The sequence below is a fragment of the Pusillimonas noertemannii genome, assembly GCF_003096595.1.
In the GTDB taxonomy this organism is placed as follows: domain Bacteria; phylum Pseudomonadota; class Gammaproteobacteria; order Burkholderiales; family Burkholderiaceae_B; genus Pusillimonas; species Pusillimonas noertemannii.
This window is the reverse complement of sequence record NZ_QEKO01000004.1, coordinates 1-54,676: the sequence shown is the minus strand read 5'-3', so window position 1 is coordinate 54,676 and position 54,676 is coordinate 1. Positions and strand designations below refer to the sequence as shown.

Annotated in this window: 57 protein-coding genes (1 of these 57 cut by a window edge); 23 read left to right on the top strand and 34 right to left on the bottom strand. The window is 63.5% G+C overall.

Translation table 11 applies throughout. The features are described 5' to 3' along the window. The 5 genes in view from C7440_RS13560 to C7440_RS13540 are tightly spaced (at most 19 nt apart) and all read right to left on the bottom strand, a layout consistent with a single transcriptional unit that may run on beyond the window. Positions 1-708, bottom strand: the 5' portion of a protein-coding gene (locus tag C7440_RS13560; RefSeq protein ID WP_017523463.1) for an ABC transporter ATP-binding protein. Its footprint begins 39 nt before the window's first position; only the first 708 of its 747 coding nucleotides appear in the window; the start codon lies at positions 706-708; the stop codon falls past the left edge of the window. Beyond that, on the bottom strand, positions 698-1,450 hold the full coding sequence (locus C7440_RS13555; protein ID WP_116518936.1) for an ABC transporter ATP-binding protein: 753 nt from the start codon (positions 1,448-1,450) through the stop codon (positions 698-700). The genes C7440_RS13560 and C7440_RS13555 overlap by 11 nt, the downstream gene beginning before the upstream one ends. Further along, positions 1,443-2,516, bottom strand: coding sequence for a branched-chain amino acid ABC transporter permease (locus C7440_RS13550; protein WP_116518935.1), 1,074 nt, complete (start codon positions 2,514-2,516; stop codon positions 1,443-1,445). Before C7440_RS13550 ends, C7440_RS13555 begins: the two co-directional genes overlap by 8 nt. Positions 2,517-2,520: 4 nt before the next feature. Continuing rightward, positions 2,521-3,441 (bottom strand): branched-chain amino acid ABC transporter permease, encoded by a 921-nt coding sequence (locus tag C7440_RS13545; RefSeq protein ID WP_017523466.1) that lies wholly within the window; start codon positions 3,439-3,441, stop codon positions 2,521-2,523. A 19-nt stretch (positions 3,442-3,460) separates the two neighbouring features. Beyond that, on the bottom strand, positions 3,461-4,651 hold the full coding sequence (locus tag C7440_RS13540; RefSeq protein ID WP_116518934.1) for an ABC transporter substrate-binding protein: 1,191 nt from the start codon (positions 4,649-4,651) through the stop codon (positions 3,461-3,463). Between the two features lie 184 nt (positions 4,652-4,835). On the opposite strand from C7440_RS13540, the gene C7440_RS13535 reads away from it, so the two are divergent. Beyond that, entirely contained in the window at positions 4,836-5,336 is a 501-nt protein-coding gene (locus C7440_RS13535) for an RrF2 family transcriptional regulator (RefSeq protein WP_026067747.1), read from the top strand. Here C7440_RS13535 and C7440_RS13530 read toward each other — a convergent pair. From C7440_RS13530 to C7440_RS13495, 8 genes are all read right to left on the bottom strand, one after another. After that, the gene (locus C7440_RS13530; protein ID WP_116518933.1) at positions 5,323-6,129 is read right to left on the bottom strand and encodes an RsiV family protein; all 807 of its coding nucleotides are present in this window, start codon (positions 6,127-6,129) and stop codon (positions 5,323-5,325) included. The two genes, C7440_RS13535 and C7440_RS13530, sit on opposite strands and share 14 nt — an antisense overlap. 12 nt (positions 6,130-6,141) lie before the next feature. Next, positions 6,142-6,840, bottom strand: a complete 699-nt coding sequence (locus tag C7440_RS13525) for a glutathione binding-like protein (RefSeq protein ID WP_116518932.1) — start codon at positions 6,838-6,840, stop codon at positions 6,142-6,144. A 28-nt stretch (positions 6,841-6,868) separates the two neighbouring features. Further along, positions 6,869-7,351, bottom strand: a complete 483-nt coding sequence (locus C7440_RS13520) for a glutathione peroxidase (RefSeq protein ID WP_116518931.1) — start codon at positions 7,349-7,351, stop codon at positions 6,869-6,871. A 180-nt stretch (positions 7,352-7,531) separates the two neighbouring features. Beyond that, positions 7,532-8,359 carry an SDR family oxidoreductase gene (locus C7440_RS13515; RefSeq protein WP_116518930.1) on the bottom strand — a complete coding sequence of 276 codons (828 nt, stop codon included), beginning with the start codon at positions 8,357-8,359 and terminating at the stop codon, positions 7,532-7,534. A 44-nt stretch (positions 8,360-8,403) separates the two neighbouring features. After that, complete coding sequence (locus C7440_RS13510) at positions 8,404-9,024, bottom strand: cysteine hydrolase family protein (RefSeq protein ID WP_116518929.1); 621 nt, start codon at positions 9,022-9,024, stop codon at positions 8,404-8,406. Next, complete coding sequence (locus tag C7440_RS13505; protein ID WP_116518928.1) at positions 9,021-9,554, bottom strand: aromatic-ring-hydroxylating dioxygenase subunit beta; 534 nt, start codon at positions 9,552-9,554, stop codon at positions 9,021-9,023. The genes C7440_RS13510 and C7440_RS13505 overlap by 4 nt, the downstream gene beginning before the upstream one ends. A 13-nt stretch (positions 9,555-9,567) precedes the next feature. Next, entirely contained in the window at positions 9,568-10,872 is a 1,305-nt protein-coding gene (locus C7440_RS13500; RefSeq protein WP_116518927.1) for an aromatic ring-hydroxylating dioxygenase subunit alpha, read from the bottom strand. Between the two features lie 15 nt (positions 10,873-10,887). After that, positions 10,888-12,081, bottom strand: coding sequence for an ABC transporter substrate-binding protein (locus C7440_RS13495; RefSeq protein ID WP_116518926.1), 1,194 nt, complete (start codon positions 12,079-12,081; stop codon positions 10,888-10,890). A 204-nt stretch (positions 12,082-12,285) separates the two neighbouring features. Here C7440_RS13495 and C7440_RS13490 point away from each other — a divergent pair, with 204 nt between their 5' ends. Beyond that, entirely contained in the window at positions 12,286-13,266 is a 981-nt protein-coding gene (locus C7440_RS13490) for an AraC family transcriptional regulator (RefSeq protein ID WP_026067749.1), read from the top strand. A 234-nt stretch (positions 13,267-13,500) separates the two neighbouring features. On the opposite strand, the gene C7440_RS13485 is transcribed toward C7440_RS13490, so the two are convergent. From C7440_RS13485 to C7440_RS13470, 4 genes are read right to left on the bottom strand one after another with little or no spacing between them, the layout of a single operon-like run. Then, positions 13,501-14,211: an ABC transporter ATP-binding protein gene (locus tag C7440_RS13485; protein ID WP_017523478.1), complete on the bottom strand. Its 711-nt coding sequence runs from the start codon at positions 14,209-14,211 to the stop codon at positions 13,501-13,503. Then, positions 14,208-14,960, bottom strand: a complete 753-nt coding sequence (locus tag C7440_RS13480; protein ID WP_017523479.1) for an ABC transporter ATP-binding protein — start codon at positions 14,958-14,960, stop codon at positions 14,208-14,210. The genes C7440_RS13485 and C7440_RS13480 overlap by 4 nt, the downstream gene beginning before the upstream one ends. After that, positions 14,957-15,931 carry a branched-chain amino acid ABC transporter permease gene (locus C7440_RS13475; RefSeq protein ID WP_116518925.1) on the bottom strand — a complete coding sequence of 325 codons (975 nt, stop codon included), beginning with the start codon at positions 15,929-15,931 and terminating at the stop codon, positions 14,957-14,959. Before C7440_RS13475 ends, C7440_RS13480 begins: the two co-directional genes overlap by 4 nt. A 9-nt stretch (positions 15,932-15,940) precedes the next feature. Next, complete coding sequence (locus C7440_RS13470; RefSeq protein WP_017523481.1) at positions 15,941-16,861, bottom strand: branched-chain amino acid ABC transporter permease; 921 nt, start codon at positions 16,859-16,861, stop codon at positions 15,941-15,943. 202 nt (positions 16,862-17,063) lie between these two features. Between C7440_RS13470 and arsC the strand changes: the two genes are divergently transcribed. The 3 genes from arsC to C7440_RS13455 all read left to right on the top strand — a co-directional run bounded on the left by arsC (position 17,064) and on the right by C7440_RS13455 (position 18,795). Next, the gene (gene arsC / locus C7440_RS13465) at positions 17,064-17,402 is read left to right on the top strand and encodes an arsenate reductase (glutaredoxin) (RefSeq protein WP_116518924.1); all 339 of its coding nucleotides are present in this window, start codon (positions 17,064-17,066) and stop codon (positions 17,400-17,402) included. A 245-nt stretch (positions 17,403-17,647) separates the two neighbouring features. Then, on the top strand, positions 17,648-18,085 hold the full coding sequence (locus C7440_RS13460) for an MbcA/ParS/Xre antitoxin family protein (RefSeq protein ID WP_017523483.1): 438 nt from the start codon (positions 17,648-17,650) through the stop codon (positions 18,083-18,085). Positions 18,086-18,108: 23 nt separating this feature from the next. Next, entirely contained in the window at positions 18,109-18,795 is a 687-nt protein-coding gene (locus tag C7440_RS13455; RefSeq protein ID WP_116518923.1) for an RES family NAD+ phosphorylase, read from the top strand. 148 nt (positions 18,796-18,943) lie between these two features. Here the strand turns inward: C7440_RS13455 and C7440_RS13450 are convergent, their stop codons facing one another. Then, positions 18,944-19,834, bottom strand: coding sequence for a dienelactone hydrolase family protein (locus tag C7440_RS13450; RefSeq protein ID WP_116519119.1), 891 nt, complete (start codon positions 19,832-19,834; stop codon positions 18,944-18,946). Positions 19,835-20,112: 278 nt separating this feature from the next. Between C7440_RS13450 and C7440_RS13445 the strand changes: the two genes are divergently transcribed. After that, positions 20,113-21,096, top strand: coding sequence for a cation diffusion facilitator family transporter (locus tag C7440_RS13445; RefSeq protein ID WP_116518922.1), 984 nt, complete (start codon positions 20,113-20,115; stop codon positions 21,094-21,096). Position 21,097: 1 nt separating this feature from the next. On the opposite strand, the gene C7440_RS13440 is transcribed toward C7440_RS13445, so the two are convergent. Then, positions 21,098-21,475, bottom strand: a complete 378-nt coding sequence (locus C7440_RS13440) for an EF-hand domain-containing protein (RefSeq protein WP_116518921.1) — start codon at positions 21,473-21,475, stop codon at positions 21,098-21,100. Continuing rightward, on the bottom strand, positions 21,475-21,720 hold the full coding sequence (locus C7440_RS13435; RefSeq protein WP_116518920.1) for a glycine zipper 2TM domain-containing protein: 246 nt from the start codon (positions 21,718-21,720) through the stop codon (positions 21,475-21,477). Before C7440_RS13435 ends, C7440_RS13440 begins: the two co-directional genes overlap by 1 nt. 205 nt (positions 21,721-21,925) lie before the next feature. Here C7440_RS13435 and C7440_RS13430 point away from each other — a divergent pair, with 205 nt between their 5' ends. Continuing rightward, positions 21,926-24,229, top strand: a complete 2,304-nt coding sequence (locus C7440_RS13430; protein WP_083851215.1) for a heavy metal translocating P-type ATPase — start codon at positions 21,926-21,928, stop codon at positions 24,227-24,229. Here the strand turns inward: C7440_RS13430 and C7440_RS13425 are convergent. After that, positions 24,202-24,405, bottom strand: coding sequence for a heavy-metal-associated domain-containing protein (locus C7440_RS13425; RefSeq protein ID WP_017523492.1), 204 nt, complete (start codon positions 24,403-24,405; stop codon positions 24,202-24,204). The genes C7440_RS13430 and C7440_RS13425 overlap by 28 nt on opposite strands. Before the next feature lie 100 nt (positions 24,406-24,505). Between C7440_RS13425 and cueR the strand changes: the two genes are divergently transcribed. The 6 genes from cueR (at position 24,506) to C7440_RS13395 (ending at position 28,827) form a co-directional block, all read left to right on the top strand. Continuing rightward, a complete protein-coding gene (cueR, locus tag C7440_RS13420; RefSeq protein ID WP_116518919.1) occupies positions 24,506-24,910 on the top strand; it encodes a Cu(I)-responsive transcriptional regulator in 405 nt (134 codons plus the stop codon). Positions 24,911-24,914: 4 nt separating this feature from the next. Continuing rightward, a complete protein-coding gene (locus tag C7440_RS13415; protein WP_116518918.1) occupies positions 24,915-25,892 on the top strand; it encodes a glutathione S-transferase family protein in 978 nt (325 codons plus the stop codon). A 57-nt stretch (positions 25,893-25,949) separates the two neighbouring features. Further along, positions 25,950-27,716 (top strand): thiamine pyrophosphate-requiring protein, encoded by a 1,767-nt coding sequence (locus tag C7440_RS13410; RefSeq protein ID WP_116518917.1) that lies wholly within the window; start codon positions 25,950-25,952, stop codon positions 27,714-27,716. Positions 27,717-27,733: 17 nt separating this feature from the next. Then, on the top strand, positions 27,734-27,940 hold the full coding sequence (locus C7440_RS13405) for a hypothetical protein (RefSeq protein WP_133244293.1): 207 nt from the start codon (positions 27,734-27,736) through the stop codon (positions 27,938-27,940). Positions 27,941-28,038: 98 nt separating this feature from the next. Then, a complete protein-coding gene (locus tag C7440_RS13400; RefSeq protein WP_017523497.1) occupies positions 28,039-28,377 on the top strand; it encodes an ElaB/YgaM/YqjD family protein in 339 nt (112 codons plus the stop codon). Between the two features lie 3 nt (positions 28,378-28,380). Then, positions 28,381-28,827, top strand: coding sequence for a hypothetical protein (locus C7440_RS13395; protein ID WP_116518915.1), 447 nt, complete (start codon positions 28,381-28,383; stop codon positions 28,825-28,827). 16 nt (positions 28,828-28,843) lie between these two features. Here the strand turns inward: C7440_RS13395 and ligD are convergent, their stop codons facing one another. From ligD to C7440_RS13350, 9 genes are read right to left on the bottom strand one after another with little or no spacing between them, the layout of a single operon-like run. Then, entirely contained in the window at positions 28,844-31,414 is a 2,571-nt protein-coding gene (gene ligD, locus C7440_RS13390) for a DNA ligase D (RefSeq protein WP_116518914.1), read from the bottom strand. Between the two features lie 59 nt (positions 31,415-31,473). Continuing rightward, a complete protein-coding gene (gene ku, locus C7440_RS13385; protein ID WP_116518913.1) occupies positions 31,474-32,397 on the bottom strand; it encodes a non-homologous end joining protein Ku in 924 nt (307 codons plus the stop codon). A gap of 34 nt (positions 32,398-32,431) precedes the next feature. Continuing rightward, the gene (locus C7440_RS13380) at positions 32,432-33,463 is read right to left on the bottom strand and encodes a DNA topoisomerase IB (RefSeq protein ID WP_116518912.1); all 1,032 of its coding nucleotides are present in this window, start codon (positions 33,461-33,463) and stop codon (positions 32,432-32,434) included. A 13-nt stretch (positions 33,464-33,476) separates the two neighbouring features. Continuing rightward, positions 33,477-33,659: a hypothetical protein gene (locus tag C7440_RS13375; RefSeq protein ID WP_017523502.1), complete on the bottom strand. Its 183-nt coding sequence runs from the start codon at positions 33,657-33,659 to the stop codon at positions 33,477-33,479. Between the two features lie 27 nt (positions 33,660-33,686). After that, positions 33,687-34,634, bottom strand: a complete 948-nt coding sequence (locus C7440_RS13370) for a lysylphosphatidylglycerol synthase domain-containing protein (protein WP_017523503.1) — start codon at positions 34,632-34,634, stop codon at positions 33,687-33,689. After that, the gene (gene clsB, locus C7440_RS13365; protein WP_017523504.1) at positions 34,631-35,839 is read right to left on the bottom strand and encodes a cardiolipin synthase ClsB; all 1,209 of its coding nucleotides are present in this window, start codon (positions 35,837-35,839) and stop codon (positions 34,631-34,633) included. Before clsB ends, C7440_RS13370 begins: the two co-directional genes overlap by 4 nt. Then, positions 35,836-36,600 carry an endonuclease/exonuclease/phosphatase family protein gene (locus C7440_RS13360; RefSeq protein ID WP_116518911.1) on the bottom strand — a complete coding sequence of 255 codons (765 nt, stop codon included), beginning with the start codon at positions 36,598-36,600 and terminating at the stop codon, positions 35,836-35,838. The genes clsB and C7440_RS13360 overlap by 4 nt, the downstream gene beginning before the upstream one ends. Before the next feature lie 43 nt (positions 36,601-36,643). Then, positions 36,644-37,396 carry an alpha/beta hydrolase family protein gene (locus C7440_RS13355; protein WP_017523506.1) on the bottom strand — a complete coding sequence of 251 codons (753 nt, stop codon included), beginning with the start codon at positions 37,394-37,396 and terminating at the stop codon, positions 36,644-36,646. Next, positions 37,380-38,534 (bottom strand): DUF3182 family protein, encoded by a 1,155-nt coding sequence (locus tag C7440_RS13350; protein ID WP_116518910.1) that lies wholly within the window; start codon positions 38,532-38,534, stop codon positions 37,380-37,382. The genes C7440_RS13355 and C7440_RS13350 overlap by 17 nt, the downstream gene beginning before the upstream one ends. 216 nt (positions 38,535-38,750) lie before the next feature. Here C7440_RS13350 and C7440_RS13345 point away from each other — a divergent pair, with 216 nt between their 5' ends. The 4 genes from C7440_RS13345 to C7440_RS13330 all read left to right on the top strand — a co-directional run bounded on the left by C7440_RS13345 (position 38,751) and on the right by C7440_RS13330 (position 42,504). Beyond that, positions 38,751-40,169, top strand: a complete 1,419-nt coding sequence (locus C7440_RS13345) for a cytochrome ubiquinol oxidase subunit I (protein WP_116518909.1) — start codon at positions 38,751-38,753, stop codon at positions 40,167-40,169. 2 nt (positions 40,170-40,171) lie between these two features. Continuing rightward, entirely contained in the window at positions 40,172-41,179 is a 1,008-nt protein-coding gene (gene cydB / locus C7440_RS13340; protein WP_017523509.1) for a cytochrome d ubiquinol oxidase subunit II, read from the top strand. Then, the gene (locus C7440_RS13335) at positions 41,179-41,322 is read left to right on the top strand and encodes a DUF2474 family protein (protein ID WP_017523510.1); all 144 of its coding nucleotides are present in this window, start codon (positions 41,179-41,181) and stop codon (positions 41,320-41,322) included. Before cydB ends, C7440_RS13335 begins: the two co-directional genes overlap by 1 nt. A 219-nt stretch (positions 41,323-41,541) precedes the next feature. Beyond that, positions 41,542-42,504, top strand: coding sequence for a sigma-54 interaction domain-containing protein (locus C7440_RS13330; RefSeq protein ID WP_040548493.1), 963 nt, complete (start codon positions 41,542-41,544; stop codon positions 42,502-42,504). 66 nt (positions 42,505-42,570) lie between these two features. On the opposite strand, the gene C7440_RS13325 is transcribed toward C7440_RS13330, so the two are convergent. Next, the gene (locus tag C7440_RS13325) at positions 42,571-43,614 is read right to left on the bottom strand and encodes a YeiH family protein (protein ID WP_116518908.1); all 1,044 of its coding nucleotides are present in this window, start codon (positions 43,612-43,614) and stop codon (positions 42,571-42,573) included. 115 nt (positions 43,615-43,729) lie between these two features. Between C7440_RS13325 and C7440_RS13320 the strand changes: the two genes are divergently transcribed. After that, positions 43,730-44,659 carry a LysR family transcriptional regulator gene (locus tag C7440_RS13320; RefSeq protein WP_116518907.1) on the top strand — a complete coding sequence of 310 codons (930 nt, stop codon included), beginning with the start codon at positions 43,730-43,732 and terminating at the stop codon, positions 44,657-44,659. Positions 44,660-44,709: 50 nt separating this feature from the next. Then, a complete protein-coding gene (locus C7440_RS13315; protein ID WP_371743498.1) occupies positions 44,710-45,594 on the top strand; it encodes a ZIP family metal transporter in 885 nt (294 codons plus the stop codon). Between the two features lie 27 nt (positions 45,595-45,621). Here C7440_RS13315 and C7440_RS13310 read toward each other — a convergent pair whose 3' ends face one another. Further along, positions 45,622-45,939 carry a chaperone modulator CbpM gene (locus C7440_RS13310; protein WP_116518905.1) on the bottom strand — a complete coding sequence of 106 codons (318 nt, stop codon included), beginning with the start codon at positions 45,937-45,939 and terminating at the stop codon, positions 45,622-45,624. Then, entirely contained in the window at positions 45,936-46,877 is a 942-nt protein-coding gene (locus C7440_RS13305) for a DnaJ C-terminal domain-containing protein (RefSeq protein ID WP_116518904.1), read from the bottom strand. Before C7440_RS13305 ends, C7440_RS13310 begins: the two co-directional genes overlap by 4 nt. Before the next feature lie 282 nt (positions 46,878-47,159). Between C7440_RS13305 and C7440_RS13300 the strand changes: the two genes are divergently transcribed. Continuing rightward, the gene (locus C7440_RS13300; RefSeq protein ID WP_017523517.1) at positions 47,160-47,360 is read left to right on the top strand and encodes a CsbD family protein; all 201 of its coding nucleotides are present in this window, start codon (positions 47,160-47,162) and stop codon (positions 47,358-47,360) included. 162 nt (positions 47,361-47,522) lie between these two features. Next, positions 47,523-49,907, top strand: coding sequence for a catalase (locus tag C7440_RS13295; protein ID WP_116518903.1), 2,385 nt, complete (start codon positions 47,523-47,525; stop codon positions 49,905-49,907). An 88-nt stretch (positions 49,908-49,995) separates the two neighbouring features. On the opposite strand, the gene C7440_RS13290 is transcribed toward C7440_RS13295, so the two are convergent. Further along, on the bottom strand, positions 49,996-51,141 hold the full coding sequence (locus C7440_RS13290) for an alpha-hydroxy acid oxidase (protein WP_279305866.1): 1,146 nt from the start codon (positions 51,139-51,141) through the stop codon (positions 49,996-49,998). Between the two features lie 205 nt (positions 51,142-51,346). Between C7440_RS13290 and C7440_RS13285 the strand changes: the two genes are divergently transcribed. Together C7440_RS13285 and boxB are read left to right on the top strand one after the other, a co-directional pair. Continuing rightward, positions 51,347-52,153 (top strand): IclR family transcriptional regulator domain-containing protein, encoded by an 807-nt coding sequence (locus tag C7440_RS13285; protein WP_116518901.1) that lies wholly within the window; start codon positions 51,347-51,349, stop codon positions 52,151-52,153. Between the two features lie 244 nt (positions 52,154-52,397). Further along, the gene (boxB, locus tag C7440_RS13280) at positions 52,398-53,891 is read left to right on the top strand and encodes a benzoyl-CoA 2,3-epoxidase subunit BoxB (protein ID WP_116518900.1); all 1,494 of its coding nucleotides are present in this window, start codon (positions 52,398-52,400) and stop codon (positions 53,889-53,891) included. Positions 53,892-54,676 lie beyond the last annotated feature (785 nt).

Below are 54,676 nucleotides of genomic sequence, written 5' to 3'. Positions count from 1 at the left end.
ATGCAGTTCTTCCGAGGCGCCGCTCCATACCACGACACCTTTTTCCAGGATGTAATGCCTGTCTGCCACGCGCATGAGCGCCGACAGGTTCTTGTCGATGACCAGCAGCGCCAGGCCGCGGCTTTTCAACAGCACGATGCAGCGCCAGATGTCCTTGCGAACAATGGGGGCCAGGCCTTCGGTCGCCTCGTCCAGGATGAGGAGCTCTGGATTGGTCATGAGCGCGCGCCCGATGGCCAGCATTTGCTGCTCGCCGCCCGAAAGATTGCATCCCAGGTGATGTTCGCGTTCTTGCAGGCGCGGAAACAGGGCATAGATGTCGCCCAGCGACCATGCGGGACCGGCGCGGCCTGATTGCCGGGCGGTCGCCACCAGGTTTTCCCGGACGGACAGGTTGGGGAATACGCGCCTGCCTTCGGGCACCAGTCCAATGCCGGCGTGCGCGATCTGGTGGGGCCTGAGCCGGTTCAGGCTGGAGCCGCGCAGCTTGACGTGTCCTTGCATGCAGGGCTGCAGGCCCATGATGGTTTTGACGGTTGTTGATTTCCCCATGCCGTTTCGTCCCAGCAGGGCAACACATTGGCCGGCCTCGATTTCCAGGTTGACGCCGAACAGCACCTTGCTGTCGCCGTAGGAAGTTTCGACGCTGTTCAATTGCAATAGCGGCGGTTGCGGCGCGGCAGCGGGCCTGGCCTGTTCAGAATTCATCGTCGTCTCCGAGATAGGCGTTCCGGACTTCCGGGTTCTCTTGTATTTGCTGCGGGGTGCCGCAGGCAATGGCCGAGCCATACAGCAGCACGCTTATGCGGTCGGCCAGGGCGAAGACGGCGTCCATGTCGTGCTCGACGAGCACGATGCTGTAGTCGCCCTTCAGGCGCTGCAGAAGCTCCACCAGGCGTGCGGACTCTTGCTTGCTCATTCCCGCCATGGGTTCATCAAGCAGCAGAACCCGGGGCCGCATGCCGAGCGTCATGGCGATTTCCAGTTGCCGCATCTCTCCGTAGCCCAGCGACCCTGCGCGGCGATGGGCCGATTGCACCAGGTCGACTTCATGCAGGGCCTGATAGGCGGGCTCGTAAAGCGCTTTGTCGCTGCGCACCGGCGACCAGAACCTGAAGCTGGAGCCGAGGCGGGCCTGAACCGCGAGCATGACGTTTTCCAGGACAGAGAAATCCTTGAATATCGACGTGATCTGATAAGAGCGGCCAATGCCGAGCAGGGCGCGCGCGTCGACCGTCTCGCGGGTGATATCCATGCCGTCGAAGACGATTCGCCCCCGGTCGGGCAAGACTTCTCCGGTAAGCTGGTGGATGAAGGTTGTCTTTCCCGCGCCGTTGGGGCCGATGACGCCGTGCAGCTCGCCCTCCATCAGCGTCAGGTTCAGGTCGTTGGTCGCCTTGAGGGCGCCATAGTGCTTTACCAGCTTGTTCACCTGCAGGATTTCAGTCATGGCGCGCTCCCTTTGCCGTGAACGAACCATATAGGCCGCGCCTCAGGAACAGGACGACAAGTACGATGAATACCCCGAAGAAGCCGAGCCAGTGCGTGGTGATGAGCTCCGTCGCGTTGCCCAGGTCGATGGGCATGGTGGACAGGAACTCTTCGAGCCCCACGAAAGCGATGGCGCCTATCAACGGACCCAGCAGCGTTCCGAGGCCGCCCAGCACGCACATCAGTATCAGATCGCCCGAGAGCGTCCAGCTCATGTAGGAAGGCGCGGCGAACAAGGCGAGATTGGCAAGCAGCACACCGGCCAGCACCGAGATCTGGGCCGAGATGACATAGGCGAACAGCTTGTAGCGGCTGGCCGGGAAGCCCAGGGCGTACATGCGGCGTGTGTTCTGCTTGCAGCCGCGGATCACGGTGCCGAACCGCGAGTGGACGAGCCGATACAGAAGATAGGCCGCCGCCGCGAGTATCGCCAGTACCAGCAGATAGAACTGGTAGGGATTCTCGAGATCCATGCCCGGTAGGGTGCTTCTTGCGGCAATCGGCAAACCGTCGTCCCCGCCATATTGCTTCAGGCTGATGGCAAGGTAATAGAACATCTGCGCGAAGGCCAGCGTGATCATGATGAAGCCCATGCCGTCGACCTTGAGGCAGATGTAGCCGATCAGGTAGGACACGATCGTGCCGACGGCAATGGCCACCGCAAGCTGGGTCAAGGCCGACTCTACGCCATGGGTGGAAAGCATGCCCACGGCGTAGGCGCCGATTCCCAGGTATAGCGCATGCCCGAAACTGACCATGCCGCCGTAGCCGAGAATGAGGTTCAGCCCCATGGCGGCCAGGCCCAGGATCATGGCGCGCGAGACCAGGTCCAGGTAATAGGTGTGGCCCAGGAATAGCGACACCACGGGAACCAGGACAAGAGCGAGGAATATCGCCGTGATGGGCAGCAGTTCGCGAATGCGGCTCGTGTGCAGTGCGTCCGCCGCCCTGGCGATCGTGTCGTGTGGCGGGCGAGCGCCGATGCCGTTCAGCGGCAGTGCCTGACGTGTTTGTTCAGAGAGCATGAGTTCACCCGTTCCTGACTGGAAATAGCCCGTGCGGCCGGATGGCCAGCACAAACGCCATGAGTAGATAGATCAGCATGGAGGCCACGGCGGGGCCCGCCGCCTGGGCCAGGGACTTCGCCAGCAGCTCGTTGAAGGCGGCCGGCATGAAGGCGCGGCCCAGCGTGTCGACCAGGCCGACGATAAGCGCCCCGTAGAACGCCCCGCGTATCGAACCGATGCCGCCCGTGACGATGACGACCAGGGTAAGGATGAGTATGGGCTCGCCCATGCCCGGCTGTACCGACAGGATGGGGCCGGCCATGACGCCGCCGAGCCCGGCCAGGCCCGCTCCCAGCCCGAAGATCAGGGTATTGAGCCTGCGTATATTGGTGCCCATGGCGTCGACCATTTCGGCGTCGGCAGCTCCGGCCCGTATGAGCATGCCGACCCGGGTCTTGTTGATGAGGAGGTACAGCCCAAGCCCGCACAACAGGCCCACGGCGATGATGAAGATGCGGTAAGAGGGGTATTCGAAACCGAAAAATTCCAGGGTGCCGCGCAATGCCTGCGGCGCATTGATATAGATCGGGGCCGATCCCCACAGATAGCGCACGATTTCGTTGAATACCAGGATCAGTCCGAAGGTGGCAAGCACCTGATCCAGGTGCTCTCGAGAGTAAAGCCCCGCCAGCACGACGCGATCCAGGATGATGCCGATCAGGATCGCGGCCGGGACGGCCGCCAGCAGGGCAAGCACGAAGGAGCCGTATGTGTTGAAGACGGCCGCCGCCACGTAGGCTCCCATCATGTACAGCGAGCCATGTGCCAGGTTGACGAAATTCATGATGCCGAAGATAAGTGTCAGTCCCGCCGACAGCAGGAACAGCAGGACACCCAGCTGCACGCCATTGAGAATTTGCGTTGCCAGAAGTTGTAGGTCCATTTCTCAGTACGCCTGTCGTTTATTGCATTGGGCAATCTTGGTGGTAGGCGTCTTGCTGCGCCTTGAGCGGAGTGGCGATTTTCTTGAGGTTGAACCGGCCCTGATCGTCCTTGACGACTTCAAATATGGACAAGTCCTGGATGGGGAAGTTGTTGTTGCCGAACTTGAAGTCGCCGCGCACCGACGGGAAGTCGGCTTGCTTCAGCGCCGCCATGAAGGCGGCCTTGTCTTCGACGTGGCCCTTGACCTTCTTTATGGCCGAATCGAGCAGTTGCGCTCCGTCATAGCTCTGCGCGGCAAAATCAGAGGGGATGCGCTTGTATTCCTTCTCGAACTCGGCCACGAATTTCTTGTTGGCGGCATTGTCAAGGTCGGGCCCCCAGACGGGGCTGGTGACGACGCCCAGGGCGCTGTCGCGCTGGGCGGGAAGATTGATGGCGTCGGTCGTCGAGGTGGACAGGACCGGAATCTTGCCCAACAGGCCGGCCTGCTGGTATTGCCGCAAGAAGTTCACGCCCAGCCCGCCAGGGTAGAAGACATAGACGGCGTCGGGCTGTTCGGAGGCGATCTTGGCCAGTTCGGCCGAGAAGTCCTGTTGATCGAGCGGCGTGTAGATCTCGTCGAGCAGCGGAGCCTGGTAGTAGCGCTTGAAGCCGCTGACAAAGTCGAAACCCGATTGGTAGTTGGGCACCATGGTGATGATTCTTTTGTACCCTTGCGACTTGGCGTAGCTGCCCATGCTCTCGGCCTTCTGGTCATTCTGGTACGAGGTGCTGAAGAAGTAGGGCGAGCACTCCTTGCCGGCTATCTGGCTGGGACCGGCGTTCGTGCCTATCAGGAACACTTCTTTTTTGGTGATCGGCCCATGCACGGCAAGCATCACGTTGGAGAAGGTGACGCCGACGACAATAGGCACGCCGTCTTTGCCGATAAGCCGTTTCGCCTGCTGCACGCCGACTACGGGCTTGATCTGGGCGTCGGCCTTAAGCACGTCCACGGGGCGATTGCCCAGCTTGCCGCCGTTGTTCTTGAGATAAAGCATGAATCCGTCGTACGAGTCCTGCCCCAGGGCGGCCTGGCCGCCGGAAAACACGCCCATGAAGCCGATCTTCAGCTCGTCGCGGTTTTCCTCGGCAGGGGCGGCCTGGACCAGTGCCATGGACAGGCCCAGGCCGGTTGCGACGATTGTTTTCAAGAAATGCTGTCTCATGCTGTCTCCTTGTTCCACCCGAAGGGGCTGCGAACCTTGTATTGATTGTTTGTGGCTGCACTATTTTTAATCTGGATGTTTATTATCTAGATTAATGATTGAATTCTAGGGCGGCGGAGAAAGCTAGTCAACAAAAATCTGGACATATATAATCCAGATTATGAGGTATGAGGATTAAATTATTATGCGGATGAACGAAGGCGTGGAGTGGGGGCTGCACTGTTGCGTGGCGCTGGGATGGATAGGCCAGAACGAAGTCATTTCCACTGCAAAGCTGGCAGCGAAATTCGGCTTGCCGGCGGCGTATCTCAACAAGACATTGCAGGCCCTGGCCCGCGCAGGCATTCTGGTTTCTTCGGCAGGGCCCAAGGGCGGGTTCAGGCTTGCCCGTTCGCCTGACAAAATCACCCTGTTGCAGGTGGTCGATGCAATAGAAGGGCCCGAGGCGGTGTTTCGCTGCACCGAAATCCGCCGTACCGGAGACGGCGCTTCGCCCGCCAGCGAGTGCCGCAGGCCGTGCGCCATAACCTCGGCCATGCGTCGGGCCGAGGCGGCCTGGAGACGCGAGCTATCGATCCAGACCGTGGCAAGCATTATGGACGACGCGCCGCGCACGGCCGCCGAAAGGGCGGTTCGATGGTTCGAAACCATACGAACCGCGCCGGTTGCTTCTAGGCCGGCATGAATTCCGGCTTCAGTATGCCCTGCAGCTCGCCATATGGAATAGTAAGCTCGGGCTGCCCATGCGAATACGGCGCCAGCTGATAAGAATCGTACTTCACCACCAGCCCCGCGTCGGTCAGCGCAAAATTGTCGCTGGGCTGGAAGGGCCAGAGCCGGTCGTAGCCCGCCCGATCGCGCTGCGCGTCGGGGTTCGATGCCAGCCAGCGCCCATGGGCCGCCCGCAGCGCCTGCTCGTACCGATCGTGGACGCCGGGCTGCAGAATGTCGGCCATGCCCAGCACCTTGCCCGAATTATTGTCCCAGTTCAGGAACTGCGTGGCTGAAATGCCATGGGCTGCGCCCGTAAAGTACTGCCAGGTGTTCAGTTCGATTACAGTCAGGTGCTGGTTGCGATAGCGCGCCTTGGCCGAGAACATCGTTGAATCGCGCGGCGCGGCCGTTTGCCAGAAATACTCTTCGTATTGCCGGATGGTGTCATAGGGCTGCGGGTGGTCGGTGCTGGTGCCCGTCATGACCGCCAGCGCGTGGTCGACCAGTTCTGTCAGTATGGGCACCCCCGGAAAGACCAGGGAATCGACCTCGATCTGCGGGCATTCGCCCTTGCAGTCGGGCTTGCTGTGCTTGTACTTGAGCGGCTGCGTGAAAAGGCCTTCTTTGCTGCTTTCCTGGGCGATCTGGTCGGCCGGGATCAGCGTGATGTTGTCGCGCGGACCACTGGCGCAGGCGGCCAGCATGGCGGTGCACACGGCCACGAATGCGGTGCGCAGCGGAAGGCGGGCGAGAATGGGCGGCATATGCGGCATGGCTTAGCGCACCGTCTGGGCGTTCTGGCCGAACAGGATCTTGCGGGCTTCTTCGTCGTGCACGGTGGGCTGGCTATTGACGGTTTTGGCCACTTCGTAGGCGCGGACTGTGGCCGGGCGGGCGGCAATGGCCTCGAACCAGCGCTTCAGGTGGGGAAAGTCGTTGAGGTTCTGGTTTTGCCTTTCGTGGGACACGATCCACGGATAGCACGCCATGTCGGCGATGGAGTATTCGCTTGCGATGAATTCGCGGCCGGCCAGGTGCTTGTTGAGCACGCCGTACAGGCGACCTGTTTCACCCACATAGCGATCGATGGCGTACTGGATTTTTTCGGGCGCATAAGTGCCGAAGTGGTGGTTCTGGCCCGCCATGGGGCCCAGGCCGCCCATTTGCCAGAACAGCCACTGCATTACCTGGGCACGCTCCCGAATGTCGGCGGGCAGGAAGCGGCCGGTTTTTTCGGCCAGGTAGACCAGCATGGCGCCCGATTCGAACATGGCGATGGGTTCGCCGCCGTCGGCCGGCGCGTGGTCGACCATCGCCGGTATGCGGTTGTTGGGCGCGATCTTGAGAAAGTGCGGCTGAAACTGCTCGCCCTTGCTGATGTTGATGGGCAGCACCTTGTAGGGCAGGCCGGCCTCTTCGAGGAACATGGTCATTTTGTGCCCGTTAGGCGTGGTCCAGTAATAAAGATCGATCATGGGTTTCCTTGAGGTTGAAGCTTGGGTTTCAGGCAAGCGCCTTTTCGATGTCGGCGCGCAATTCGTCGGGCGTGGTCGAAGACCCATAGCGCTGTATGACCTGGCCGTCGCGACCGACGAGAAATTTGGTGAAGTTCCACTTGATGGCCTGGGTTCCGAGCACACCGCTTTTTTCTTCTTTGAGCCAGTTGTACAGGGGATGCGCATGCGCGCCGTTGACGTCTATTTTTTCGAACAGCGGGAAGCTGGCCTTGTACACGGTAGAGCAGAATGTAAGGATGTCGACGCTGTTGCCGGGCTCTTGCCCGCCAAACTGGTTGCAGGGAAAGCCAAGCACGGCAAAGCCGCGCGCTTTGTAGTCGTTGTACAGAGACTCGAGGCCCTCGTATTGCGGGGTAAAGCCGCACTTGGAAGCCACGTTGACGACCAGTGCGACCTGGCCCTCGAAGTCTGAAAGGTCGACGGGTTCGCCGGTGATGGACCGGGCCTGAAAGGAATGTAGCGAAGTCATGATGCCCACCGCAAATAAAACACCATAGGCCGGGGCGCCGCGATTTGATTGCGCAGCGCCGACGGAGCCGATTGTTTACTTTAACAGCGGGCAGGGCCGGCGGCAACGTGGCCGCCGCTCGGTGCGATGTTGGATGGGCCCAGAGGGCCGGCTTCTACGGGGCGGCTTGCCGCCAAGCCGTCATGCCTGTTCTTTGAGCAGTTTTTCGAACCACCATCGGGGCGATTTGCCCTGGTCCGGTCCCAGGATGGAAAAGCCGCCGTCCACCGGGATGTCGACGCCGGTGATCCATGACGCCGCATCGCTGGCCATGAAGGCGACGGCATTGCCGATTTCGGCGCCGTCGCCCACGCGGCCCAGCGGGTGAAGGGCCGCCGCGACCTGGTCGGCGTCTTCGCGCGAACCGTTGCTGAAGCGTTCGACCGAGGGCGACCATGTCCAGGCGGGCGACACGGCGACGGCGCGCAGGCCGTCCGGGGCCAGCGTAACGGCAAGGTTCTTGGTGAACTGCAGCATGGCGGCCTTGGAGGCGGGGTAGAGCGCGCGGCCGGCCGCGCCGAATTTGCCGCCCGTGCTGCCCAGGTTGATGATGGCGCCGCCCGGCTTCATGTGGACGCAGGCCTTCTGGGCGAAGATGGCGGCCGACACCAGGTTGACGCCCAGCGTGTGGTGCCACTGCGCGCGCGTGGAATCCAGGCCTTCGTCCTCATAGACGCAGGCGTTGTTCACCAGAACATCGAGCCGGCCGAAGGCATGCAGTGTCTGCTGTATGCAGCGATCGATGTCTTCGTCCTGCTGGATGTCGGTGGGGCAATACAGGGCTTCCGCACCCTGGCTGCGCAGCTCGCCGACCAGTGCGTCTCCCTTGTCGGCGTTGCGGCCCACAATCACCACCGAGGCGCCGCAACGAGCCAGCACCCGGGCGATGTCGGCGCCCAGGCCCTGGGAGCTGCCGGTGATGATGGCGGCTTTGCCGGCAAGATCGACGGGTGGGCGGGAAGAGCTCATTGATTCGGTCCTGAAAGGTAAAAAGGGGAAGGACGCCTGTTTGTTCAGGCCAGGGGGTAGCTGCGCTCCAGCGCCTCGGTGTCGAGTATTTGCGCGATCAGGCTCATGCTGTGCAGCGAGGCCCGGTGAACGGCCGGGTCGGCGGCCGAACAGGCGTCGGCCGCAACGCTGGCTTCGAAGCCCATGTCCACCGCATGGCGCACCGTGCTTTCGACCACTGAGTGCGTGGCCACGCCCGCTACCAACAACCGCGATACGCCCAGCACCCGCAGGATTTCTTCAAGCTGGGATCCGAAGAAGGCGTTGATGCGCGAGTGCTTGACGACGAACTCGCGGCCGTTGTCCACCATGGGCGCCAGGCTGGAGTAGAACTGGGCGCCCCAGCTACCCTCTTGTACCGCTCCGATCTTGGCGACGTTGCGGAATATGGGCGCGTTGGTGATGATGTCGGCGCCGTCTTCACGGTAGGCCACGCGCACGTGGACAATGGGCATGGCGCGCGCCCGGGCGCGATTCAACAAGGCTTCGGCGGCCGCCACCAGCCGGTCGCGCGTCGGGCTGTCGGCCGCCAGGCCCACGCGTATCTTGCCCTCGGGGTGCAGGACATCGTTCTGATAATGCAGCGCAAGCAGCGCGGTGCCGGCGCCCGGTGGGGGACGATTCATATGTACACCTGGATGGCGCTGTGGACGTCGTCGCAATTGACGAGGTTCACCTGCTTGAGCCTGATGCGCCAGCTGTCGTCGTGCGCAACCAGCTTGTGTATGTAAGAGCCCGCCATGTGGCGCAGGGCGTCCTTGCGCCATTCCGTCAGGTGGAAGGCTGAGCGCACGATCAGGCAACCGTCGGCATCGGTGCCGTCTATCATGACGCTGCCGACCACACGGCTGGTATGGGTAATGGGCTGCTGGGCCCAGTTGCGCGGGTTTTCAAGCGTGCGCATGCGCAGTTCGCGCAGCATGCCGTTGTCCCAACAGAGCGAAATATGGTCGAAGGGGCTTGCCTGGCCATGCTGCTGGGGAATCCAGTACATGCCGTCTTCGGTCCAGAGGTCGAGCCAGCGCTGCCATTGGCGCTCATCGAGCAGGCGCGCCTCGTTGTAGATGAACTGCTGCACGCGGTGGTGGGTTTCGAGCGGGACGGTGATGTCTTTTTTCTCGTCGGTCGATACGTCGAAGTCGATGTCGAATAGCATGATGAAGAGCTCCTTATATCTCGCCCAGCATGTATTGCTTCCAGGCCTGGAACTGGTTGCGCATGGGTAGCTCGCTGGTGCCGTTGATCGAGGTCATGCCGCCCTCGATGGGCTTGTCGGTGCCGGCGTAGCGGTGCTGGCTGACCCAGTCGCCGCCGCGTGTCTGGTTGCCCTGCTGGCACCGGCCGTACAGCTCGATGTCGTCGGGCATCACGTTGGAAGAGGGCGAGTTGATGAGGTTGGCGTACATCAGCCCGCGCTTGAAGATCGCCTCGGGCGCGCCCTTGAGCCGGAAGGTCTGGATTTCGACCATGGTGCGGTCTACCGATATGGGCCTTATTACCCGAAACTGCTGGAACACCGTGTGCGGCGACCCGCTGCCATAGATGATGGTGTTGTGGCGGTTTTCGCCCAGAATGGCCAGGGCGCGCTCGCGTCCGTAGGCGGCCTCGAGCGATTCGAAATGCGAGCGGGTGACCGGGTCGGTTTCGATGGCGCCGGGGTTGAAGATGCCTTCCATATAGCCGTGGCCATAGTCAAAGGCCATGAGCGAAAGCTTCTCCCAGAAGTCGTAGGGTTCGCCGTTGCCGTCCATGATGTGCAGCTCGAGCGGCATGCTGCCATAGGCCTCGGCCTGTTCGCGCGCCGAGGTGTACGAAGATTCGTGCGTGACGTTGGCGTGCATGGTGTCATGCAGGTTCTCGTAGAACACCTTCCAGTTAGAGGGCTGCATTACCTTGAACACGCCGCCTGCCACTTCGACTTCGCCCTCGGGAGAGCGGTCGCACAGATTGTCGATGGACGAGCGTACGCCGCCCAGGAAATCGCTTAGCGACGGCCCTTCGGCGGCCTGGCTGGCGAACACAAAGCCGCGGTAGTTCTCGACCCGGGCCAGGGCCCGCATCGAGAACTCGGGCGAGGCCGGATCGAAGCGGGTGCCTTCGAAGCCGCGCCTTATGGGCGCGGCCAGATGGCTGCCGTCGAGCTTGAACGTCCAGGCATGGTAGGGGCAGCGGAAGAACTTGCCCGCATTGCCGTCGCCCCGCGCGACCAGCATGGCTCCCTTGTGCGGACATCGGTTGTACAGCACGTGCACCTTGTTGTCGACGCCGCGCACCATGATCACGTCCTGGTCGCCGATGCGGGTGGTGTGGTAATCGCCCACCTTGGGCACCTGGCTTTCGTGGCCGGCGTATATCCAGGCATGGCCGTATATGCGGTCCATTTCCAGCTGGAAGATCTCGGGGTCGGTATACACCGACTTGTGCACGCTGTCGGGACGTACGAGCCCGGCAATGCTTTCGTTGCTGTAAGACATGGTGTGTTGCTCCTGCTATGACTGCCCCATCTTGCATTCGGCTGCGAAGGGGTCGTGGTAGTCCTCCAGAATGGTGCTGACCTTTTTGTTGGTAATGCGCCCCTGGCCGTCCTTGACGACTTCGCGCAGGTAGTAGTCCTGGATGGGGTACTGGTTGGTGTTGAACTTGAAGTCGCCCCGCACCGACTTGAAATTGGCCGCCTTGAGCGCTTGGCGGAAGGCGTCCTTGTCTTCGATGTTGCCCTTGACGTCGCGCACGGCAGAGTCGAGCAGCATGGCCGCGTCGTAGCCCTGAGAGGCATAAAGGGTGGGAATGCGGCCGTACTCTTTCTCGAAGTCGGCGACGAACTTCTGGTTTTGCGGGTTGTCCAGGTCGGGAGACCACTGCGACGAATTAAAGGTGCCCAGCATGGGCTCGCCCACCGCCTTGATGGTGTCCTGGTCGCCAGAGAATCCGGGCATGTAGATCTTCATGTTCTTGGCCAGGCCGGAGCCTTCGAGCTGCTTGATGAAGCTGATGCCCATGCCCCCAGGCAGGAAGAAGAACACAGAGTCGGCCCCCGAGGCCCGGGCCTGCGCCAGTTCGGCCGAATAATCCAGCTGCCCGAGCTTGACATACACCTCGTCGGCGATCTTGCCTTTGTACAGGCGCTTGAAGCCGCCGATGGATTCGCGGCCGCCCGGGTAGTTGGGAGCGATCAGGAATACGCTTTTGTGCTGCTGCTCGGATACATACTTGCCCATGGCGGCAGGAATGTCTTCGTTCTGCCATGAAACCACGAAGAAGTTCTTGTTGCAGTTTTTGCCGGCATAGTCTTCGGGGCCGGTATTGGTCGAAATGTAGACGGTATCGCTGCTTAATATGCTGGGCATCAGGGGCAGCAGCACATTCGAGAACACCATGCCGGTCATGACGTCGACGTGATCGCGCTTGATGAGGCGGTCGGTGGCCTGGCGCCCGACGTCGGCCTTTTGCTGGTCGTCCACCACGATGACTTCAGTGTCGAGGCCTCCAAGCTTGCCGCCGGCATGCTTGAGCGCCAGCTGGAAGCCGTCGCGTATGTCGATGCCCAGGGCGCCTCCGGGGCCGGATAAAGTGGAAAGGAAGCCCACCTTGATCGAATCGGCTGCGTGGGCGGGTGAAAGGCTCAGGGCGGCTGCGCACAAGGCGGCGGCGAGGGTGCCCAGCTTCAGAGTGGCCGGTTTCATATGCTTGTCTCCATTTTTTTATAGGTCGTAACCAGGGGGGCCCTGAACGTTTGGCGCGGCGGGCGTTTGCATGGATGCCGCTTGTTCGGAGCTTCCCTATATGATGTTGGGGAAGGGATGGGTGGGGATATCCCTTTCTGGCAATTTTCAGCCAGCTCGTGCAACATTTGCCTATCAACCGTCATCCGCGCCAGGAGCCGTACGATGGAACCATGGTTTAGAGGGGGCTTGGCCCCGCTGTACGACGCACCACCGCTGTTTGCTTCCCGCGATCCGCAAGAGGCCAAGCTGGCCACCGCGGGGGCGCTCAAAGAGCATGACTTGGTCTGGCGATCCGGCAAGGTCGATTCCTTCCTGCGCCACCTGCAGTTGGGCGAGGTCTCGCTGTTCGTGCTGCGCTATGGCGCCGCTGTGCACATCGCCCCGGGCGAGCTACGGCATTTTCTGCTGTTCCAGGTGCCGCTCGAAGGTTCGGCGCGCATCGCGGTGGGCGACTCGGTCGTGTCGGCCGATTCCCGCACGGGCGCGCTTATCTCGCCTACCTTGCCGCTGCGGCTCGACTGGAGCGAAGGCTGCGAACAGCTGCTGCTGAAGGTGCCGCGCGAACGCGTCGAAGCGTCCTGTAGCACCTTGCTGGGCGCCCAGCTCGACCAGCCGGTCGAGTTCTGCCCGCAGTTTGCGCTGGACACGCCGCAGGGCAGGTCGTGGCAACATCAAATAGGCGCCTTGCTCAGCTGGTTTCAGGCGCCGGGCGCGGCGCCGCCTTCAAAATGGGTCAAGGCCCAGGAAGAAACCCTCATTCAGCACCTGCTGCTGTGCCAGCGCCATAATTATTCCGAGCTGCTGCAGCGGCGCTCGGGCGCGGCCAGGCGCAATGTGCGCATGGCCGAAGAATACATCCGCGAGCACCTGCAAGAAGCCCTCGACCTGGCGGGCATTGCCCAGGCGGGGGGCTCAAGCGTACGCAGCCTGTGTGCGGCGTTCAAAGAGCAGCACGGCGTTTCGCCCATGGTCTACGTACGCGAGCAGCGCATGGCCCAGGCGCATGCCGAGCTGCTGGCCGCCGCGCCGGGCACCCGGGTTACCGATATCGCCCTGCGCTGGGGGTTTACCCATCTGGGGCGTTTCTGTACCCGCTATCGGCAGCGCTACGGGCGCACGCCGCTGCAGACGTTGCAGCGATAGCAGGAACCGCCACTATCTGGGTTCTTTAGCGCCACCGCAGGCGATGCCGTTCAGGCCGGGCGGTCGGGCGGTCGGGCGGTTTGTGGCAGCGCCCTCCAACGCCCGTCCTGAACGGCATCGCCCACGGCGGCTTGCATTTGTGGCTTGCTGGGATTCGCAAACCTAGCACAGCAGAACGCCAGCGGGCGACTTGCTCCGGCACGGGCTGGCTGCCAATGGCACTGCACACATGCTTCAGACACCGATGTATCGTTCCCACACGTCGGGCGATTGTCGCAGGGTGTCGGAATCGCCACTCCATACGACCTGGCCGCGTTCGATGATGGTGTGCCGGTCGGCCAGCTCGATCAGCCGCTGCACGTATTTGTCGATGACCAGGGTGGTCTGGCCCAGCGCCTTGAGCTGGGCCAGGCATTGCCAGATTTCTTCGCGGATGAGCGGGGCCAGGCCCTCGGTGGCTTCGTCAAGGATCAGCAGCTTGGGATTGGTCATCAGCGCCCGGCCAATGGCCAGCATCTGCTGTTCGCCGCCCGACAACTGGTTGCCCATGTTTCCGGCCCGCTCTTGCAGCCGCGGAAACAGCGCATAGATGCGCTCGAGCGTCCAAGGCTCGGCGGCGCCGCTGCGGTTGCCGGCGAAGGCGACCAGGTTCTCTCGTACCGAGAGGTTGGGAAAGATGTGCCTGCCTTCGGGCACCACGGCCACGCCCAGGCGAGCGATGCGGTCGGCGCTCCAGCGTCCGATGTCGTGGCCGTCAAAGTGTATGCTGCCGCCCTGAATGCGGGCAAGGCCCAGCACCGAGCGCACCGTGGTGGTCTTGCCCATGCCGTTGCGCCCCAGCAGGGTGGCGGTTTCGCCGGCCTCGATGGCCAGGTCGATGCCGAACAACACCTTGCTGCTGCCGTAGGCGGTTTCGATGGCTTTTACTTCAAGCAGCGGGTTCATGCGCTTACCTCGTCGCCCAGATAGGCCTTGCGTACTTCGGCGTTGTGGCGGATTTCGCCGGGGGTGCCGGTGGCGATGACGCGGCCCGACACCAGCACCGAAATGCGATCGGCAAGCTGGAAAACGGTCTCCATGTCGTGCTCGACCAGCAGCACGGTAAGCTCCTGGCCCAGCGACTGGATGAGAGGCATGAGACTGCGCGACTCTTTGGGGCCCATGCCCGCCATGGGCTCGTCCAGCAGCAGCATGCGCGGACGGGTGGCCAGGGCCAGGCCGACCTCGAGCATGCGCTGCTCACCGTGCGCCAGGCTGCCGGCCGGCGCTTCCAGGCGACGGTCGAGCCCGATCTTGTGGGCCAGTGCGCGGGCTTCGTCGAACAAGGCCGATTCGCTGATGGCGGCGCGCCAGAATCGCATGCTGGAGCCATGGCGTGCCTGTACCGCCAAGGCCAGGTTGTCGAGCACTGTGCACTGGCGGAAGATGTTGGTGATCTGGTAAGAGCGTGCCAGGCCCAGCCTTACCCGTTCGTTCATGGGCAGGGCGGTGATGTCCTGGCCGTGGAACACGATGCTTCCTTCGTCTGGGGCGAGGCCGCCCGAGATCTGGTGGATGAGGGTGGTCTTGCCGGCGCCGTTGGGGCCGATGATGGCATGCATCTCGCCCTCGGCCACGGCCAGGTCGAGGTGGTCCGTGGCCACCAGGCCGCCGTAGCGGCGCACCAGGCCACGCAGTTCGAGCAGGGGCGTCATGGCTTGTCTCCGGTGGGGGCGTCGGCCCTGCGCGGGCGGCGCAGGGCCAGGCTGGCCAGCCCGTTGGGCAAAAACAGCACGATGGCCAGCAGGACAAAGCCCAATATGAAGGCCCAGTGCGTGGTGTAGGCCATGAGGATCTCTTCGAGCACCAGCAGCGTAACGGCGCCGATGACGCCGCCGAAGAAGTAGCCCAGCCCGCCCACCAGTACCATGACCATCAGCGTGCCCGACTGCATCCAGTGCAGCTGGCTGGGGCTGGCCATGTAGTTCTGGTTGGCGAAAAGAGCACCCCCCAGGGCGGCGATTGCGCCGGCAATCACGAAGGCGGCCAGCTTGAAGCGAAACACGGGGTAGCCTATGGCTTGCATGCGGGTTTCGTTCTCGCGTATGCCTTGCAGCACTCGGCCGAAGCGCGCATTGACGAGACGATGCATCAGGAAGAGCACGGCCACGGTAAGGGCCAGGCACACGTAATAGAACACCGTGTCGGACGAAAGATCGATGCCCAGCTGGGACCGCTGCATGATGGCCAGGCCGTCATCGCCGCCATAACTGCGCAGCGAGACAAAAATGTAGTAGGTCATCTGGGCGAACGCCAGCGTGATCATGATGAAATACACGCCCCGGGTGCGCAGGCAGACCAGGCCGATGAGGAAAGCCAGCACGGCGCCCACCAGAACGGCGGCCGGCCAGCTGAGCCAGGCCGAGGGCAGGTCGTGGTACATCAGTATGGCGACCACGTAGGCGCCCGCGCCGAAGTAGGCGGCATGGCCCAGGCTGACCATTCCGCCGAAGCCCAGAATGAGGTTGAGGCTGGAGGCCACGAGGGCAAAGATAATGAGGCGGGAGCCGAAGCTGATGTAGAACTCTTGGCCGAACCAGGCGGCCACGGGCGGAAAGGCCAGCAGCGCGATGAGCAGGGCGGCGATCCAGGGGCCCGAAAGGCGATGATGCAAAGTGCTGTGCATGCGGGCTCCTTAGCTGCGGGCGGGAAACAGGCCTTCGGGCTTGAAGAACAGCACCCCGGCCATGAGCAGGTAGATCAATATGGACGCCAGCGCGGGCCCGAGGCTCGACGCCACGGCCGCCGGCATGATGGCATGCAGCAAAGAAGGCAGCAGCGTGCGGCTGAGCGTGTCGACGCAGCCAACCAGTATCGAGCCGATCAGCGCCCCCCTGATCGAGCCTATGCCTCCGACGACAATCACCACGAAGGCCAGGATGAGTATGCTTTCGCCCATGCCCACCTGTACCGACAGTATGGTGCCCAGCAGGGCGCCGGCGATGGCGCATAGCGCTGCACCGAAGGCGAACAGCAGGGTGAAGATGGTCTTGATGTTCACGCCCATGGCCGTGGCCATTTCGCGGTTGGACGCACCGGCGCGCACGCGCATGCCCAGGCGCGTTTTGCTGACCAGCACATACAGCACCGCGGCGACGGCCAGGCCGGTGGCGATGATGAACAGGCGGAAGGACGAATACGAGAGGCCGGGCAGTATTTGCACCGGCTCCGAGAAGATCTCGGGCGCGTTCAGCCTTAACGGCTGTTCGCCCCAGACCATGCGCGCACCCTCGTTGAAGATCAGGATGAGGGCGAAGGTGGCCAGCACCTGCGACATGTGGTTGCGCTGGTACAGGCGCCGAAAGACCAGCACTTCAAGGATGACGCCGGCCACCATGGTGGCCGCCACGGCCAGCGCCAGGCCCAGCCAGAACGAGTCGGTGGCCATGATGAACGAGGCCGCGAAGTAGGCGCCCAGCATGTACAGCGAGCCATGGGCGAGGTTGATGAAATCCATGATGCCGAACACCAGGGTCAGGCCCGCCGCCAGCAGGAACAGCATCAAGCCGAACTGCAGGCCGTTAAGCGCCAGCTCGATCAGCAGCGTCAACTCCATTCATTGTCTCCGTATATTTATTTGAAGCTTGGATAATTGAAGCACATACAAGCTGAAAAAGGGTATTACAGCGCGCACGGCATGGCAAGAAGCCAGTAACGGCGGGACCCGCGAAGCTTTGCTGAATGTTGCGCCCGCGGCGTCGTATAGAATCAATGCACACTTTGCAGTGATTTTCACCGGGAGTACATAGGAAATGACCATGACCACCATCTATCACAATCCCCGCTGCAGCACGTCGCGCAACACGCTTGAACGACTGCGCGCGGCCGGCCGCGAGCCCGAAATCATCGAATACCTGAAGACGCCGCCCAGCCGCGACCAGCTTGCAAAGCTGATTTCCGACGCCGGCCTGACGCCGCGCGAGGCGGTGCGCGTCAAAGAGGCGGCTTATGCAGAGCTGGGCCTGGAGGGGGCGAGCGATGCGCAGTTGCTGGACGCCATGGCGGCCCATCCCATTCTTATCAACAGGCCCTTCGTCGTGACCGAAAAGGGCACGCGCCTGGGGCGGCCCATCGAGGCGGTGGACGAGATTCTTTGACGCCCGCCCGAGGCAATCGAACGACACTGCAGGCCTGGCGGTCGCTCGTTCTGCTGGGGAAGGAGGATGAAGGTTTTGCCATAGTCCTTATGTGGCTTGAAATACCCATGACGGCGCTGCAATATTGCCCCGGTGCTGCAGTGAGAGAGCGCCGCGGTATCCAAACTGCATGTTTCGGCATAAAAGCTTGAAATCATGGACTTTTCCTATTTTGGAGTATAAAATATCCATAAACGGAGTCCATTATGAGCCTCGCCTACGCTTATCCCTTCAGCCGCTTCGAACCCGCCAGCGTCGTCGACCTTAACGCGCGCCCGGTGCGCGAGCGCCTTTCGGCCTCGGCCCTCAAGGGCTTCTTCAAGCTCGCCCAGGCCTGGAAGCTGCGCGACGAAGACGCCTGCGTGCTGCTGGGCGGGGTGTCCAGCAGCTCGTACTACGAATGGAAGAAAAAGCCTCAGCGCGTGCTCGAGGTCGACCGCCTTACGCGCATTTCGTACCTGCTGGGCATCTACAAGTCGCTGCACATTCTGTATGGCGACGAACTGGCCGACCAATGGGTGCACCTGCCCAACCGCAATGCGCTGTTTGGCGGCCGCACACCGCTGGCATACATGATGGAAGGCGGGCTTATCGCCATGCAGGCCGTAAGGCAGCTGCTCGACGCCCGGCGCGGCGGCATCTAGGCCGCCGCGGCAAGGCCAGGCCCATGTCCACGCTACCCCCGGTTTCGCTCGTGCGGCAGCTGGATACCGTGCGCCTGCTGCCGTCGCGCTTTGCCGACCAGGAAGACTCGGTGCTGGCACCCCTGGCCGAAGACGCCGACCATCTTGCCGATCTTTTCGCGCTCGACAATGCCACCAACCAGCGTTTGCGCGCCGAACGCGGCGGACTGGCCGGCATAGGCATAGACGAGCTCGTGTTCGGCGTGCCCAATTTTCGCATCGTCAATGCGGCCTTCACTTACCCTCGTCCCGAGGGCAGCCGCTTCAATTCGGGCGAGCGGGGCGCCTGGTATTGCGCTTTCGACGCCCAGACCGCGCTGGCCGAAATCGTTTTCCACAAAACGGTCGAGTACGCTGAAATCGACTATTTCTCCGACAGCGTCAGCTACCAGGCGCTGCTGGCTGACTTCAGCGGCCAGTTCCACGACCTTCGCCATTCCCCCGATTTCGTCGAATGCCTTAGCCCCGGCAGCTATGTGGCCTCGCAAGAACTGGCCCAGCGCCTGCTTGAAGAGGGCTCGATGGGGGTGGTGTATCCCAGCGTGCGCAGGCACCACGGCACCAACCTGGCCTGCTTCAGGCCCGCGTTGGTGGGCAATGTGCGCCGGGCCCAGGCCTACAGGCTTACATGGTCGGGGGCGCCCAGCCCCTCGATAGAACAGCTGTCCTGATCGGCGGTTTCGGGCGGCGGCCGCCTCGCGTTCGCGATCTGGATTCCGGCCCCCTGTTGCGGGTTGGCCCAACGTATCAAGCGCGCCCGCCGTCGGGCGGCCCGGCCATGCGGTACCTGGCCGCGATTTGGCCCGCGCCAGGCGGGCATCAGTCTTTCAGATGCTTGCCAAAGAACTCCAGCGTGCGGCTCCAGGCCAGCTTGGCGGCTTCTTCATCGTAGCGGGGCGTGGTGTCGTTGTGGAAGCCGTGCTGGGTGCCCGGGTAGATGAAGGCCTGATATTCGACCTTGTTGTCCTTCAAGGCCTGTTCGAAAGCGGGCCATCCGGCATTGACGCGCTCGTCGTTCTCGGCGTAATGGATGAGCAGCGGCGCCTTGATGCTTGCGGTTTCTTCGGCGCTGGGCTGGGTGCCGTAGAAGGGCACGCCCGCGGCCAGGTCGGCGCGCTGCACGGCCAGCTTGTTCACTATGCCGCCCCCGTAGCAAAAGCCTACCGCGCCATAACGGCCGCTGTAGTCGGGGTGCTTCTGCACGTAGTCGACGGCGGCGAACAGGTCTTCGCGCGTCTTGGCCTGGTCGAGCTTGGCAAACAGGGCTCGTGCTTCGTCTTCATCGCCGGGATAGCCGCCAAGCGGTGTCAGGGCATCGGGCGCAAAGGCGATATAGCCTTCGACGGCCAGGCGGCGCGCGACGTCTTCAATATAGGGATTCAGTCCCCGGTTCTCGTGATACACGATTACGGCGGGAAGCTTGCCCTGAGGCTGGGCGGGCAGGGCGAGGTAGCCTTTCATGGTGCCGCTGCCCTGGGGCGAGGGGTATTTTTGCCGGCTGGTGGTAATGCGCTTGTCCGACTCGGGCACCTGCTTGGCCCAGGCGAAGTTGGGCTTGAGGCTTTCAAGCAGGGCGGTGGCGGTCAGGCCTCCGACGGCATAGCGGGCGGCCTTTTGCAAGAAGGCCCTGCGGTCCAGGGCGCCATGCACGTATTGGTCGAACAGGCGAAGCACGTCGGGGTGGAAATCAGAGACTTTCTTGCGGTTCATGGCGGCTCCCGGTGGGTGGTGGTCGTCATCGGAAAGCATACTTTGAGCCGGGGCGGGAGAAAACTGTTTTTTCATTGTCGGAGTTTTCAAGGGTAGTGCGTTCAGCCCATGGGCAAGGCCCAGGACGCGGAACCCGGCTCCCCAGAGGCCTGCAGCGAGCACGGGGCAGGCTATCATCCGAGCGATGCTTCGGGTACAAACTGGTATAAACAGCTATTCCGTGGCACCGGGCACCGGCATTCACGACGGACCCACCTGCATTCAGGACAGATCGCTACATGAGCAATTCAAAGCACGACCACGATCATTCGCATGATCATGGCCACGACCATGGCGCCCAGGGCCATGGCCATCATCACCACGGCCCCGGAGGGCATGCGCACGGCGTTACCGACGAGCGCCGCCTGATGTGGGCCTTCGTCATCATCGCCGTGTTCATGGTGGTCGAAATCGCGGGCGGGGTGGTGTCGGGTTCCCTGGCGCTGCTGGCCGACGCCGGCCACATGGCCAGCGATGCCGCTGCCCTGGCTTTCAGCTGGCTGGCCGTACGCATCGGCAAGCGGGCGGCGACCGAACAGCTTTCCTACGGTTTTCGCCGGGTCGAGATCCTGGCGGCTTTCGTCAACGGGCTGGCGCTGTTCGCCATCGCGGCCTGGATCGTGGTCGAGGCGGTGCGCCGCTGGTTCGAGCCGGCGCCGATATTGGGCGGCCCCATGCTGGTCGTGGCGGTGGCCGGCCTGGCCGCCAACATCGCGGCCTTCTTCGTGCTGTTTCGGGGCAGCCACGACAACCTCAACCTGCGCAGTGCCTTGCTGCACGTGGTGGGCGACCTGCTGGGGTCGGTGGCCGCCATCGCGGCGGCCGTGGTCATACTATGGACGGGCTGGACGCCCATCGACCCGATTCTGTCGGTATTGGTGGCGCTGATCATCCTGAAAAGCGCATGGGGGGTGGTGCGTTCGGCGGGCCACATTCTTCTGGAAGGCACGCCGCCAGGCGTCAGCATTGCCGAGATCAAGGCCGATCTCGAGACCCAGGTGCTTCTTGTGCACGATGTCCATCACATCCATGTGTGGTCGATCACCGCCGACAAGCACCTGCTGACCCTGCACGTGGTGCCGCGCGGGCAAGCCGCGCCCCGCGAGGTAATCGGCGCGGTGCGCGCCAGGCTGGCCGAACGCTTTGGCATCGATCATGCCACCATACAGGTCGAAGAAAGCCATTGCGCCGATCTGCCCGGCGACCGCGCCGCCTGCTGCTGAATCAGGGCTGCAGCACGCCGTCCTTATCGTAGTCGTAGCGGTCGAAGTCCCGCATGACGTGGTCTAGGAACTCGTCGAGCGCGATCTGGCCGTCCTTGTTCTTGTCGACCGCAGCGAACTGTTCGGGCGTCAGCACGGTGCTTGCCTCGGTCTGACTAAGGCGCTTGTTGCCGTCGGTGTCCAGTTTCTGGAACGATTCGCGCATGAATTGCTCGTATTCGGCCCTGCTGATGCCGCCGCTTCCGTCACGGTCGAGCTGGGCGAAATGTTCAGGGGTAAGTTGGGGCTGCGCGGCCGGCGTGGTCTGGGCGTGGCCCGTGCCCAGCAGGACAAGAGCAAACGCCATGGCGGCGACAGGCTTGATGGTGAGGTTCTTCATTATTTGCACCCCATTTGGTTGCCAAGATAGCCGCCCGCGCCAATGCCCACCGCGGTCGACACGGTGCGGCCTCGTCCGCCGCCGACCGTGCTGCCCAGCAGACCGCCGACGACGGCCCCGCCTACGGTGCCCGCGATGCAATTGAACTCGGAATGCTTGGAGCTGCCGTGCGAGTTCGAGGGCGTCTGGCATGCCGCCAGCGCACCCAGGCTGGCCAGGGCCAGTACCAGTGTCGCTTTTCTCATGGTTGTCTCTTTATGTGGTGGGGAAAGGATACGCCCGAGCCTGTGATTCACAACTTGGCAGAGGATATTGCATTGAGTTTATATCTGAAAAGCCTTTTTTTCGCTTGCCTGAAAGCTTTTTTTCGCGCGCTTGACCTTTACATGATGGTAAGGTTTACGGTGGCCTCATTGGAACAAATCGGAGGGCCGTGCGCCCATTGAAGCCATGAATGCAATTCGCCCAGGCGCATCCGCGCCCATCCAGCCATTCACACAGTCCATCACCCTTGACGTCGAGGGAATGAGTTGCGCCTCGTGCGTGGGACGCGTAGAGCGCGCCCTCAAGGCGGCGCCGGGCGTCGCCGACGCCAGTGTGAACCTGGCCACCCAAAAGGCCGAAGTGTATTTTGAACACACTCCCGACGTGCAGGCGGCCATCCAGGCGGTGGGCAAGGCCGGCTACGAGGCGCGCCAGGCGCGGGCCGATACGGCGGCGCAAGATGAATTGGCCGAACGGCAGCGCGCCGAAAGCGCCGAGCTTCGAAGGGCGCTCATCATCGCCTTCGTCCTGACCCTGCCGGTGTTCCTGCTGGAGATGGGCTCGCACTTTTTCATGCCGGTGCACCACTTCGTGGCGGAGACCATAGGACTCGAATTCAGCTGGCGCCTGCAGTTCGTGCTGACGACACTGGTGCTGGCCGGGCCGGGCCGCCGCTTCTTTCTTCGCGGCGTGCCGGCGCTGCTGCGCGGAGCGCCCGACATGAACTCCCTGGTGGCGGTCGGCGCTGGCGCCGCCTATGCCTATTCGGTGGTGGCCACCTTCCTGCCGGGCCTGCTTCCCCAGGGCACGGTCCATGTCTACTTCGAGGCGGCGGCTGTCATCGCCACGCTGATCCTGCTGGGCCGCTATCTCGAGGCTCGGGCCAAGGGCCGCACTTCCGAGGCCATCAAGCGGCTCATGACCCTGCAGCCGCGCACCGCGCGTGTCCGGCGCGGCGACGATTTCATCGAACTGCCCATCGACCAGGTACAGGCGGGCGACACGTTGCTGGCGCGGCCCGGCGAACGGATGGCGGTGGACGGAGAAGTCGTGGCCGGCGAAAGCTTTGTCGATGAATCGATGATCACCGGCGAGCCCGACCCGGTGCGCAAAGGCGAGGGCGCCCAGGTGGTGGGCGGCACGGTGAACCAGTCGGGCTCGCTTACTTATCGGGCCACGCAGGTGGGCGCGGACACCGTGCTGGCCCGCATCATCGCCATGGTCGAGCACGCCCAGGCGGCCAAGCTGCCCATTCAGGCCCTGGTCGATCGCATCACGATGTGGTTCGTGCCCGCCGTCATCGCCGTGGCCCTGCTTACCTGTGCCGTCTGGTTCTTTTGGGGACCGTCGCCGGCACTGACGTTTGCCCTGGTCAACGGCGTGGCGGTGCTGATCGTTGCCTGCCCCTGCGCCATGGGCCTGGCCACGCCCACCTCCATCATGGTGGGCATGGGGCGGGGCGCGCAGATGGGCATATTCTTTCGCCGCGGCGAGGCCTTGCAGCAATTTGCAGAAACGCGCGTGGTGGCGTTCGACAAGACCGGCACCCTGACCCTGGGCAAGCCCGCACTCACCGACCTGATCACGGCCGAGGGTTGGGAGCGCGCCGACGTACTGGCCCATATCGCCGCCGTCGAAGGGCATTCCGAGCACCCCATCGCGCAGGCGCTGGTGGCCGCGGCCCAGGCCGAATCGCTTTCCCTGCCCAAGGTCGAGCAGTTCCAGGCCGAGACCGGATCGGGCGTATGGGGGGTGGCCGGAGGCAGGCGTGTCCATATTGGCGCCGACCGCTATATGCGCAAGCTGGGCATCGACGCGCAACGATTCTCCGACGATGCCCGGCGCCTGGCGGACGAAGGCAAGACGCCGATCTACGCCGCCGTCGACGGGCGCCTGGCCGCCATGCTGGCGGTGGCCGACCCCATCAAGCCCACCACGTCGAAGGCCATAGCGGCCCTGCACGGGCTGGGCCTGAAGGTAGCCATGATTACGGGCGACGACCGCCGCACGGCGCAGGCCATCGCGCGCCAGCTGGGCATAGACGAGGTCGTGGCCGAGGTGCTTCCCGAAGGCAAGGTTGCAGAGGTGGAGCGGCTGCGCAGCCAGCACGGAGCGCTGGCCTTCGTGGGCGACGGCATCAATGATGCGCCGGCCCTGGCCGCCGCCGACGTGGGCGTGGCGGTGGGCACGGGCACCGACGTGGCCATGGAGGCCGCTGATGTGGTGCTGATGTCGGGCGACTTGATGGGCGTGCCCGGGGCCCTGGCATTATCGCGCGCCACGCTGCGCAATATCCGCCAGAACTTGTTCTGGGCCTTTGCCTACAACACGGCGCTGATTCCGGTGGCGGCAGGGGTGCTGTATCCGGTAATGGGCGTGCTGATGTCGCCCGTGTTTGCCGCCGGCGCCATGGCGTTGTCGAGCGTCTTCGTGCTGGGCAACGCCTTGCGCCTGCGAGGCTTTCAGTTGCCGGCGGGCTCGGGCGTATAGCCGGCGTCGGCAATGGCGGCCTTTACCGCCTCGCCGTCGGCCTCGCCCTGCACACGCACGCGGTGCCGGTCAAGGTCGACTTCTACGGAAGCTTGGGGGGCCACCTGCTTGACAGCCTTGGTGATCGCGCCTGCACAGTGGCCGCAGGTCATGTCCTGAACGCGGAATTCAAGCATTTGTGTTCTCCATGAAGTTGGACTTGAACTTTAAACCTTGCCGCCATGGTAAGGTCAAGGCTGGGCAAGGCACCGATCGGTGCAAGCAAGGGAAAGCGACATGAACATAGGCCAGGCCGCGGCGGCCTCGGGCGTTACGGCGAAAATGATACGCTACTACGAAAGCGTGGGGTTGCTGCCGGCTGCCGTGCGTTCCGCCGCCGGCTACCGCCAGTACGGCGAGGTCGATGTCCAGACCCTCAGGTTCATCCGCCGTGCGCGCGATCTGGGCTTTTCGCTCGATCGCATCCGCATGCTGGTCGGGCTATGGAAGGACAAAAGCCGCAAAAGCCAGGACGTCAAGCGGCTGGCCGGCCAGTACATCGGCGAGCTCGACCAGGACATCGCCAAGCTGCAGTCCATTCGCGACCAGTTGCGGGTTCTGGCCGATTGCTGCCATGGCGACGACCGCCCCGGTTGCCCGATACTCGAGGAGCTCTCCAGCTTCGGAACCAGCCAGAGGTGAATGAATGGGTTTGCTGATAGACGGTCAATGGACCGACCAGTGGTACGACACGAAAAGCACGGGCGGGCGCTTCGTGCGCAGCGAGGCGCAGTTCCGCAACTGGATCACGCCCGACGGCTCGGCGGGGCCTTCGGGCGAGGGCGGTTTTGCGGCCGAGCCCGGCCGCTACCACCTTTACGTCTCGCTGGCATGCCCCTGGGCTCACCGCACCCTGATATTCCGCGCGATCAAGCAGCTCGATTCCTTCATAAGCGTGTCGGTGGTGAATCCGCTGATGGCCCACCATGGCTGGACCTTCGAGCCCGACGAAGGCGTGGTGGCCGACCACGTCAACCACGCCAGCTATGTGCATCAGCTGTATACGCTGGCGCAACCCGGCTACACGGGTCGGGTCACCGTGCCAGTGCTGTGGGACAAGCAGCGGCGCACCATCGTCAACAACGAATCGTCCGAGATCATCCGCATGCTCAACAGCGCCTTCGACGGCGCAGGCGCGGCGGCGGGCGACTATTATCCGACCGGGCTGCGCGAACAGATCGACGAGGTCAACGCCGACGTCTATGCCAACATCAACAATGGCGTCTATCGGGCCGGCTTTGCCACCTCGCAAGAGGCCTATGAGCAGGCGGTCCAGGAACTGTTCCAGGCACTTGGCAGAATGGAGCGCCGCCTGCTGAAGCAGCGCTACCTTGCTGGAGCCGTCCTGACCGAGGCCGACTGGCGGCTGTTCACGACCCTGTTGCGTTTCGACCCGGTGTATTACGGGCATTTCAAGTGCAACCTCAAGCGCCTGGTCGATTTCCCCGGTCTCTGGGGCTTTACCCGGGAGCTCTATCAATACCCGGGCGTGGCCGCCACGGTGAACATGGACCACATCAAGGGCCACTACTACCGCAGCCACACGCAGATCAACCCGACCGGCATCGTGCCGGCCGGGCCTGTCATCGATTTCTCGGCCCAGCATCAGCGCGAACTCGTCTGAGCCTCGGGCATGTAGGTTGCTGCCTTTCCTGCTCGCAGAGCAAGCAGGAAGGCATCAATGCAAAACGTATCCGACTTTATCGTCAAGCGCCTGGATCAATGGGGCATCAGGCGCGTGTTCGGCTATCCCGGAGACGGCATTAATGGGCTGATGGCGGCCTTTGGCCGCACGGACCTGCCGTTGGAATTCGTCCAGACGCGGCACGAAGAGACCGCGGCCCTGATGGCTTGCGCCCATGCCAAATTTACCGGTCAGGTGGGCGTATGCGTGGCCACTTCGGGCCCGGGCGCCATACACCTGGCCAACGGCCTGTACGACGCCAGGATGGATCATCAGCCGGTGGTGGCCATCGTGGGGCAGCAGGCGCGCAGCGCGCTGGGCACCAATTACCAGCAGGAGGTCGACCTGCACAGCCTGTTCAAGGACGTGGCGCGCGACTTCGTGCACACGGCCAGCACGCCCACCCAGCTTCGGCACCTGATCGACCGCGCTTTGCGCATTGCGATGGAGCGGCGCAGCGTTACCTGCATCATTCTGCCCAACGACGTGCAAACCTTGCCGGCGGTCGAGGCACCGCCGCGTGAGCACGGCACGACGCATACCGGCATCGGCTACACCCATCACGCCAACGTGCCCGACGCGCATGCGCTGCGCAATGCCGCCGATGTCCTGAACAAGGGCGAGCGCGTGGCCATGCTGGTGGGCGCCGGTGCCATCGGCGCCGAGGAAGAGTTGCGCCAGGTCGCCGATGTGCTGGGTGCCGGGGTGGCCAAGGCCTTGCTGGGCAAGCCGGCGCTGGACGATCGCCTGCCTTATGTGACGGGCTCCATCGGCATGCTGGGCACCCAACCCAGCTGGGAGCTGATGAACGGCTGCGACACCTTGCTGATGGTGGGAACGGCCTTTCCGTATTCCGAGTTCCTGCCGCCCGAGGGACAGGCCAGGGCGGTTCAGATCGATCGCGACGGCAGCATGCTGAATCTGCGCTATCCCGTCGAGGTGGGGCTGGTAGGCGATGCCCGGCAAACCTTGCAGGCCCTGGTACCGTTTCTTGAATCCCGCAGCGATGATGCCTGGCGCAAGCGGATCGAAGGGCTGGTGTCGGAATGGTGGCGCAAGATGGAGGCCCGCGCCATGGTCGATGCCGATCCGGTCAATCCGCAGCGGGTCTTCTGGGAGCTTTCACCCAGGCTGCCCGACGACAGCATCATCACCTGCGATTCGGGTACGGCGGCGAACTGGTATGCGCGCGACATCAAGCTGCGCCCGGGCATGCAGGCCTCGCTGTCGGGCGGCCTGGCCACCATGGGCTGCGGCGTTCCCTACGCGCTGGCGGCCAAGCTGGCCAGTCCCGGCAGGCCGGTGTTCGCGCTGGTGGGCGACGGCGCCATGCAGATGAACGGCCTGAATGAATTGATCACCATCGCCGATCGCTGGCGCGACTGGCAGAATCCGACCTTGGTCGTCATGGTGCTTAACAACGGCGATCTCAACGAAGTAACCTGGGAGCAGAGGGCCGAAGGCGACCCGCGCGTGGACGTGACCCAGAGGCTGCCGCCTTTTCCCTATGCGGAATATGGGCGGATGCTGGGATTGCATGGCATGCGCGTAGACCGGCCCGACCGCATCGCGTCCGCCTGGGAAGAAGCCCTGAGCGCCGACCGGCCCGTGGTGCTCGAAGTGGTGGTCGACCCCAATGTGCCGCCCCTGCCGCCGCACATTCCCTGGAAGCAGGCCCGCGCCTATTTCCAGGCCCTGAGCAAGGACGATGAGCGCGGTTCCGTCCTGAGATCGACCCTGAAGCAATGGTGGGCCGGCAGATGAACAAGGAGAGCAGTTCGATGCAAGCAGCAAGCACACATACTCGCGCAGGCGGCGGGCAACCCGAGCCCGATCGCGAAAATAGCCGCCCGGCCATGCCCGAGGCCAGGCCCGACAAGGACGCCAAGCCCTCTCGGCGCCCGCCCGACAGCATTCCCGACCTGATGCCCGGCGTCGACCCGCAGCAGACTCCCGGCATCGACCGTACCCCGGCAGAGGGGGACTGATCCGGACCCTGCGCGGCCGGCACAGCGTTTGCTGCCGGCCTGGTTCGGACGGGCGTCGCGAACCGCGCCCGACATACACACACAGGAAAGGAGGATATATGGCCCAGAATCCTGCACGAAGCGAAGCCGACGCAAAACGCGACGATGTTGCTTCCAGTCTTAAAGAACTCATCAGCAGCGCGGAAGAGTTGCTGCGCTCCACGGCCAGCTACAGCGGCGCCGAGATCGAGGCCGCCCGGGGCCGCCTGAAGAATCAGCTCGAGCTTGCGCGCCTGGAAGCGGGGAACTACCGGCACACGCTGAAGGAAAGCTATCACGCGGTCTCGCAAGCGACCGATGAATGCGTGCACGAACACGCATGGAAAGCCGTGTGCATCGCGGGGGTGATCGGCCTTCTGCTGGGCAAGTGCCTGTCTTCCGACCACATGCGGAGGTGAGCCATGGCGCCGAATGCGGGGCGTGACAGCCCCAAGCCCAAAGGGGAGGCCTCCGGCAAGGAGTTCGACAAGGAAAGCGCCACGCGCAAGAGCGGACGCTGGGGGGCCAACGAGCCGCCCTATGGCGAGCACGAGCCTTCGGCCAAGTGCGACAGCCGGCAGCCCAATCCCCAAGGGCCGGAGTACGAGGAAGGCGGCGCATATCCCGGGCGCCCCTACAAGCGTTCCCCCGAATCCATGGAGAAGCCCTCGGGGCTTGGCAAGCGGCGCAGCCACGAAGCGGGAGAGCAGCCGACGCAGGAACGCACAGTGGGCAACCACCCCGCGGATCCCAACCGCATGGGCGCCGACTGGAATCTGCTGCCGCCGGGCATTTCGGACAAGGACGTTCGCGACCCGGGCGGCATGAAAGAGGGCGACGGCGGAAAGGAAGGCGGCAAGAAGAAGTAACCGGCCGCGGGGCCGGTTACGCCTGCAGTTCCTTCTGGAAACTCAGGCGCAGGGCCTTGCGGCTCGCCGCGTAATCCTGCCAGGGATCTCCGCCTTGTTCCTGGCGGTGCTTGAGGGCGTTGGCGATATTGAATCTTGCGGCGCGCAGGTCATGCCGTGAGTCGAGTTCGTCCCACGCCACAGGCATTGATACGGGCGCGCCCTGGCGGGCCCGTGCAGAAAAGGCAGCAATGGCGGTGGCGCCATTGCCGTTACGCAGGTAGTCGACGAAGATCAAGCCCTTGCGGCGCGCCTTCGAGACGCTTGCCGTGAACTGGGAAGGTGCTTCCCGCCCCAGATAGGCGGCCATGGCGCGCGAGAATTCCTTGGCCTTGTCCCATGAATGCGACGCCTTGATGGGCGCCACCAGATGCAGCCCCTTGCCCCCGGTGGTTTTCAGGTAGGGAACCAGTCCGGCCTCTTGCATGAGCCGCTGCACCAGGCGCGCGGCAATCACGATGTCGGCCCAAGGGATGTCGGGGTCGGGGTCCAGATCGAGGGTGATGCGGTCGGGCCGATCTGCGCGGGGCAGCGAAGAGCCCCAGGTATGAAATTCGATCACGCCGAACTGGGCCAGCTCCAGAAGTCCACGGGCATTCTCGATGACCACCTGTTCTTCGTCCAGCGTAACGCCCTCGGGCGGTTCGCTGCGCAGGTGCTTCTGGAAGAAGCAGGTGGCATTGGTTCCCTGCGGACAGCGCAGCAGCGCCACCCGCCTGTTCAGCAGGTGGGGCAGCATGAATTCGGCCACCGAGTCGTAGTATTCGACCAGTGCTTTCTTGCTGAAGTCGGGTTTGGTGTAGACCTTGCGTTCGGGGTGGCTGACACTGACGCCGCCTATCACCACGCGCCCTGCGCGGTTCGCTTTGGTGGCAGAGGCCGAACTGGGCGCCTTCTTCGCCTTGCGCTTGCGGCCGTCGCCCGCCTGCTCCGAATCGGCCTGCAATTGCTCCAGCGTCAACATCTCTTCACCGGTAACGGCCGAGGCGGGCTTGTCGTCGCGCAGGCCCCTGAAAGCCGCCTGGCGCAGCAGCCCGTCTTCGGTCCAGCCGGCATAGTCCACCTGCGCGACCAGCTTGGGGCTGACCCACTGGATGGCGCCGCTGCTTCGGCCATAGCGGCCTCGCCCCTCTGCAGAGGTGGAGAAGGGGCTGGTCTTGCGGTGCAGCTTCTGCAGCCGCCCGTGCAGATCCTTGAGGGTGGCCTGGGTAAAGCCCGTGCCTACCCGACCCGTGTAGTTCAGTTTTTTTCCATCGCGGAGCCCGACCAGCAGCGCGCCCAGGTACGAGCGGGCGCCCGAGGGTTCGGTATAGCCTCCGACCACGAACTCTTGTTGGGGCCGGCATTTCAATTTCAGCCAGGTCTTGCTTCGCCCGTCGGTGTAGGGCGAGTCTTTCTTCTTGCAGATCAGGCCCTCGAGGCTCAGCCTGCAGGCCTCCGTCCAGGCGCTGGCGCCCTCGGTGTCGCTGGAAACGTCCAGTTGCTGCGTGAACATGATGGGGCCATCCGCCGGCAGCGGCTCGAGCAGCTCCTGCAGCCGCCGCTGGCGCTCGGACAAGGGTTGGGCACGCAGGTCGACGCCATTCCAGAAAGGCAGGTCGAAGGCGACGAAGACCAGCCCGCCCGAAGCACCGTCCAGGGCCTGTTGCAGCGCCTGGAAGCGGCTGATGCCCTGGTCGTCAAAGCAGACCACCTCGCCGTCTATCCAGCCGTCGCCCAGGCCCAGTTTCTGAAGCTCGTCCGCCAGGCCCTTCATGCGTGCATTCCATTCATTGCCGTTGCGGCTGAGCAGCCTGGCCTTGCCGCCTTCGAGGCGGCACAGGATGCGGTAGCCGTCGTACTTCACTTCATAGGACCAGCCGGGCCCCCGGGGAGGACGATCGACCAGTGTGGCAAGCTGGGCCGGCAGGGAGGAGGGCGGCGGCTTGCGCATCGGGGGAGCCTTGCGCGGCTTGCCCGGGTTCGACGCATCGCCGGCCGCATCGGCTTTTCGTGCCGGGGCGGCCGGCGATACGTCGGAAGCGGCATCGGGGGGGGCCCCGTCCGTCTCGGCATCGTGGCCCGGCTGTGCATGCTCGTCATCGAGCTTGCGCAGCAGCCATTGCGTGCTTTCCTTGCCCGTGCGCAGCAGCACCCATTCGCCTTTGAGGCCGCCGTCCAGTTCGAACTTCAGGTGTCCGTCGTCCAGTGCGCGCGAGGGATCGGAAGAAGGCGTCCAGCTTCCGCTGTCCCAGATGTCCACGTGTCCGGCGCCGTATTGCCCGGCCGGTATGTCGCCTTCGAAATCACCATATTCGAGCGGGTGGTCTTCGACGTGGACGGCCAGGCGCTTGACGGCGGGGTCCAGGGACGGGCCCTTGGGCACCGCCCAGCTGACCAGCACGCCGTCGATCTCGAGCCGAAAGTCGTAGTGGAGGCGCCGGGCTTCGTGGCGCTGTATGACATAGCGCAGCGGGCGCTTCGCCGCCCTGGCCGACGTCCGTCCGCGAGGTTCTTCGGTGACTCGGAAGTTGCGCTTCCGACGATAGGTTTCCAGCCGGGTATTCATTCGGGTCACCTCGCCCAGGTTGTTTCATGCAGTCGCTTGCGGGGTAGAAGTCGAATGTATCAGGCCGTCTTGCGTCGTGTCCCGCCGGACGACGCCTTCTTGGCCGCAGTGGATGCTTTCTTGGCCGGGGCGCGCTTCTTGGCGGCCGCGCCCGGGGCTTTTCGCGCAGAGGCGCCAGTTTTCTTGCTTGCGCCGCCGCGCTCTTCTATGCTGCGCTGAAGCATGGACATGAGGTCGATGACCTTGCCCGACTTGCGGCGGGGCGCCTCCTCGGTCTCTTCCAGGGAATGGGTTCTGCCCGACGCTATTTTTTCTTCTATGGTGGCCAGGAGATCGTCGCGATATTCGTCGCGGTACTGCTCCGGATCCCAGGGCAGGGTCATGTCTTCGAGCAGACGCGAGGCCATCTGCATTTCGCGTGCGTTGGGCGCGCTGTCCTTGCCGTGGGGAATGTCCAGTTCGGCGGCGTCGCGGATTTCATCCGCGTAGCGCATGGTGACCAGCATCAGCACGTCATCGAGCGGGAACATCGCCGCCAGGTATTGCTTGGAATGCAGCACGACGGAAGCCAGGGCCAGGAGCCCGCTCTTGCGCAGCACTTCGCGAAACAGCACATAGCCCTTGTCGCCCCGCTTGTCGGGGGCCAGGTAGTAGGGCGTGTCAAAGTAGTACAAGGGTACTTCCGAGCCCTGCACGAAGCTCAGCACGTCTATGGACTGGGTCGCGGCCGTATTGGCGCGCTTGAAATCATCGTCGCTCAGAAAGACGTAATCGCCTTTCTCGTATTCGTAGCCCTTGACAATGTGCTCGGCCTCAATGGCCTTGCCGGTGCGCTTGTTGATGCGCTGGTAGCCCACGGGCGAGTTGTCGCGCTTGTCTATCCAGTCGAAGTCCAGGCGCGTCACACGCGTGGCCGAATGCAGCACGATGGGCACATGAACCAGTCCGAAGGTGATGGCGCCTTTCCAGATGACTCGAGCCATGATCAAGGCCTCTTTGTAATGCAGTGCCGCAAGGTCAGCAAACGGTGTTCCCGCTTGTTTCCCGGCTGGCCAGGAAAGCCAGCAGCCGGCGTTCGTCCGCCCGCAACCCCCTTGGGCCGTCGCAGGGCTCCCGACCGGGCAGCTCGCCCTGCAGATAAGCCTCGATGATGGCGGGGTGGATATAGCAGGCCCTGCAGACGGCGGGCGTGTTGTTCAGTTCCCGGGCCACGTCCTTGACCACCTGTACCAATACGGCCCGACTGGGCGGGCTGGTGCCGGCATGGCACTGCAAGGCGGCGAACGCGCGCAGCGAGCCGGCCCAGGTGCGATAGTCCTTGGCGGTGAAGTCGGCGCCGCTGGCCTGTTTCAGATAGGCGTTGACGGTCCCTGAATCCATGCTGTGCACTTCGCCTTCGCTGTCCAGGTATTGGAAGAGCTCTTGGCCCGGGAGCTCCATGCAGCGCCGCACGGCGCGCGCGATCCGCCTGTCGTTGACCGCCACGTCATGCATCACTCCGCTCTTTCCTCGAAAGCGGAACCGCACGCTTGCGGCGCCGAGTGTGGCGTGGCGAGGCTTCAGCGTCGTGAGGCCATAGCTTTTGTTGCGGCGCGCATACTCGCGGCTGCCGATGCGTATCAATGTGGTTTCCAGCAATTGGACGACCAAGGCGGCCACCTTGTCGCGCCCCAGGCTGTGGGCCCCCATATCGCGGGCAACCCGCCGGCGTATGCGTGGCAAGGCCAGCGCGAACTCTTGCAGATGCCCATAGTTGCTCAGGCGGCGCTGCGCCTGCCACAGGTCATGATACCGATATTGCTTGCGGCCCTTCGCGTCGCGGCCGGTCGCCTGCAGATGGCCCTGCGCGCTGGGGCTGATCCACACCTGGGTGTAGGCGGGCGGGATGGCCAGGGCCTTGATGCGCCGAAGCACATTCTTGTCGGCCACGGCCCTGCCGTCGGGATAGGTGTACCGGAAGCCGCGCCCCGATCGAACGCGGCCGATGCCCGCCTGCAGGTCGCTGGCATAGTGCAGCCGTGGTGCCGCTTCCGCGGACGGCGCGTGCATGGCGCCGGGGACATCAGGGGTGGTTTCCGCCCTTGCCGCGGGTCCGGCTGCTTTGCTGGTCCTGCCCCGAGCCGATCTGGCTGGCGTGGCCTTCCTTCTTGCTGCGGTTCTGCTGGGTGTCGTGGCTTTTCTGTTCTTCGCGGCGTGTGTCATTGTCCTGGACTTGCTGGTTGGATTCGCGTTCACGTGTTGCCATGTCGATCTCCTTGATGCGGGTGGTATGTCATCGGCGCAGGCGCGCCTCGATCAGCAGGTAGGCGGGCACGGCAAGGGCCAGAGGCACCACACAGTACAGAATGCGATACATCAGCACGGCGGCCAGCACCTGGTGGGCGGGCAGGGTGCCTGAAAGGGCACCGACGAAAATCGCCTCGTTTACCCCGAGCCCGCCCGGAATATGGGCGATCAGGGCGGCGATGCTGCAAAAGAGAAGAATGCCCAGCACGGCGGCATAGGCGACCTCGCCTTTGAGCAGGACGTAGATGATGCTTCCCATCGCCATCCACGACACGGCGGCCAGGCCGCACTGGGCCAGCGCGAGGCGCAGGGGGGGCAGTTCAAGGCGGTGGCCGCGCAGCGTCCAGATCCTCCGGCGCGAGAAGGCGCAGCCGCCCAGGTATATGAGTACGCCCGCGACCATGGCCAGGCCGGTGAGCTGGATCACCGTGCTGCCCACGTCCCACGCGCCCGGCAGCGGCATGGCATCCGCCATGAAGACCACGCCGGCCAGCCAGCCGTAGCCTATCCAGTTGGTCAGGGTACTGAAGGCGACCACCCTGGCCGCGGTCGAGGCGCGCACACCCAGTCGGTGATAGAGCCGCAGGCGGATGGCCACGCCGCCGACCAATACGCCCAGGTTCAGGTTCATGGCATAGCTGAGAGCGGCAATGCCGGTCACCTTCCACATGGGCAGCGGTGTCCCCGCATAGCGTTTTGCAAGCAGGTCGAAGGTCGTGTAGACAAGGTGGCCCAACACTGCCAGGCCCATCGCCGCGGCGATGGTCGGCGTGCCGATCTCGCCGGCAGAGCGCAGCACCTGCATCCAGTCGAGCCGGCGGGCAAGATTGAACAGCAGGACCACCACGGCCGCGATCATCAGGCCGGTCACGATGCGCGTGATCCACGTCCAGGGCAGTGCGCTCATGCGAGCCGGCAGGAAGCGGCTGCTCATGCGGATTCCCCGCCGGTTTCGGCAATGGCGTCGGCGCCCAGCGACTCCAGGCGCGGCTTGTGCGCCGGCAGGCTGCCCGCCCAGGCCGGAAAGCGGCGCAGAAAATGAAACACCAGCACACTGGTCCACGGGCGCCGGCCCAGCCAGCCCCTGCGCGTGGTGGGCCGGGCGATGCGGCGGCAGTGCTGGTCTATCAGCCCTTCGAGATTGTCGCGTAGGGCCTGGTTGAACTCTCTGTCGTGGATCACCACGTTGGCCTCCAGGTTCAGCGCGAGGCTGAACGGGTCGAGATTGCTGGATCCCACCGTGGCCCAGCGCTGGTCGATGCAGGCGACCTTGCCGTGCAGCGGCCGGTCGCAGTATTCGTAGATGACGATGCCGGCCGATTCCAGGTAGTCGTACAGCATCTCCGCCGCCTTCTGGGCCACCTTCATGTCGGGCTCGCCCTGCAGGATGAGGCGCACCCGCACGCCGCGCCGGGCCGCATCGACAAGATCGCGCAGAAGCCGATAGCCGGGAAAGAAATAGGCGTTGGCGATCAATATGTCTTCGTGTGCGCCGCGGATCGCCACGCGGTAGGCGCTTTCTATGGAGGTGGGATTGGCGTCGTTGTCGCGCACGATCAGGCGGCCGCTGGCGTCGCCTTTGGGCGGAGCCAACTTGGGCACACGTCGCCAGCGCCGCCGGCTCACCCGCGCCGCCTTCAATACGTCGCGCACATAGTTGGCCATGTCCGAGGCGAGGGGGCCGCGCACCTGCACTGCATAATCCTGCTTGGCCATGGGGCCGAAATCGGGCAGGTGGTCGGCCGAGAAATTGATGCCGCCGATGAATGCCAGGCGCCCGTCCACGGCCACGATCTTGCGGTGCATGCGGCGAAACAGATTGGTGCGCACCCCCATCAGGCGCGGGCGGGGGTCGAACACGTGCAGCCTGACGCCTGCGCCGGTAAGTCCCTGGATGAATTCGTCCGACAGCGTGTCGGAACCGTATCCATCCACGGTGATGTCCACCTGCACGCCGCGCCGGGCGGCGTCGATCAGCACCTGCCGCAGGGCGCGTCCCACCTTGTCGTCGAACAGGATGAAGGTTTCGATCAGCACCTCGGTGCGCGCCTGGCTGATGGCCTCGTTGACGCGCGGATAGTAGGCCTCGCCGTTCTCCAGCAACACGAACTCGTTGCCTTCTCGCCACGGACTGCTCATACGTCTATCTCCGCAACCAGCGGCAGGTGGTCCGACAGGCCGTTCCAGGGCCGCCGCGCCATGGGCACCGGCCGATGCCGCGCCACATTGCGCACATAGATGCGGTCGAGCTGCAGCAGGGGGCATTGGGCGGGAAAGGTGCGCACGGGGCGCCCGTGGGCCGCCGCGAAGACGTCGATCAGGCCGCAGTCGTCGAGGTGGCGGCCGGCCTTCAGGCGCCAGTCATTGAAGTCACCCGCCACGACGGCGGGTTCGCCGTCGGGCACGGCGGTATGGACCAGTTCGCAAAGCCGCCTGAGCTGCTGCCGGCGGTGCGACTCGCGCAGGCCCAGGTGGACGCACACCGCATGCAGCCGCATGCCGCCGCCCGGCGTTTCGATAATGCAGTGCAGCATGCCGCGCGCCTCGTGGCGGTTGACGCTGACGTCGTGGTTCTCGTAGGTGGAGATCGGATACTTGGAGAGCACCGCATTGCCGTGGTGCCCCGCCGGATAGACGGCATTGCGTCCGTAGGCGAAGTCGGACCAGATGGTGTCGGCCAGGAATTCGTAGTGCGAGGTGGTGGGCCAGCCATGCAGCCTGGCGGCATGGCGATGGTGCTCTCCCAGTACTTCCTGAAGGAAGATGACGTCGGGCGCCGTGCTGCGGATCGCCTCGCGCAGTTCATGCAAAATGAAGCGCCTGTTGAATATCGTAAAGCCTTTATGTACGTTCACGGTCAGCACCTTGACCGTGCGCGGAATCCCGGACTGTTCGCGCATGCATTGCTCCATTCAGCCTGTATGCGGCCGGATGATGCAAGTTTCATACCCGGCTGCGCGACATGCGCGCGCCCACCACCATTTCGGTGGCCCAGTTGAGCAAGATGGAGGTATACGAACGCTGGGCTTCCTTGCGCGTCAGGCCGTGGTCAGCCTCGTCCACGATGCGGTGGGTCAGCGAGTGGGCCTCCTGGAAGGCGGCGCGGTAGTTCATGATGGTGGAGTGGGGCACGAAGTCGTCGTGCTCGGCCTCCACGATCAGCACGTCGCCCCTGAAACGGCGGCAGGCCGCCAGGGCCCGGTTGTCGTTCGGGGTTACCGTGCTCAGGCGGTAGGCCGTGAGGCTTTCGCGGTTCAGCTGGCGCTTGGGCAGCATCCATTCGTCGTCCCGATACAGGGCGGGCACATGCAGGGCCAGCCATTTCACCGAGCGCAGACTGGTCAGTATGGCGGCCAGATAGCCTCCGTAGCTGCTGCCCACCACCGCAATCGCCGAGGCGTCGATCGCCGGATGGGCGGCCAGCGAGTCGTAGGCCGCCATCACGTCGCGCAGATTGTCCTCGCGTGAAACCTTCATTTGCTGCTCGAGCGTGGCGGCATGGCCGCGCAGGTCGAAGGTAAGGCAGACACAGCCCAGGCCCGCCAGGCCGCGCGCCCGCAGCAGGTCGAAGTCCTGGCTGCCGCCCCAGCCGTGTATGAAGAGCACGCCTGGCACCTTGTTGGACGGTTCCAGGAAAGTGCCCGCGATGTGCTGGCCCTCGACGGGGATGAGTATGTTTTCACTCAGGGTTGCCATGGGGTTCGACTGCGCCGTATTTGGTGATGAAGCCGGTTTCGGGGTCGTCGCCGCGATAGATGAGCTGGGCCTCGCGCGGGGTGTTGTGCTCGTTTCCGTAGCGTTCGCACGTGTAGGCGCGCACGACACTTCGCTCGGGGACGTTCTGGAACGCTTCGAGCGCGCACGCCTCGGCAAAGCTTGCGCCGCCGGCGCGCCAGCTCTGTTCCAGCACCCCGGTTTTTATGCGCCCGCGCGCGTCCCTGCCGCGGGCCACGTCATAGTTGCGGCGCGAGGCGAACAGGCCCGGATAGCAGCGCTGGGCGGCCACATCGTACATGCGGGCCAGGCGCACGGCTTCCCGCCAGTTCGCGTCCATGGGCAGGGCCAGCAGCTCTTCATAGCCGCCACGTACGCACAGCAGGCTGGAACCGCCATAGACCTGCAGACCGCTATTGTCGGGCGTCAGGGATTGTGTGCCCGCGTACGACATCGTCATGCCGCCGACGCGTGCCTGGCCGACGCTGTACGTTTCCACCTGTTGCAGATGTTCTTCCAGCACCAAGCCGTATTGGGCGATTTCACCCTCGTCCTGGCGGTCCAGCGCCTCGTCGAGCTGGCGGCGGTCGGCGGCCAGTATCTGGCCGCGGCCTCCGCTGGCTCGCACCGGCTTGATGCGCACCGGGCCCAGGGCCAGAAGCCTCAGGCCTGCCAGCCTGGCGTCGCCGATGCTGAAGGCCGTGATGCCCAGCAACACGGCCGGCCCGGAGTCATGGGCGAAGGCGTGGCTCCAGCCCTCCGGCGCGGCGGCATCGGGGTGGAGCAGGGCATGGGTGATGGCCTTGGTGGCAACGAAAGCATGCGGCACGATGCCGCCGAACAGGTCTTCGTCGCCGCGGATGCCCTGGATGAACTGTTCGGCGGGCTGGAGCGAGACGGGGCGAACCAGGGTGCGCGAAGGCACGTAGTAGACGCCGCCCGGAGGATATTCGCCGGGCCGGTAGTCTTCGATGAAATCCAGTTCCAGCACGCCGGCAAGCTTGCGGGCAAGGGCCTCTTGCGAGGCGGATTCATGCGGCGGCGCGTCGTGTCGGCGCGGGAAGGCAACCGCGATGCGAGAGCCGCTCTTTGCGTCGGCAAGGCGTAAGGTGGCGGCCATGCAGAGCTCCTGCAGTATGTAGAGGCCCGACAAGCGCAAATGGCGTGCCCGTCCCGCGAAAGGATCGGTTTTGTCCCCGCGATTTACTTCCCTATAGCCCCGGACACCCTACGGGGCTATAGTGTCGGGAGTGTACTCACCGCCGGCTACCGGCTGTGCGCGACGTTTTGGCCCGGGCAGGGCTTTCTCGCTATACAGGAATACAGGAGCGCAGGAATGGATCTCGATGCCTTGATGTTGTCCCGCATTCAGTTCGGCTTCACGATTTCCTTCCACATCATCTTTCCCGCCATCACCATCGGCCTGGCCAGCTATCTGGCCGTGCTCGAAGCCTGTTGGCTGCGCACCTCCAACACGGTGTATCGCGATCTGTACCACTTCTGGGTCAAGGTGTTCGCCGTCAATTTCGGCATGGGGGTGGTGTCGGGCGTGGTCATGGCCTATCAGTTCGGCACCAACTGGAGCCACTTCTCCGATTTCGCCGGCAGCATCACCGGGCCCTTGCTGGCCTATGAAGTGCTTACCGCCTTTTTCCTCGAGGCGGGCTTTCTGGGCGTAATGCTGTTCGGCTGGAAGCGCGTCGGCCCCGGCCTGCATTTTTTCTCCACGGTGATGGTGGCGCTGGGCACGCTCATTTCCGCCACCTGGATCCTGGCCTCGAACAGCTGGATGCACACGCCGCAGGGCTACGAAATCATCAACAACCAGGTCGTGCCGGTCGACTGGCTTGCCGTCATCTTCAACCCGTCTTTTCCCTACCGCCTTGTGCACATGACCCTGGCCGCCTATCTGGCCACGGCCCTGATGGTGGCGGCATCGGCCGGATGGCATTTATTGCGCGGCAACGACAATCCCGCGGTACGCAAGATGCTTTCCATGGCCATGTGGATGCTGCTGCTGGTGGCGCCGCTGCAGGCGGTGGTGGGCGATTTCCACGGGCTGAACACGCTCAAGCACCAGCCGGCCAAGATCTCCGCCATAGAAGGGCACTGGGAAAACAAGCCGGGCGAGGCCGTGCCCCTTACCCTGATAGGCTGGCCCGACATGGAACAAGAGCGCACGCGCTTCGCGGTCGATATTCCGCATCTGGGCAGCCTCATACTGACGCACAGCTGGAACGGGCAATTTCAGGGCCTTAAAGAGTTCGCGCCCGAAGACCGGCCCAATTCCACGGTGGTGTTCTGGACTTTCCGCATCATGGTGGGCCTGGGCCTGCTGATGATCACACTGGGGCTATGGGGCGCCTGGGCGCGATGGCGCGGCGTCTTGTACCGGCAAAGGGGCCTGCATCGCTTCGCGCTGGCCATGGGTGCTTCGGGGCTGGTGGCTCTGCTGGCGGGCTGGTATACCACCGAAATCGGGCGCCAGCCATGGATCATCCACGGGCTGATGCGTACCGCCGATGCCGTCACGCCGCATAGCGCGGCCGAGGTCGGCCTGGCGCTGGTCTTGTTCATCGTCGTGTATTTCATTCTGTTCGGCGCAGGCATTGTGTATATCCTCAGGCTGATACGCACCGGGCCTCAAAGCCATGAGCCGCAAGAAGGCGGCCCCGGAGAGCCCCGCACGCCGGCCCGGCCGATCTCGGCCGCCGACGAGCACAAGGGCCCGTCCAACGACACTGCAAGGGGTTAGCAATGGGAATCGATCTGGCGCTGCTGTGGGCGGTCATCATTCTTTTCGGCATCCTGATGTATGTGATCATGGACGGCTTCGACCTGGGCATAGGCATATTGTTTCCCTTCATGCCCGACGCCGGCGACCGCGACGTCATGATGAACACCGTCGCGCCCGTGTGGGACGGAAACGAGACCTGGCTGGTGCTGGGCGGGGCGGGGCTGCTGGCGGCCTTTCCGCTGGCCTATGCGGTGATCCTGCATGCCTTCATGCTGCCCCTCATCTTCATGCTGTTGGGCCTGATCTTCCGCGGGGTCGCCTTCGAGTTCCGCTTCAAGGCCGAGCCTCACAAGCGCCATTGGTGGGACAAGGCCTTCATCTTCGGCTCGTTCTGCGCCACCTTCTTCCAGGGCGTCGTGCTGGGCGCCTATATGGACGGCCTGACGGTGGTCGACCGCAGCTATGTAGGCGGCGTGCTCGATTGGATAACGCCGTTCTCCATCTTTACCGGCCTGGGCCTGCTCGTGGCCTATGCGCTGCTGGGTTGCACCTGGCTCATCTTCAAGACCGAAGGCCTGCTTTACGACCGCATGCGTTCCCTGGCGCGCCCGCTTACCCTGGTGCTGCTGGCCATCATCGTGGTCATCAGCATCTGGACGCCGCTGGCCCACCAGGCCATCGCCGACCGCTGGTTCAGCTTTCCCAACCTGATCTGGTTTGCGCCTGTGCCGGTGCTGGTGGCCCTGGCGGCATACTATTTGCTGCGCTTCCTCGAGCAAAAGCCGCATGCCGGTCCCTTCTTGTTGACCCTGGTGCTTATCTTCCTGGGGTATAGCGGCTTGGGCATCAGCATCTGGCCCAACATCATCCCGCCCGACATTTCCATCTGGGAAGCGTCGGGTCCGCCGCAAAGCCAGGGGTTTGCCTTGGTCGGAGCCTTGCTGATCGTGCCGTTCATACTCATGTACACGGCATGGTCTTATTACGTGTTCCGCGGCAAGGTGCGCCATGGCGAGGGCTACCACTGATGTCCCGGCCACCCGCCGGCCGGCGGCCCTGGCTGACCCGCATCGGATGGCTGCTGCTGTTCTGGGCGGGCGGCGTTGCGGCGCTGGCCCTCGTGGCGTGGTTGCTGAGGCTCTTCATGAACTGGGCCGGGTTCAGTTCATGAGCGCTGAAGGGCGCATTCACTTTTGTTCTTGAAACCGCTCTTGTTCTTATTTTGTTACGTTTGGAGTAATAACACCAATGTCCTTGCGTTCACTGAAGCTATAAGCTTGAAGGTTAAGGAAGTTGAAGGCGGGTATTCAAGCTTACGGTCCGTGCTGGCTCCAGGCACACTCAAACGCCGGTGTTTCCCGGCCCAGTATTGATTCAAACCAGGTTCAACATGATTAAAACCTCTCGATTCCTTGGGCATTCGCCGGCTGCCTTTCGACTCGCGCGCTCCATCGTCAAGGCGGCCCCAACCGGGGCGAGCGTACTGATCATCGGCGAAAGCGGCACCGGCAAAGAGGTTGTGGCACGTGCCATCCACGGGCGCAGTTCCCGTCGTAACCAGCCCTTTGTGGCCGTCAATTGCGGGGCGATCAGCCCCTCGTTGGCCGAAAGCGAGCTTTTCGGGCACGAAAAGGGCAGTTTCACCGGCGCCGTCAGCAGTACCGAGGGCTGTTTCGGCCGGGCCCACACGGGCACGCTGTTTCTGGATGAAATCACCGAGATGCCCCTGTCGATGCAGGTGCAACTGCTGCGCGTGCTCGAGAACGGCACTTATCACCGCGTGGGCGGCTCTGAGCAAAAAAAGGTCAATGTGCGCATAATCGCGGCCACCAACCGAGACCCCAAGATGGCCGTGCAGGCCCATACGTTCAGGTCCGATCTTCTGTACCGCCTGGCCGTGTTTCCCATACGTGTGCCTTCGTTGCGCGAACGAAAAAGCGATATTCCCTACCTGGCCCAGCGTTTTCTAAACGAGCTCAACGACCAAGAGGGCACCAGCAAGGTCTTTGCGCCCGATGCCCTGTACCAGCTTGAAAGCTACCACTGGCCCGGCAATGTGCGCGAACTTAAAAACACCGTGATGCGCGCCTTCATCCTGGCAGATGGGCAGGTAGAGGTTCCGCCCCTGAATGCCGAGGCACAGCCCAGAAGGCTCGAGGTCAAGCATGGCCTGCTGAAGATTTCGGTGGGCACGCCGCTTAATTCGGCGCAAAGGGCCGTGATCATGGCCACGCTCGAATACTATGGCGGCGACAAACGCCGCACCGCCATGGCGCTGGGCATCAGCCCCAAAACCCTGTACAACCGGCTGGAAGAGTTTCGCAAGCAAGGCTATGCGCTTCAGGGCGTCTGACGCCCGCGCCTAGCGAATCGGCCGGCGGGTGCCTGGCACTCGCCCGCGCATGGCCCTTTATTGAGCTTAGCCCAGTAATGCGGTCACGGCCAGGTTGATGCCGTAGCCGCCCACCAGCAAGAACGCAAACAGCATCGCTGCCAGCAGCATCGGACGAAGCCCGGCCTGGCGCAGGCTGCTGGCGCGGGTGCGCAGGCCCAGGGCCGCCATGGCCATGGCCAGCAGCGCGGCGTCCAGCTGCAAGATCGCATGCACTACTGCCTGAGGCAGCCATTGCAGCGAATTGATGCCGGCCGCCACGATGAACAGCACGGCGAACCAGGGGATGACGATGCGGCGGGCCGCGGCGCCTTCGCCGCGTGACAGGGCGCCCGACAGCAGCACCAGGAAGGGTGCCAGCATCATGACGCGCATCATCTTCTCGATGACGGCCGTAGAGGCCGTGGCATCGCTTACAGCGGCACCTGCCGCGACGACCTGGGCCACCTCGTGGATGGTGGACCCGAGATAGACGCCGAAGGCCTGTTCGGACATGCCAAGATGCGGATAGATCAGCGGATACAGGAACATGGCCAGCGTGCCGAACACCACTACGGTGGCGACGGCCACCGTGACCTTGTGCGCCTGGCCCTTGACCACGGGTTCGGCCGCCATGACAGCGGCTGCGCCGCAAATGGCGCTGCCGGCGCCGATGAGCATGGCGGTTTGCTTGTCGAGGCGCAGCAGGCGGGTGCCTATCTGCACCGCCAGCACGAAGGTACAGGCCACTACCAGGGCTGCGATAAGCACCCCCGCCCAGCCGATGTGGGCGATGTCCTGGAAGGTGATGCGAAAGCCGAACAATATGATGCCGGCGCGCAACAGTATGTTCTTGGAAAAATCGACGCCGGCGCCCGTGCGCGGGGCGATGGCGGGAAAGAAGGTGTTTCCGGCCACCATGCCCAGCACGATGGCAAGGGTAAGGGGGCTAAGGCCGGCCTGCTGCAGCCACGGCGTTTGGGCCAGAAGCGTGCTGGCGGCCGCCAGTGCGGCCGTGAGGGCCAGGCCGGGAAGCAGCCCGGGCTGCCAGAGAAAGGCAAAACGTGAGGGGGAAAGCGTGGCGGTCTGCATGTGCAATTGCCTGAATAGAGGTCCAACAGAAACAGGCTTAAGCTTATAGTTTGCAGTAATATGAGTCCAATACCCATTTCTCCCAAAAGCATGAATTAAACTCATAGCTACCCCCATGCGCCTCAACCTGCACCTAACACGCATTTTTTTCACGGTCGCCACCCGTGGCAGTTTCTCGCGGGGGGCCGAACTGCTGCACATCAGCCAGTCAGCCGCTTCCAAGGCCGTGCGCGAGCTCGAAGAACAGCTGGGGCTGGCGCTGGTCGAGCGCGGTGGGCCGCGGGGCAAGGGCGGACGAGGCCTGCGGCTGACCGAAGCCGGCCGCGCGCTATACGAGCATGCGCGCGGCATCTTCGCCCTGGAGCGGGCCGCGCTGGACGACCTGGGGGCCCGAACGGGCTTGCAGAAGGGCACGCTGGTGGTTGGGGCCAGCACTACGGTGGCGGGCTATTGGCTGCCGGCCTATCTGGCCCTGTTTGCACAGCAGTATCCCGAAGTCGAGCTGCGCGTCGTGGTGGGCAACACGGCCACCATCAGCCATGGCTTGCTGGACTGCATTGTCGACGTGGCGGTGGTTGAAGGAGGGGTGAACGATCCGGGCATCAGTTCCCTGCGCTGGCGGGAAGAAAGCCTGCTGCTGGTCGCGCCGCCCGGCTCCGAGCTGGCGGGCAGCGGCGAAGTCGATGCGCGCAGCCTCAGCCGCGCGCGCTGGCTGGTGCGCGAATCGGGTTCCGGCACCCGCGAAGTGGCCGAGCGCCTCATGCGTGACGAAGGCGTGCAACTGGGCGACACGATCGAGATGGGCAGCAACGAAGGCATCGCCCGCGCGGTGGCCCAGGGCCTTGGCGTTGCCATGCTGCCCCAGGTGGTGGTTCAGGACTTGCTGGCCTTGGGGCGGCTGGCTACCATGAACACCAGGCGGGCCGAACGCTATCGGCGTCCGCTTTTCTTGTTGAAACGGGCGCAACGGCCCCTGTCTCCCGCAGCGCATGCGTTTTCAGCCATGCTGCAAGAGTGCGAGCCGCCATTGCATCCGCAGCCCTAGAGCACAAGGCATATATGAACAAACCTGCATCGTCGTCCATGGACCGCAATATGTCGCCCAATCCATTGCCGGCCATGCCGGGGCCGCGTTGGCTGTGGGGCTTGGCGGCGCTGCTGCTGGGCGCGCTGTGCATCTACGTCTACCAGGCTATTGCAGCCGGCGACCAGGCGATGAAAGGGGCCTTGCTGGGCGGCATGGCGGCGGCGGGCGCCACGGCGCTGGGCACGGTGCCCTTGCTTCTGTCGCGCAGCTATTCGCAGCGCTTCATTGACACGATGATGGGATTCGGCGCCGGGGTCATGCTGGCGGCCAGCGCGTTTTCGCTTATTTTGCCGGCGCTGAATGCAGCCGGAGATCAAGGTTCCGGCGCCTGGGGAGCAAGCGGGCTGGTGGGGCTGGGCATACTGCTTGGGGCGGGGGCCCTGTTCTTTATCGATCGGCTCACGCCCCACGAGCATTTCGTCAAGGGCGTCGAAGGGTCGCGCTCGCGGGCGATGCGGCGCGCCTGGCTGTTCGTGCTGGCCATCATGCTGCACAATTTTCCCGAAGGGCTGGCGATAGGGGTGGCCTTTGCCGGAACCGACAGCATCGGCGCGCAATCGCTCGCGGCGGGCATTTCGATCCAGGACCTTCCCGAAGGCATGGTGGTGGCGCTGGCGCTGCACTCGGCCGGATACAGCCGCAAGCTTTCGGCCGGCATTGCGATTCTTTCCGGACTGATCGAGCCGCTGGCGGCGGTGCTGGGGGTGATGGTGCTGGGCCTTTCCGCGGCCTTGCTGCCCTGGGGACTGGCCGCGGCGGCGGGCGCGATGCTGTTCGTGATCAGCCACGAGATCATCCCCGAATCGCATCGCCAGGGGCATGAATCGTGGGCGACGGGCGGGCTGCTTATCGGCTTTGTGCTGATGATGGTACTGGATACCGCGCTGAGCTAAGGCCTTTTGGTTTTGACGGGAAACAGGCTAGCGGCCCAGCCTGGCGCGCAGGCGGGCGATTTCGCTTTCAAGGTCGTCGACCCGCCGAAGCAGGTTCAGCGCCACGGCCAGGCCGCGGGTGTCGAGCTCGAAGTCGTCGCGCAGGCGGCGGGCCTTGCGCGCGACGACGATGCACTGGGTATGAAAAAAATAATTGCCCGGATCGTCGTTCGAAGGCTCGATGACGCCGGTTTCCACCAGCTCGCGCAGTTCTTGGGGGCTCAGGCCCGAAACCTCGACCACATGCTCGAACGAGCAGATGTCCGAGGCGTTGAGCCAGACGCTTTCGGTAATGTGGGTTTTCATGTGCTTGCTCCGGGATAGGAACGTGGATTGAAGGCTGACTCGGCGGCCAGCTGCTGCATGAGTTCGCGCTCACGGGCCGACAGTTTTGCGGGCACGTCGATCTGCACGATGGCGTAGAGGTCGCCGTGCTTGCCGGATGAATCGGGCATGCCGCGGCCGGAAAGGCGCAACTTGCGGCCGGCCACGGTGCCTTCGGGTATTTTCATTTCGACCGCACCGTCCAGGGTGGGAATCTCGACCGCCGCGCCCAGGGCGGCTTCCCAGGGCGCCAGGGACAGGTCGATGTACAGGTCGCGGCCGCTGACGCGATACAGGCGATGAGGCTGGAACTGCATGGTTACATAGAGATCGCCCGCGCGTCCGCCGTTCAGGCCGGGTCCGCCCTTTTGGGGCAGGCGCAGGCGCTGGCCGTCGGAAGCCCCCTTGGGTATGCGTATGCGATAGGTCTTGGGGCTGCGGCGCGGCATGCCTTGTTCGTCGTAGTCGGGCAGCGAGAGGCTCAGGTCGGCCTCGGCGCCGGCGTAGACCTGCTCGAGGGTGACCGGCATGTTCACTTCGAAATCCTGGCCATTGAGGGGACGGCGCGCGCGTTGTTGATGCTCGGCGCGCTGCGCAGCCGCGAAAGCGGCCAAGAGGTCGGCGAGGTCGACGTCCGAGAAATCGGCCGATTCTTCATGGTAGTGCTGCTGCCACTGGTGGGGCGGGACAAAGTCTTCGCCCTGTGGATGGCGGCCCAGGGCGTCGTAGGCGGCTCTTTTCTCAGGGTCTTTGAGGGTGCCGTAGGCTTCGGCCACTTCCTTGAATTTTTGTTCGGCACCCGCCTCTTTGGACACGTCGGGGTGATACTGGTGGGCCAGCTTGCGATAGGCCTTTTTTATTTCGTCTTGGGTGGCGTCGCGGGCCACACCAAGGACTTCGTAGTAATCGATGTATTTCATGCCGACTCCCGAAGGGTTTGCCGCCAGATTACCAACAACAAGAAGCATTGCAAAGCATATGCTCGATCTGGGCCGGCTTTTGTGCTGCCGTGATCGCCGCTCGGCCATTGCGGCGCGGCCGCGCGGGTACGGGGCTTGCTATGAGGCGCAGGCGAACGCCTGGATCGCGGGCCAGGTGAGAGCCCGGACCACCTGACCGAAAGGCGGCCCCGGCGTTCGCTCTTCGCGGGAACAGAGCAGCCTGGTTCTGGTCCGCCCATTATTCTTACAAGGAGTTCGATCATGAACAAAGACACGATAGAAGGCCAGTGGAAGCAGTTGTCGGGAAAGGCCAAGGCTGCCTGGGGAGACCTGACGGATGACGAGCTCACCCGCACCAAGGGCGACGCCCAGCAACTTGCCGGCCTGATCCAGGAACGCTACGGCAGGACGCGTGAAGAGGCCGAGCGTGAAGTAAGGGATTTCTTCGACAACAATCGCTGAAGCGGAAGTAGCCATCGGCCCACCCAGGCGCTGCGAACTAGCGCCTGGGTGGGCCGCATTGCGTCCGTGTCTTGCCGCCGCCACAGCAACGGGCATGGCGCATGCCTCCCGACACGACGCACGGTCGCTCGCACCGTCGCACTAATTTCAGGAGACGCACAGATGGCTAAATCGACACCGCCTGGACAAGCTGCGCAGGCCGCGGCGACAGGCTTCAATTCAACCGACAGCGGGCCCGCCAACGACCCCGCGGGTGGAAAAAAAGAAGGCGAGGGCGTGGCGAAGGCCGCCGCCGTCGGAAAGATGGCAGCCGCCATGCCCCACAACCCCAACAAGCAGGCCGAGCACGGGCGCGACAAAGCCCTGACGCCGCCGGAGGGCGCAAGCGTGCAGCCGCCGTCGCGCGATGCGACAGGCAGCACCTTGGCGGAAAAGAACCATACCGAGAAATATGGCAAGCCCGCGGCGCCAGGCGTCAATGCGGCCGGGGGTTCGCTCGAGCGGGTGCGGGCCGACCCGGAAGGCCAGCCTTTGACGACCAACCAGGGCGTGCGGGTTTCGGACAACCAGAACTCACTCAAGGCGGGCCTGCGCGGCGCGGCCTTGTTGAAAGATTTCGTCCTGCGCGAAAAAATTACGCACTTCGACCACGAGCGCATTCCCGAGCGGGTGGTGCATGCGCGCGGCTCGGGCGCCCACGGCTACTTCGAGTGCTACGAGCCCCTGAGCTCGCTGACCCAGGCATCGCTGTTTGCCGAGGCGGGCAAGATCACCCCAGTGTTCGTGCGCTTTTCGACGGTGGCAGGGGAGCGGGGCTCGAAGGACACGGCGCGCGACGTGCGGGGTTTTGCCGTGAAGTTCTATACCGATGAAGGCAATTGGGATCTGGTGGGCAACAACATGCCGGTGTTCTTCATCCAGGACGCCATGAAGTTCCCCGACCTGGTGCACGCGGTCAAGCCCGAACCGCATCACGCCATGCCCCAGGCGGCTTCCGCCCACGACACCTACTGGGATTTCGTCTCGCTGATGCCCGAATCCACCCACATGCTGATGTGGCAGATGTCGGACAGGGCCATACCGCGCAGCTTTCGCATGATGCAGGGCTTCGGGGTGCATACCTTCCGCTTCGTCAACGCGCAGGGCGAATCCACCTTCGTGAAATTCCACTGGAATCCCAAGCTGGGCACGCATTCCCTGGTGTGGGATGAGGCGGTCAAGATATCGGGCGCCGACCCGGACTACAATCGCCGGGACCTATGGGAAGCGATCGAGTCGGGCGCCTATCCCGAATGGGAGCTGTGCGTGCAGGCCTTTACCGAAGAGCAGGCCGAAGCCTTCAGCTTCGACGTGCTGGACGCGACCAAGATCGTGCCCGAAGAGCTTGTGCCGCTGCAGCCTGTGGGAAGAATGGTGCTCAACCGCAATCCCGACAACTTCTTCGCCGAGACAGAGCAAGTGGCCTTCTGTGCGGCCCACGTCGTGCCGGGCATCGATTTCACGAACGATCCTTTGCTGGCCGGGCGCATCCATTCTTATGTAGATACTCAGATCACCCGTTTGGGCGGCCCCAACTTTCATGAACTGCCCATCAATGCGCCCCTGGCGCCGGTGCAGAACAACCAGCGCGACGGCATGCACAGGCAGGCCATCCATCGCGGCCGCTCTTCGTATGAACCCAATTCGCTGGGCGGAGGCTGTCCGCACCAGGCGGGCACGCAGGGCTTCGTGTCCTTTCCCGAACCGATCCATGCGGACGAGGTGCGCGGCAAGCCCGAGAAGTTCGCCGAGCATTACAACCAGGCGGCTTTGTTCTACAACAGCCAGACCGAGGCCGAACAGCGCCATATCGCCGCGGCTTTCCGCTTCGAGCTCAGCAAGGTGACCGTGCCGGCGGTGCGCCGGCGCGTGGTCTCCATGCTACGCAACGCCTCTGAAGAGCTGGCGGCCGAGGTTGCACAGGGACTGGGCATGGAGTTGCCCGAAGCCATGCCCCGCGCGCTGGCCAAAACACCGAAGCCCGAAGTGGAGGTGTCTCCGGCCCTGTCGCTGACGGCGCGCCAGGGCGACGCCGGCATACAAAGCCGGCAGGTGGCTGTGCTGGTGGCGGACGGCGTGGACGGCGCCGCCGTGTGGGATGCCACGCATGCGCTGCAGGAACAGGGCGCTGTGGTGCGCCTGGTGGGTCCCCACATCGGCGCGGTGACGCCCCGCGAGGGCCCCGCCATCGATGCCGACGCCTCGCTCGAAAACCACCCCGGCGTGCTGTTCGACGGCGTCATCGTGCCCGGCGGGCCCGACGCGGCAAAGCGCCTGGCGGCCGACCCCAAGGCGCGCGAATTCCTGACCGACCAGTTCCTGCACAGCAAGACGATCTGGGCTTCGCGCGATGCCGAAGCCCTGCTGCGCCAGGCGGGCATCACTGCGCAGGATGAGGAACTGCCAGGCATATTCGTGACGGCCAAGGGAGGCTCCAAGGCCTTGCAGAACTTTGTTTCCGCCCTAGGGCATCATCGGCATTTCGAGCGGGAGCGTCCTGCAGCCTGATTCATGTGGACTGCGCTGTTCCGCCCGCCCTCGACCGGGGCGGGCGGCAATCAGGCGTCACGGTCTTTCGGCGCGCGCGTTGTTTGCTTCACGCATACTTGCTGCGGGCCGGTGTCGGGGAGTAAAGGACATGCGGGCCGATCTCGGATACTTTTCTGACGCCGCAAAAGGCCATGGTGCTTCGCATTTCCTCCCTCAGGATCTGCAGCACGCGGTACACGCCATCTTCTCCGCCTGCGGCCACCCCATAGAGCCATGCACGGCCGGCCAGCACGCCGCTTGCGCCAAGCGCGCAGGCGCGAACGATGTCTTGCCCGCTTCGCACACCGCCGTCAAGCAGAAGTTCCGCCTTGCCGCCTGCGACATCGGCAATGGAGGGCAGCACCTGCACTGCGGCGGGCGCGCCATCGAGTTGGCGTCCTCCCTGATTGCTGATGCTTAGCGCATCGGCGCCGGCGTCGATGGCAAGCAGTGCATCCTCGGCATCGAGCACGCCTTTGACGATTAGGCATCCGCCCCATGCCTCCTTGAGCCGCTTCACCTGATCCCAATCGATGTCGAGTACGAACTGGTCCGCATGCCATTTGGCAAAAGAGGCCAGATCGGTGACACCCTTGGCATGTCCGATGACGTTGCCAAAGCCGCGGTTGGAAGTGCGCAGCATCGCGAGACACCAACCGGGCGACGACAGCAGATCCAGCATCTGCCTGGGCGAGCGGCGCGGCGGCAGCGCCAGGCCGTTGCGAGCGTCGCAATGGCGGCGCCCAGCTACATGATAGTCCATGGTCAGTATGAGCGCCTCGCAGCAGGCGTCCTTGGCTCGCCGCAACAGATTTTGCAAAAAATCGGTATCTTTCAGCAGCGAGACCTGCATCCACAGCGGGCCATCCGTATGTTTGCGCACCTCTTCCAGCGAACATACGCTGCCGATCGACAGGCTATAGGGCACACCGAAACGATGCGCCGCCCGCGCGCCGAGGATCTCGGCATCGGGCCAGACGAAACCGGCCAGTCCGGTAGGCGCCACCGCCAGCGGCAGCGCGGCCTCGTCGCCCAGGATCGTGGTTGCCGACGTCACCCGATCGACGTTCTTGCCTATGCGCTGGCGGAACTTCAAGGCGGCGAACGCGGCCTCGTTGTCCGCGTAGGTCGAACCTGTCCATGAACCTGAATCAACGAAATCATAGAACATCTTCGGAACCCGGCGCCGCGCCTGACGGCGGGCGTCTTCCACGCATTGCAAGGCCTGCATTCTGTTCTCCTGAACCTGGGGTTTCTTCTACGGTGGCATTGCGACGGGGCTCGAGAGCGAGTACAACGGCGTCCCGCCGAAAACGACTCTTCAGGCTCCAGTCTTGAGAGAATTTTAGGAATTTGTCTCCTGCAGAGTTATTATCTAGTTCACCTGGTGAACATTTTTTCTCAAGACTGCGAGTGCTGTGAGTGCAATCAACACAAAAGTGAAAACCATAGATTCGCTTGCTCGCGGGCTTATCGTGCTGCGCTGGCTCCAGCACGAAAAGAATATGAGCCTGCCTGACTTGATGGCGAGCACGGGGTTGCCGCGGGCTACGCTGCTGCGCATTCTAAAAACGCTGGGGGAAGCCGGTCATGTGGATCGCAATCCTATGAACGGCCGTTACTTCTCGGTGCCGGATGCTTCGGCGGTGCCCTCGTCGTCGCTGGCACGTCAGCTGCTGTCGGAGATTACGGCGCCGGTACGCCGAACGCTGGAACGCAAAGTTCCCTGGCCCACCAACTTGGCCGTCCTGGATCGTTTTGAAATGGTTGTCTTGGACACCAATACCCGTTGCAGCCTGACACCGAACTACCATGCACTCGGGCTCCGGCCCCCTTTGCTGTTTACTGCCGTCGGCAAAGCTTTTCTGGCCTGGAACAAGCCCACCGACAGGCAAGTTTGGATCGACGCCGCGCTGCGCCATCGCCGGGTCGGTGGTGATTTCGACTTGGCTTTCCTTGACAAGGAGTTGGGCCAGATCCGGCAACAGGGGTATGCCGTTTATGATTCCACGCGCGCGGCGCCGAACACGCCCGCCCGATATGGCGCCTTGGCCGTGCCCGTTTTTTCAAGTAGGCGCTGCGTGGCAAGCCTGGCCCTGATCTGGATTCCCGAAGTGATGGTGCTGGAACAGATTCTTTCTTCGTATCTGACGCCCATGCAAAAGGCTTCGGAAGCCATGTCTCAATTACTCACGGCGCGCGGGTTCGAATCAAGCGCGCTGTAGGTATTTGAAGGACGTGCCGTGTTCAGCCCCTTCTTGTTCCAGTAGAGGGAAGGCTTTGCATATATTGAGCCGATGCGTTTTCACTTCAAAGCTTGATTTTTGTCAAAAAACCGCTTTTCTAAAGCACTATGATGCCTATTAACGATTAAATGTGCATAAAAATGCATTTTTAGTCGGAGCCGGGAGCATTCCCGTCGAATCAGCCAGCTAGTGTCGGGCCTAGGCGCCCGCCGGGGAGAACATCATGAGCGCAAGCGAAGCCATCCGCAGTAAGAACTACGTCGAAGTCAACTACGACGACAAAATTCCCAACAACGTCGACCTCGGCAGCGACCGACAGCTGCAGCGCGCGCTGGAGTCCTGGCGGCCCGATTACCTGGAGTGGTGGAAAGAGGCCGGGCCCGACGGCTTCCAGGACGCCGACGTCTACCTGCGCACCGCCGTGGGTGTCGACCCCAGCGGCTGGGCAGTGTTCGACCACGTGAAAATGCCCGAGTACCGCTGGGGCATCTTGCTGGCTCCCCAGGAAGAAGGCCGCCGCATCCCGTTCGGACGCCACAAGGGCGAACCCGCCTGGCAGGAAGTGCCGGGCGAGTACCGTTCGGTGCTGCGCCGCCTGATCGTGGTGCAGGGCGACACAGAACCCGCCTCGGTCGAGCAGCAGCGCTACCTGGGCCAGACGGCGCCCTCGCTGTACGACATGCGCAATCTTTTCCAGGTGAATGTGGAAGAGGGCAGGCACTTGTGGGCCATGGTGTACCTGCTGGTGAAATACTTTGGCCGCGACGGCCGCGAAGAGGCCAAGGGCCTGCTCGAGCGCCGCTCGGCCGACAAGAACAACCCGCGCATCCTGGGTGCTTTCAACGAGCGTACGCCCGACTGGCTGTCGTTCTTCATGTTCACCTACTTTACCGACCGCGACGGCAAGATGCAGCTAGCGGCCCTGGCGCAATCGGGCTTTGATCCGCTGTCGCGCAGCTGCCGCTTCATGCTGACCGAAGAAGCGCACCACTTGTTCGTGGGCGAAACCGGGGTGGGCCGCACCATCGAGGCCACGGTGAAGGCCATGAACGCGGCCGGCATCACGGACCCCTACGATGCTGAGGCGATCCGGGCGCTGGGCGTCATCGACCTGCCGACCTTGCAGCGCAAGGCCAACTTCCACATGTCGGTAACGCGCGACTTGTTCGGTTCAGAAGTTTCAAGCAACGGGGCAGAACTGTACAGTTCGGGCCTGAAGGGGCGCTACGAGGAGACGCGCATCGACGACGATCACGTACTGGCCGACGCGACTTATCCGGTAATGACGGTACGCGACGGAGAAATCGTGACCGACGAGCTGCCCGCGCTCAGCGCCATCAACAGCCGCCTGCTGGACGATTACATCAAGGATTGCCAGGGCGGCATCGATCGCTGGAACAAGGTGGTCGCGAATGCGGGGATCGATTTCCGCTTTGTCCAGCCGCACAAGGGCTTCAATCGCAAGATCGGAGAATTCGCGGGGCACAGCATTACGCCGGAAGGAGACCTGATCTCGGCGGAAGAATTCGAGGCGCGCAGGGATGAGTGGCTGTGCAACGAGGCGGATCACGAGTTCATCAATTCCTTGATGAAGCCGTGTTATGAGCCGGGCAAATACGCCAGCTGGATCGCGCCTCCGCGTGCGGGCATCAACAGCAAGCCGGGCGATTTCGAGTATGTGAAGATCTACGATAACGATGCGGCTGCGGGAGAGTGATTGAAGGCGGCGGAGCTTTCGTGGCTCCGTCGTCACATCCGCCCTTGTTTATTGCCTCATGCCTGGGTGGGTGAGGTTTTTCCGTAGAACGTTGGGCTGTTTCCGAGAGTGCTGGTTCTAAAACCAGCTCTGCGCTTGGGTGCAAGGATGTTGGTTTCTAAATCCGTTCCTGCGCTGCGGGGTGTGTCTGTTCCGGACGGAGGCAGTCGTCCCTTCGGGCCCGCCTGTCCGCTTCCTCCGGGCCTTCGCCCTCCGTTCAGCGGCGCCTGGCTCGACAGCCAACGCCCGGCCCAGACACACCCCGCATCACAGGAACTGCATCGGAGTGAATAGCCCCTCCTCTTGCGAGGCACGGGGGGGAACCCATGGCCTGCTCGCGAGGCGTACTTTGAGTCTTGTCTCGTATGTAAGTGTGGTTGATGATTGAAGCGCTACACGCTGTCCGAAGAGCCGCTTCAGAAAAAACTGAACCCTTCAATCCAAGAAGCCTGAATGCCGCAAATTGAGACACCCAGAGGCGTGATGCGGGGTAAGTATTTGGGGCGACGTTGAGCGAGCCGAGCACCCTGTCGTTTTTGGGGAGGCAAGCCCGCAACTGTTCGAGCAACAAGGGTGGCGGGTCACTGGCCCGCCGTTGCGAGGTGTGCCCAGCATGGGCCTACTCTAGTGGGTGCAAGTCCCACCACAAGTTGATCACTGCAAGTGAAGTGAAGCGCAACTGCATGAGGGCGACCGAGTGTGGGGAGGAAGCGTCTAGCGAATCTGCGAGCCGATGAATAAAAACC

Bases quoted from the DNA above. Each gene is read 5' to 3' on its own strand.
- C7440_RS13330 (WP_040548493.1), top strand. From the start codon at position 41,542: ATGATTAAAACCTCTCGATTCCTTGGGCATTCGCCGGCTGCCTTTCGA.
- C7440_RS13325 (WP_116518908.1), bottom strand. From the start codon at position 43,614: ATGCAGACCGCCACGCTTTCCCCCTCACGTTTTGCCTTTCTCTGGCAG.
- C7440_RS13355 (WP_017523506.1), bottom strand. From the start codon at position 37,396: ATGGCAACCCTGAGTGAAAACATACTCATCCCCGTCGAGGGCCAGCAC.
- C7440_RS13375 (WP_017523502.1), bottom strand. From the start codon at position 33,659: ATGGCAACACGTGAACGCGAATCCAACCAGCAAGTCCAGGACAATGAC.
- clsB (WP_017523504.1), bottom strand. From the start codon at position 35,839: ATGAGCAGTCCGTGGCGAGAAGGCAACGAGTTCGTGTTGCTGGAGAAC.
- C7440_RS13460 (WP_017523483.1), top strand. From the start codon at position 17,648: ATGAGCCTCGCCTACGCTTATCCCTTCAGCCGCTTCGAACCCGCCAGC.
- C7440_RS13450 (WP_116519119.1), bottom strand. From the start codon at position 19,834: ATGAACCGCAAGAAAGTCTCTGATTTCCACCCCGACGTGCTTCGCCTG.
- C7440_RS13350 (WP_116518910.1), bottom strand. From the start codon at position 38,534: ATGGCCGCCACCTTACGCCTTGCCGACGCAAAGAGCGGCTCTCGCATC.
- ligD (WP_116518914.1), bottom strand. From the start codon at position 31,414: ATGAATACCCGGCTGGAAACCTATCGTCGGAAGCGCAACTTCCGAGTC.
- C7440_RS13400 (WP_017523497.1), top strand. From the start codon at position 28,039: ATGGCCCAGAATCCTGCACGAAGCGAAGCCGACGCAAAACGCGACGAT.
- C7440_RS13425 (WP_017523492.1), bottom strand. From the start codon at position 24,405: ATGCTTGAATTCCGCGTTCAGGACATGACCTGCGGCCACTGTGCAGGC.
- C7440_RS13335 (WP_017523510.1), top strand. From the start codon at position 41,179: ATGTCCCGGCCACCCGCCGGCCGGCGGCCCTGGCTGACCCGCATCGGA.
- C7440_RS13550 (WP_116518935.1), bottom strand. From the start codon at position 2,516: ATGCTCTCTGAACAAACACGTCAGGCACTGCCGCTGAACGGCATCGGC.
- C7440_RS13440 (WP_116518921.1), bottom strand. From the start codon at position 21,475: ATGAAGAACCTCACCATCAAGCCTGTCGCCGCCATGGCGTTTGCTCTT.
- C7440_RS13520 (WP_116518931.1), bottom strand. From the start codon at position 7,351: ATGACTTCGCTACATTCCTTTCAGGCCCGGTCCATCACCGGCGAACCC.
- C7440_RS13525 (WP_116518932.1), bottom strand. From the start codon at position 6,840: ATGATCGATCTTTATTACTGGACCACGCCTAACGGGCACAAAATGACC.
- C7440_RS13545 (WP_017523466.1), bottom strand. From the start codon at position 3,441: ATGGACCTACAACTTCTGGCAACGCAAATTCTCAATGGCGTGCAGCTG.
- cueR (WP_116518919.1), top strand. From the start codon at position 24,506: ATGAACATAGGCCAGGCCGCGGCGGCCTCGGGCGTTACGGCGAAAATG.
- C7440_RS13475 (WP_116518925.1), bottom strand. From the start codon at position 15,931: ATGCACAGCACTTTGCATCATCGCCTTTCGGGCCCCTGGATCGCCGCC.
- cydB (WP_017523509.1), top strand. From the start codon at position 40,172: ATGGGAATCGATCTGGCGCTGCTGTGGGCGGTCATCATTCTTTTCGGC.
- C7440_RS13555 (WP_116518936.1), bottom strand. From the start codon at position 1,450: ATGACTGAAATCCTGCAGGTGAACAAGCTGGTAAAGCACTATGGCGCC.
- arsC (WP_116518924.1), top strand. From the start codon at position 17,064: ATGACCACCATCTATCACAATCCCCGCTGCAGCACGTCGCGCAACACG.
- C7440_RS13435 (WP_116518920.1), bottom strand. From the start codon at position 21,720: ATGAGAAAAGCGACACTGGTACTGGCCCTGGCCAGCCTGGGTGCGCTG.
- C7440_RS13505 (WP_116518928.1), bottom strand. From the start codon at position 9,554: ATGCTATTCGACATCGACTTCGACGTATCGACCGACGAGAAAAAAGAC.
- C7440_RS13430 (WP_083851215.1), top strand. From the start codon at position 21,926: ATGAATGCAATTCGCCCAGGCGCATCCGCGCCCATCCAGCCATTCACA.
- C7440_RS13295 (WP_116518903.1), top strand. From the start codon at position 47,523: ATGGCTAAATCGACACCGCCTGGACAAGCTGCGCAGGCCGCGGCGACA.
- C7440_RS13470 (WP_017523481.1), bottom strand. From the start codon at position 16,861: ATGGAGTTGACGCTGCTGATCGAGCTGGCGCTTAACGGCCTGCAGTTC.
- C7440_RS13370 (WP_017523503.1), bottom strand. From the start codon at position 34,634: ATGAGCAGCCGCTTCCTGCCGGCTCGCATGAGCGCACTGCCCTGGACG.
- C7440_RS13305 (WP_116518904.1), bottom strand. From the start codon at position 46,877: ATGAAATACATCGATTACTACGAAGTCCTTGGTGTGGCCCGCGACGCC.
- ku (WP_116518913.1), bottom strand. From the start codon at position 32,397: ATGGCTCGAGTCATCTGGAAAGGCGCCATCACCTTCGGACTGGTTCAT.
- C7440_RS13415 (WP_116518918.1), top strand. From the start codon at position 24,915: ATGGGTTTGCTGATAGACGGTCAATGGACCGACCAGTGGTACGACACG.
- C7440_RS13455 (WP_116518923.1), top strand. From the start codon at position 18,109: ATGTCCACGCTACCCCCGGTTTCGCTCGTGCGGCAGCTGGATACCGTG.
- C7440_RS13535 (WP_026067747.1), top strand. From the start codon at position 4,836: ATGCGGATGAACGAAGGCGTGGAGTGGGGGCTGCACTGTTGCGTGGCG.
- C7440_RS13495 (WP_116518926.1), bottom strand. From the start codon at position 12,081: ATGAAACCGGCCACTCTGAAGCTGGGCACCCTCGCCGCCGCCTTGTGC.
- C7440_RS13300 (WP_017523517.1), top strand. From the start codon at position 47,160: ATGAACAAAGACACGATAGAAGGCCAGTGGAAGCAGTTGTCGGGAAAG.
- C7440_RS13485 (WP_017523478.1), bottom strand. From the start codon at position 14,211: ATGAACCCGCTGCTTGAAGTAAAAGCCATCGAAACCGCCTACGGCAGC.
- C7440_RS13530 (WP_116518933.1), bottom strand. From the start codon at position 6,129: ATGCCGCCCATTCTCGCCCGCCTTCCGCTGCGCACCGCATTCGTGGCC.
- C7440_RS13315 (WP_371743498.1), top strand. From the start codon at position 44,710: ATGTCGCCCAATCCATTGCCGGCCATGCCGGGGCCGCGTTGGCTGTGG.
- C7440_RS13380 (WP_116518912.1), bottom strand. From the start codon at position 33,463: ATGCACGCGCCGTCCGCGGAAGCGGCACCACGGCTGCACTATGCCAGC.
- C7440_RS13360 (WP_116518911.1), bottom strand. From the start codon at position 36,600: ATGCGCGAACAGTCCGGGATTCCGCGCACGGTCAAGGTGCTGACCGTG.
- C7440_RS13445 (WP_116518922.1), top strand. From the start codon at position 20,113: ATGAGCAATTCAAAGCACGACCACGATCATTCGCATGATCATGGCCAC.
- C7440_RS13345 (WP_116518909.1), top strand. From the start codon at position 38,751: ATGGATCTCGATGCCTTGATGTTGTCCCGCATTCAGTTCGGCTTCACG.
- C7440_RS13310 (WP_116518905.1), bottom strand. From the start codon at position 45,939: ATGAAAACCCACATTACCGAAAGCGTCTGGCTCAACGCCTCGGACATC.
- C7440_RS13395 (WP_116518915.1), top strand. From the start codon at position 28,381: ATGGCGCCGAATGCGGGGCGTGACAGCCCCAAGCCCAAAGGGGAGGCC.
- C7440_RS13515 (WP_116518930.1), bottom strand. From the start codon at position 8,359: ATGAGCTCTTCCCGCCCACCCGTCGATCTTGCCGGCAAAGCCGCCATC.
- C7440_RS13480 (WP_017523479.1), bottom strand. From the start codon at position 14,960: ATGACGCCCCTGCTCGAACTGCGTGGCCTGGTGCGCCGCTACGGCGGC.
- C7440_RS13500 (WP_116518927.1), bottom strand. From the start codon at position 10,872: ATGTCTTACAGCAACGAAAGCATTGCCGGGCTCGTACGTCCCGACAGC.
- C7440_RS13405 (WP_133244293.1), top strand. From the start codon at position 27,734: ATGCAAGCAGCAAGCACACATACTCGCGCAGGCGGCGGGCAACCCGAG.
- C7440_RS13510 (WP_116518929.1), bottom strand. From the start codon at position 9,024: ATGAATCGTCCCCCACCGGGCGCCGGCACCGCGCTGCTTGCGCTGCAT.
- C7440_RS13490 (WP_026067749.1), top strand. From the start codon at position 12,286: ATGGAACCATGGTTTAGAGGGGGCTTGGCCCCGCTGTACGACGCACCA.
- C7440_RS13320 (WP_116518907.1), top strand. From the start codon at position 43,730: ATGCGCCTCAACCTGCACCTAACACGCATTTTTTTCACGGTCGCCACC.
- C7440_RS13410 (WP_116518917.1), top strand. From the start codon at position 25,950: ATGCAAAACGTATCCGACTTTATCGTCAAGCGCCTGGATCAATGGGGC.
- C7440_RS13540 (WP_116518934.1), bottom strand. From the start codon at position 4,651: ATGAGACAGCATTTCTTGAAAACAATCGTCGCAACCGGCCTGGGCCTG.
- boxB (WP_116518900.1), top strand. From the start codon at position 52,398: ATGAGCGCAAGCGAAGCCATCCGCAGTAAGAACTACGTCGAAGTCAAC.